Consider the following 56,341-nt stretch of genomic DNA (forward strand, 5'->3'; position numbering starts at 1 on the left):
GTCGCTCTGGTCGTCACGACGATCGGTCGGCCCGAGACCCTCGACCGCCTGCTCCGCTCGGTGCTTGAGCAGAGCCTCCCGGCCACCGAGATGATCGTCGTCGACCAGAGCGGCGGAACGGGGACCGCGGAGGTCGTCGAGCGCTGGCGGGAACGGCTGCCGGTCCGGCGGGTGAGCACGCCGCGAGGGCTGTCCGCGGGGCGCAACGCCGGGGTGGCGGCGCTCGGGGACTACGACATCGTGGGCTTCCCCGACGACGACACCTGGTACGCCCCCGATACCCTGGCCAGGGTGTGCGAGGCGATCGGCGGGCACGGGGTCGTCTCCGGCATGCTGCTCGACGCGGCGGGGCAGCCGACCCAGCTGGCCTTCGGCGCCGAGCCGGCCGTCCTCGACGGCGCCACCGTGTGGTCCCAGGCCATCGAGGCGACCTGTTTCTACACGGCGGCCTTCATGGGGGCGGTGGGCTCCTTCGACGAGGGGCTCGGAGCGGGCTGCCCGACGCCCTGGCAGTCGGGAGAGGGCACCGATCTGCTCCTGCGCGGGCTGCGGGACGGCTGGTCGATCGCCTACCACCCACGCGTCATCGTCTACGAGGACAACCCCTTCGTTCCCGCGGCCGGTACCAGAGAGTTCCGCCGCAGGGCACGCCACGTCGCGCGGGGGACGGGCAGGGTGTACCGCAGGCACCACGGCTGGGGGGCCCGGCTCAGGGTGCTGGCCAGACCGCTCGGCGGCGCGCTGCTGAGCGCCGCCCGCGCACGTTGGGCGGACGCGGGCTGGCACCTGCAGCGCCTGATCGGACGGTTGGAGGGCATCACGGGAATCCTGCTTCCCGTCCGGCGCCACGTCCACTCCAGGACGTGATCTCCTGAGGGTTCCCGCGCCCGGCATCGCGCGGCCCATGTCCATGATCCATGCCATCTGATTATCACCGTGACGCGGGGCGCTCTCCCCGGTACCTTGAAGTGGGCCGACACTTCCGGGAGACGTCCATGGGCAAGTTCGAAGGAATGGACCCCAAGCTGGTCCGCGACCTGTTGTCCGAGGTGCGGCGGGCGGCCGATCAGATGCGGAACGTCGAGGGCAAGGTCACCCAGCTGATGAGCGGGGCCGGCCTGTCCTCGCAGTCGACCCACAGACCCGTCCAGATCGCCGACGCGTGCGACGTGATGGTCCGTGACGTCTCCGCTCGCGTGGCGTTGCTGGAGAAGAGGATCAACCAGAACGCGACGGCACCTCCCGCCGAGCCCAAGACCGGGGACACGAAGCCTGACAGTGGCACGGCGGGCGACGACGCGAAGCCCGAGACCCCGAAGGCCGACGGCCTCGAACCGGCGGTCGGAGCGGACGACAAGCCCCGCGTCGGTGACCAGTCGGCCGGGAGCACCCAGCGTGACGATCCGAAGGACTCCCCCAAGCCGGAGCCTCCGAAGGGCGACGAGACCAAGCCCGAGACGGGCTCGAAGGGTGACGAGGGCAAGCCGGAGGCGGGCTCGAAGGGTGACGAGACCTCCCCGAGGGACGGTTCGAAGGAGACGCCGAAGCCGGAGGCGTCCGGGGCCGACGACCGGAAGCCGGACACGGGTTCGAAGGGTGACGAGACCTCTCCGCGCGAGGGGGACTCCCCCAAGGAGAACGTCAAGCCGGTTGACACCGCACCGCGCGAGACCCCGAAGCCGGATGCCACGCCCACGCCGGAGGCGCCCAGGGCCGAGGACACGCCGCGCGAGGCTCCGAAACCGGATCCCACTCCAGAGGCGCCCAGGGCCGAGGACACGCCGCGCGAGGCTCCGAAACCGGATCCCACTCCAGAGGCGCCCAGGGCCGAGGACACGCCGCGCGAGACCCCGAAGCCGGATGCCACGCCCACGCCGGAGGCGCCCAGGGCCGAGGATTCGCGGCCGGAGACGCCGAGGGTCGAGGATTTGAAACCCGCGGTTCCCGGGCCCGGTGAGGGGCCTCAGGACGGGGGACGGCCGGTTGGCGACGTGCCACGCCAGACACCCGAGGTCCCCGGCCCGGATGCCACCCCCGTGCCGGAGATGCCCAGAGCCGATGACACGCAGCCGGAGATCGTCAATGTGAACGACACGATGCCCGGCGGGGAGGATTCCGACGCCAAGGGTGACTCCGGTTCCAAGGGTGACGAGACGACGCCGCGGGGGGACGGCTCCGTGGGTGGCGCGCCGGTGAACGATTCCGACGCCAAGGGTGACTCCGGTTCCAAAGGTGACGAGACGACACCGCGGGGGGACGGCTCCGTGGGTGGCGCGCCGGTTGACGATCCCGACGCCAAGGGCGACTCCGGCTCCAAGGGCGACGAGCGCTCGCCCAGGCAGGAGGGCGGCACGTCCGGCAACGACATCCTCGACAGTTACCGGAAGGACCATCCCGACGACATCGACCAGAGCGGCGATCAACGGGCGAAGGTCGTGGAGGTCGACGGTGTGAAGGTGCTCCAGATCCCGCTCGACTCGCCCACGGCGGCCGAGGTCGACGAGTTGCTGAAGAACATCGAGGACATTCCGCCGCTGGAGATGCCTACGGTCGACAACGTCTCCGCCACGGCGGGGCAGCCGGGCTGGGTCGAGCCGCACGGCCCGCTCGATTCGGCCAAGCCCGACTATCCGCTCCTCGACACCGCGGGACCCACCACCGACCAGACCGTCCAGCCGCCGGGCACGGGGGGCGACGCCACCCCCGAACCCGCCGGTACGACCTCCGGTGAGGCGGCTGTTCAGCCGCAGGCCACGACCTCCGCCGTACCCGCCGTCCAGACGGCGGGTACGGCCTCCGGTGAGGCGGCCTCGCAGCCCGCCGTGGTGCCGCGGGGAGACGCCGGCACGCCGTCCATCGGCGACGCGGTCTTCAGCGAGGCACGAGGGGCGGAGGATGCCGCAGGGGGCTCGGGGCAGTCGGCGTGGACGGCTCCCGGGGGGGTGGCCGCCGCACCGGACGGTTCGGTCGCCCGGTGGGCCGGCGGCGGCGACGTCGTCACCGCGGAGGCGAGCCCTCTCGATCTGGACGCCCTCAGGACGCTCGCCGACAACGCCCGGGAGATCGAGCCGCTGGAGATGCCCGGCGTGCGGGTGCCGGAAGGGGAGACCTGGGGCGAGGGGGCCTGGGTGCCCATGGACATCGGGCCCGACGGACCGGCGGGCGACGTGGAGCCGGGGAATCCGCTGCGGCCGATCCCGCCTCCGGGAGGCGGGCAGTGAGCGGGGGCGGGGATCATATCGGCGAGCCCGACTCCCGAGCCGGTCAGCACCGTTACGGCGTCGGGCAGTGAGCGGGGGGCAGGGACTGTGTCAGCGAGGGTGAGGAGCCTGTGATGTTCGTGGATCCACCCGCACCGCAGCCGCTGCAGCCGGGGGAGACCCCGCCGGCCTCGGGCGGCGGCGGTCTGCCGTCCTCGGACGCCGCCACGGCGTGGGAGTTCAACCCCGAATACCAGCGGCTGGTCATGATGTGGCGGCAGGTGCTTCCCGCACTCGACACGCTGACCGCCAGTCTGGACAAGGCCTACCAGCTCGCCAGGAGCAGGGATGTCTGGGACGCCCCGGTCTCCGGCCGCTACGTCGAGGACATGACGGAGTGGCGCACCCGTCTCGGCCTCTACCGGCAGGCGATCCTGACCTCGATCAGCGACCAGGCGGCCGACACGCCGAGATGGGTGCCGGTGGGAGCCGGGGCCCCGCACGCCTTCTCCTGACGTCCTTCCCGGCTCGGCGTCGCCGGTCGGGTCCTTTGGCGCGAGGCCCGTGGGCCGGGCGGTTTTCGAAGCCTCCCGGGGGGACGACCCCAGGGGCCTTCCCGGGGTGTGCGTTTCCGCACGGAGACACGCCTTCCCGTGGCGACACCTCTCTGACCTGGGATAACCGGGGTAGCCGGGCTTACAGTGGGGGTGAGTTGTCATCTTCGGGATGTGAGCCATGGGCGCAGAGCCGTACTACGGGCCAGATTTCGGCCTACTGCAGCGCGAGGATCCGGAGATCGCCCGTGTGCTCCTCGACGAGCTCGACAGGCTCCGCAGCGGCGTCCAGCTGATCGCGAGTGAGAATTTCGCCTCGCCCGCCGTGCTCGCCGCGCTCGGCTCGACGCTCACCAACAAGTACGCGGAGGGCTACCCCGGCAGGCGCTACTACGCCGGATGCGAGGTCGTCGACCGGGCCGAGCAGCTCGCGATCGACCGGGCCAAGCGGCTGTTCGGCGCCGATCACGTCAACGTGCAGCCTCACTCCGGCGCCTCGGCGAATCTGGCGGCCTACGCGGCACTGCTCCAGCCGGGCGACACGGTGCTGGCGATGGCGCTGTCGCACGGCGGCCACCTCACGCACGGTTCCAAGGTCAACTTCTCCGGCCGCTGGTTCGACGTCGTGGCGTACGGCGTGCGCAGGGACACCGAACTGATCGACTATGACGAGGTCAGGGACCTGGCGTTGCAGCATCAGCCCAAAATGATCATATGTGGTGCCACCGCCTATTCCCGAAAGATCGACTTCGCGGCCTTCCGGGGGGTCGCCGATGAGGTGGGCGCCTGGCTGCTCGCCGACGTCGCGCACACCATCGGGCTGATGGCTGGGAACGCCCTGCCGTCCGCCGTGCCGTACGCGGACGTGGTGACCTTCACCACGCACAAGGCGCTGCGCGGCCCGAGAGGGGGCGGGATCATGTGCACCCGGGAGCTGGCCCCCAGGGTCGACCGCGCGGTCTTCCCCTTCGTGCAGGGCGGCCCGCTCATGCACGCGGTGGCGGCCAAGGCCGTGGCGTTCGGCGAGGCGCTGCGCCCCGAGTTCGCGCGGTACGCGCGGCAGGTGGTGGCCAACGCCCGGGTACTGGCCGACGCCCTGGCCGCCGAGGGGATGCGGCCCGTCTCCGGCGGCACCGACAGCCATCTGGCGCTGATCGACCTGCGGGACGTCGGGGTCTCCGGCGCGGTGGCCGAGCAGCGGTGTGGCGCGGCCGGGATCACGCTGAACCGCAACGCGATCCCCTACGATCCGGAGCCGGCCACGGTGACGTCCGGGATCCGGGTGGGCACCCCCTGCGTCACGACCCAGGGAATGGGGGCCGAGGAGATGAAGGCGGTGGCCTCGATGGTGGCACAGGCCATCCGCAACCCCGACGCAGTGGGTGAAATACGGGAGCGCGTCGCGGCGCTGACGAGCCTCCATCAGATATATCCCAGCGAACTATGAGCTGTTCTGTGGCGTTTTCCGGTCACAGGTGGCCGGACTATCCGCGAAACTGGTTCCGTGCGCGAATACCTACTCATGGCGCTCGTCGCGGCCGCGGTGACATACCTGCTGGTCCCACTGGTCCGCGTTTTCGCCGTCCGTATCGGTGCCATGCCCGAGGTCCGCGACCGTGACGTGCACACCACGCCGACGCCCAGACTCGGTGGCCTGGCGATGTACGGCGGTCTCGTCGCCGGTCTGCTGATCGCCGGCGAGTTGCCCTATGCCGGGGGCAAGCTGGCGGCCGAGGGCCAGGGCAAGACGGTGATCGCGCTGATCGCCGCGGGAGGGCTGATCACGCTGACCGGCTTTCTGGACGACTGGCTGGGGATGGACGCCCTCGTCAAGCTCGCCGGGCAGATCGGCGCGGCGGGCGTGCTCGTCGCCTTCGGCGTCAGCCTGCCGTGGCTCCCGCTGCCCACGGCGCTGGGCGGGCAGACCATTCTCGACTCCACGCTGAGCCCGCTGATCACGATCCTGATCGTGGTCGTCATGATCAACGCCGTCAACTTCGTCGACGGGCTCGACGGTCTGGCCGCCGGGATCGTGGGCATCGCCGCGATGGCCACATGGACGTACTCGGTGGCCCTGTCGAAGGACTACGGCAACACCAGCATCAACGTGACGGCGGTCATCGCCTCGGTGCTCATCGGGATCTGCCTGGGCTTCCTGCCGCACAACTTCCACCCGGCGAAGATCTTCATGGGGGACACCGGGGCGATGCTGATCGGCTTGGTCCTCGCCTCCACGATGATCCTGGTGACGCCGCTCGACTCCAGCAGCATCAACCGCTTCCCCGTCATCCTCCCCCTGCTCGTGCCGGTCGCGATCCTGGTGCTTCCGCTGCTCGATCTGATCATGGCGGTGGTCCGGCGCACGTCCAACGGCCTGTCGCCGTTCGCGCCCGACCGAGGGCATCTCCACCACCGCCTGCTGGACATCGGGCACTCACACCGCCGCAGCGTCATGATCATGTACGCCTGGACCTTCCTGTTCGCCTTCGCGGTCGTGGCACTGTCCATCGAGGGTGTCCCGCTCATCCTGTTCCCGCTGACCGTGCTGCTCGCCATCGGCGTGCTGGTGATGATGGCGCTGCCCCGCTGGCGGGCCCGCCGCGACGTCGGCGGGTCCGGAGGGCAGGGCCCGACCGGCACCGCCGGGCCCGCCGGGCCCGCGGCTCCCACGGGATTCAGCGGTCCCACCGAGGGGCCGGGGCGGCAGGTGCGACCGGGCGAGCCGCAGGCCCGGGTCCGGCCCCACCCCTACCCCTCGGAGACGCCGGGGCCCCGTCCGGCCGTCAGCGGCGACGACGGCGACGGCACCGCCACGCTCTCGGCGCTGCCCGGCCTGTCACTCACCGCTCCCCGGCAAGGTTTCTCAAACCCTGAGACGCGGCGTTGAGCGGTCCATCTCAGCTGCTTGATCGTTCACTTGAAACGGCAGGTAAAGGCGCTCTTCCATGAGCTTGTGATAGCTTTCACTAACGGATCCATGGTTCAGCTGGATCTTCGAGGTAGCAATCGCTCGCTTGATAACAGTCACTGGGAGTGCCGATGCAGGCCAATGACGTGCGCGTCCTCAAAGGGGCCGTGATACCCACCGCCGCCGCGGGTGCGGTCGTCATCCTCACGGCGGCTCTGCTCTCCGGTGCCAAGGGGGCACTGGGGGCCGCGATCGGCCTCCTGGTGGTGGCGGTCTTCTTCACGGTCAGCCTGGTCGCGGTCTCCTCCGCGAGCCGGGTCTCTCCCGTTGTGATGATGGTCACCGCGGTCGCCACCTACGCGGTGAAGGTCCTGATCATCATGGCGCTCCTCAAGGTGTTCGAGAGCGCCACGGCGTTCGAGCCGCGTGCCTTCGGCTGGTCGGCGATCATCTGCACCGTCGTCTGGACGGCCGGCGAGATGCGGGGCTTCGTGAAGACGAAGATGCTCTACGTCGACCCGGGTGCCGCTGTCCCTGGACAGGGTGGCCCCCGATGAGGCGTATCATGACCGGGCGGCGGGACCCGATATGACTAGTCATCTCCCCGGCTGCTATTGTCATGCCCGCAATGAGCGAACAAGAACGCAGGCCCGAGAGCGATGGCCGCGACTTCGCCAACGCTGCCTGGTCGGTTCCCAGCTACATTCTCTCCGGGATCATCCTGTACGGCGGCGGCGGTTGGTTGCTGAGCCGTTGGACTGGCGTGGCCGTGTTCACACCGATCGGAGTGATCGTCGGTGTCGTTCTCGCCATCTACCTGGTCTACCGGAAATACGGTCGCTGACCTCGCGCGGCGGTCGCTTCGCTGAGGAAGCAGTCTTGATCCACTACCACGTTGAAGGGAACGCCGCGTGAAGGCGCTGACGGTCCTCGCCGCCGACGAGTTCAAGGCCCCGGGGCTTGAGCTGTTCGATCTCCCCCCGATCATTCCCGGCGTCACCTGGTTCACCAAGCCGGTGCTGCTCGCCCTGCTGAGCTCGCTCGTGGTCATAGCCTTCTGCTGGTCGGCCTTCGCCAACCCGAAGCTGGTGCCCCGGGGCATCCAGAACATCGGTGAGTACGGTTACATGTTCGTCCGCGATCAGGTAGCTCGTCCCTTTCTGGGCAAGGACGCCGACCGCTGGATGGGCCTGCTGCTGAGCCTGTTCTTCCTGGTCTGGATCTGGAACCTGATGGGGGTCGTCCCCTTCCTGCAGTTCCCGATCGCCTCGCACATCGCCTTCCCGATCGTGCTGGCGGTAAGCGTCTACGTGCTGAAGATCTACCTGGGCATGAAGCACCAGGGAGGGCTCGGCTACTTCAAGAACATGATGTTCCCCCCCGGCCTGCCCAAGCCGATCTACGTGCTGCTCGCGCCGATCGAGTTCCTCTCCAACATGATCGTGGCGCCGTTCACCCACGCGGTGCGACTCTTCGCCAACATGTTCGCGGGCCACATCATCCTGGCCTTCTTCAGCGCCGTTGGTTTCTGGTTCCTCTTCGAGCAGCTCACGCCGCTCGGCGCCCCGGTCGGTGTCGTCGCCGTCATCATGACGATCGCGATGACCGCGTTCGAGATGTTCATCCAGTTCCTGCAGGCCTTCCTGTTCGCGCTGCTCGCCGCGATGTACATCGGCGGCTCGCTGCACGCCGAGCACTAAGACCCTTCTCCTCCAGTTCAGACCGGTGAGACCCGTTCACCGGCCATCTTGTAAAGGAAACAGCAATGAGCATCCTCGCTGAGGTCACCGGCAACATCGGCTCCATCGGTTACGGGCTCGCCACGCTTGGCCCCGGCATCGGTGTCGGTCTCATCTTCGGTAACGGTCTGCAGGCCATCGCCCGCCAGCCCGAGACCTACGGTCTGATCCGCCAGAACATGCTGCTGGGCTTCGTGCTCGTCGAGGCGCTGGCCCTGATCGGCCTTGTCGCGCCGTTCATCTACTGATCGAAGACACCCTGACGGAAGGCTGCATCGATGACTACCGCAGCTAAGCTCCTGGCGGCCGAGGGCGGCACCAGCCCGATCATGCCGCACCTCTACGAGCTGGTCGTCGGCGGTTTCGCGTTCTTCGTCGTCCTCTTCGTCGTCGGTAAGATCCTCACCCCGCGAATCCAGAAGACCCTGGCCGAGCGGACCGATGCGATCGAAGGCGGCATCAAGCGAGCCGAGGACGCCCAGGCCGAGGCCCAGGCGCTGCTCAAGCAGTACAAGGACCAGCTCGCCGAGGCTCGTCACGAGGCTTCCCGCCTCCGTGAGGAAGCTCGCGAGCAGGGTGCGCAGATCAAGGCCGAGCTCCGCGAGGAGGCGCAGGCCGAGGCCCGCCGTCTCGTCGAGGCTGCGCACCTGCAGATCGAGGCCGACCGTCAGCAGGCGTTCGCCCAGCTCCGCGCGGAGCTCGGTCGTCTGTCGATCGATCTGGCCGGTCGTATCGTCGGCGAGTCCCTTGAGGACGAGGCGCGCCAGCGCCGCACCGTGGACCGGTTCCTTGAGGAGCTCGAGTCGAGCAGCGCGGCGGTCCGCTGATGAGAGGTCTGAGCAGGGCTTCGCTGGCCGAGGTCGAAGAGCGCTTCAACGCCGTCGCGGGAAGCGCCGACCTCGGCACGCTGGCCGACGAGCTCTTCTCGGTCGCCGACCTGTTCGACCGTGAGCACGGGCTCCGCCGCAACCTCTCCGACCCCGCCCGGCCCGCGGCCCAGAAGGCGCAGGTCATACGGGTGCTGCTGGAGGGCAAGGTCAGCGATGCCGCGCTGGAGACGGTCGCCGCGGCCGTGTCCGCGCGGTGGGCCCGATCCGGCGACCTGGCCGACGCCCTTGAGCGTCTCGGCGTCATCGCCGCCTCCGCGGAGGCCGAGGCGCAGAGCAGGCTCGACGACGTCGAGGACGAGCTGTTCAGGTTCGGGCGCATCGTCGCCTCGAACCTGGAACTGCACCGGACCCTGACCTCCACGACGGCACCGGAGCAGGCCAAGCGGGAACTGCTGGGCTCCCTGCTCGCCGACAAGGTCGCCCCCACCACTCTCCGCCTGGTCACGCAGCTCGTGGTACACCCGCGAGGACGTAGCCTGGACAGTGGCCTTGAGGAGTTCGGAAAGCTGGTCGCCGCCCAGCGGCAGCGCCTCGTCGCGGTGGTGCGGAGCGCCATCGTGCTCTCAGAGGAGCAGAAGCAGCGTCTCGCCACGTGGCTGCGCACCTCGTACGGCCGCGACGTTCATCTGAACGTCGAGGTGGATCCGCGGGTGCTGGGAGGGTTCTCGGTGCACATCGGGGACGATCTCATCGACACCACCATCGCGGGACGAATCGAAGAAGTCCGCCGCCGGTTGGCCGGCTAGGCGAATAGGGAGACTGAAGAGAGATGGCGGAGCTTACGATCCGGCCGGACGAGATCCGGGACGCACTTGAGCGCTTCGTCCAGGCGTACGAGCCGGAAGGCGCCGCGCGTGAGGAGATCGGGACCGTCGTCGACTGCGGCGACGGTATCGCCCATGTCTCCGGCCTTCCCTCGGCGATGGCGAACGAGCTGCTTGAGTTCGAGGACGGCACGCGTGGCCTGGCACTGAACCTGGACGTCCGGGAGATCGGTGTCGTTGTTCTGGGCGACTTCAGCAAGATCGAGGAGGGCCAGTCGGTCCGCCGGACAGGCGAGGTCCTGTCCGTGCCGGTCGGCGACGGCTTCCTCGGCCGAGTGGTCGACCCGCTGGGCATTCCGCTGGACGGCAAGGGTGCCATCGAGTCCGAGGGTGTTCGTCCCCTCGAGGTTCAGGCGCCTTCCGTCGTGCAGCGCCAGCCGGTGAAGGAGCCCCTCGCCACCGGCATCAAGGCGATCGACGCGATGACCGCGATCGGCCGTGGCCAGCGCCAGCTGATCATCGGTGACCGTGGCACCGGCAAGACCGCGATCGCCGTGGACACCATCCTCAACCAGCGGGAGAACTGGCTCTCCGGCGACCCGGACAAGCAGGTCCGCTGCGTCTACGTCGCGGTCGGCCAGAAGGGTTCCACGATCGCCCAGGTCAAGGCTCGCCTTGAGGAGGCGGGCGCGCTGGAGTACACCACCATCGTCGCCTCTCCGGCGTCCGACCCGGCCGGTTACAAGTACCTCGCCCCCTACACCGGTTCGGCCATCGGCCAGCACTGGATGTACCAGGGCAAGCACGTTCTCATCGTTTTCGACGACCTGACCAAGCAGGCCGACGCCTACCGCGCGGTCTCCCTGCTGCTCCGTCGTCCGCCGGGCCGCGAGGCCTACCCCGGTGACGTCTTCTACCTGCACTCCCGCCTCCTGGAGCGTTGCGCGAAGCTGTCGAAGGAGATGGGTTCCGGCTCGATGACCGGTCTGCCGATCATCGAGACGAAGGGCAACGACGTCTCGGCGTTCATCCCGACCAACGTCATCTCCATCACCGACGGCCAGGTCTTCCTGGAGACGGACCTGTTCAACGCCGGTGTCCGTCCCGCCATCAACGTCGGTGTCTCGGTTTCCCGAGTCGGCGGCTCGGCCCAGACCAAGGCGATGAAGTCGGTCGCCGGAACGCTGCGCCTGTCGCTCTCCCAGTACCGTGACCTGGAGGCCTTCGCCTCCTTCGCCTCCGACCTGGACGCGGCGTCCAAGGCTCAGCTGGAGCGCGGTCAGCGCCTGGTCGAGCTGCTCAAGCAGCCGCAGTACAGCCCCTTCCCGGTCGAGCACGAGGTCGTCTCCATCTGGGCCGGCACCACCGGTGAGCTCGACGAGGTCCCGGTCGAGGACATCCGCCGTTTCGAGGCGGAGTTCCTGGACTACATCGGTCGAGAGAAGAAGGGCATCTTCGACAGCATCCGAGAGACCAAGGCCCTGTCCGAGGACACGGTCACCGCTCTCAAGGACGCCGTCACCGCGTTCAAGAAGACCTTCGAGACCTCCGCGGGCGAGCTGCTGGTCAACGAGGAGCCGGTCGAGGCGCTCGGCGCCGAAGAGGTCGGCCAGGAAAAGATCACCAAGCGCGTCCGTACGGCTGAGAAGAAGTAGCCGATGGGTGCCCAGCTAAGACTGCTGCGGCGGCGGATCAAGTCGGTCAAGTCAACGGCGAAGATCACGCGCGCCCAGGAGCTCATCGCTTCATCGCGCATCGTGAAGGCGCAGTTGCGGATGCAGGCGGCGGTGCCGTACGAGCGCGAGATCACTCGCGCCGTGACGGGCGTCGTCAGCAACACCGCCAGCGTCGACCACCCGCTGACCGTGGAGAAGGAGCGGCCGGCCAGGGCCGCCGTGCTCATCGTCACCAGCGACAGCGGCTTCTGCGGCGGCTTCAACGCGAACATCCTGCGTGAGGCCGAGGCCCTCGGCGGTCTGCTGAAGGACAGGGGCATCGAGCCCGTGCCCTTCGTGACCGGCCGCAAGGGCGTCGCCTGGCACAGCTTCCGTGGCCGCGAGATGAGCGGGCAGTGGACGGGGTTCTCCCGTAAGCCCTCCTACTCGGACGCCAAGGAGATCGCCGGTGTGCTGATCGACTCGTTCTCGGCCGAGGACGGGGTGGACGAGATCCACATCGTCTCGACCCAGTTCGTCTCGATGCTGACGCAGGAGGTCGTGATCAAGCGAATCCTGCCGTTGGAGGTCGAGGAGACCGTCGAGCCGGTGGACAGCACGCCGTTGCCGTACTTCGAGTTCGAGCCCAGCGCGGCCGATGTTCTCGACACGCTGCTGCCGCGCTACGTGGAGTCGCGCATCTTCAGTGCGCTGCTCCAGTCGGCGGCCTCGGAAGAGGCGTCGCGTCGCCGGGCGATGAAGTCGGCGACCGACAACGCCAACGAGCTCATCCGAACGTTCACCCAGCAGATGAACCAAGCTCGCCAGGCCGAGATCACCCAGGAAATCAGCGAGATCGTCGGTGGCGCGAGCGCGCTGGCTGACTCCGCAGCGGGGAAAGAGTGAAATGACTGCACAGACTGTTGAGACCGGCGTGGGCCGCGTCGCGCGGGTCACCGGTCCCGTCGTCGACGTGGAGTTCCCCGTCGAGGCGATGCCCGAGATCTACAACGCGCTCACCACCGAGGTCACCCTCGGCGGGGAGACCAGGCTGCTGACCCTGGAGGTCGCCCAGCACCTGGGTGACAACCTGGTCCGGGCCATTTCCATGCAGCCCACCGACGGTGTGACCCGTGGTGCGGCGGTGACCGACACCGGCGCGGCCATCTCCGTACCGGTCGGCGACGTCGTCAAGGGCCACGTGTGGAGCACGCTCGGTGAGGCACTGGACGTGCCCACCGCGTCGCTCAAGATCGAGGAGCGCTGGGGCATCCACCGCCCCTCGCCCGCCTTCGACACCCTTGAGTCGCGCACCGAGATGCTGACCACCGGCATCAAGGTCATCGACCTGCTCACCCCGTACGTGCAGGGTGGCAAGATCGGCCTGTTCGGCGGCGCGGGCGTGGGCAAGACCGTTCTGATCCAGGAGATGATCCGCCGGGTCGCCCGCAACTTCGGTGGCACCTCGGTGTTCGCCGGTGTCGGTGAGCGTACCCGTGAGGGCAACGACCTCTGGCTGGAGATGGAGGAGGCGAACGTCCTCAAGGACACCGCGCTCGTCTTCGGCCAGATGGACGAGCCCCCGGGCACCCGTCTGCGCGTCGCGCTCTCCGCGCTGACCATGGCGGAGTACTTCCGTGACGTGCAGAAGCAGGACGTGCTGCTCTTCATCGACAACATCTTCCGGTTCACCCAGGCCGGCTCCGAGGTGTCCACCCTGCTCGGCCGCATGCCGTCCGCGGTGGGTTACCAGCCGACCCTGGCCGACGAGATGGGTGTTCTGCAGGAGCGCATCACCTCGACCCGCGGTCACTCGATCACCTCCATGCAGGCGATCTACGTCCCCGCGGACGACATCACCGACCCGGCCCCGCACAACGCGTTCGCGCACCTCGACGCGCAGACCGTGCTCTCGCGGCCGATCTCGGAGAAGGGCATCTACCCCGCGGTGGACCCGCTCGACTCCACCTCGCGGATCCTCGACCCGCTGATCGTGGGCGAGGAGCACTACCGCGTGGCTCAGGAGACCAAGCGGATCCTGCAGAAGTACAAGGAACTGCAGGACATCATCGCGATCCTCGGTATCGACGAGCTCTCCGAAGAGGACAAGGTCACCGTCAACCGGGCCCGTCGCATCGAGCGCTTCCTGTCCCACCCGATGTACGCCGCCGAGGCGTTCACCGGTCAGCCCGGAGAGAACGTGCCGCTGGACGAGACCATCGCCTCGTTCAAGGGTCTGTGCGCCGGCGACTACGACCACCTGCCCGAGCAGGCGTTCTTCATGGTCGGTGGCATCGACCAGGCCGTGGCCAAGGCCAAGGAACTCGCCCGCTAGTCGCCTTCGGTGCCGGTACGGTCACGCGGTCGTACCGGCACCTGGTTCGATAGGGAACTGGAGAGAAAGTGGCGAAGCTGCGAGTAGGCGTCGTCTCCCCGGAGCGGGAGATCTGGTCCGGCGAGGCCGACATGGTGATTGCCAAGACCGTCGACGGCGAGATCGGTATCATGCCTAGACACGCACCCGTACTCGGCGTTCTCGTCGAGGGCGGGCTGCTGAAGATCAAGCGAGGTGACGGCGAGGCCGATCTCGTCGCCGCCGTCCACGGAGGATTCCTCTCGGTGGCCGACGACGAGGTGTCGATCCTGGCCGAGATCGCCGAGCTTGGTTCCGAGATCGACATCGCCCGGGCCAGAAGCGCGCTGGAGCGGGCTCAGGCCTCGGTCGAGTCCGGCCAGGAAGACGCGGACGCGGCCGCCGAGGCCGCCGCCGAGGCCAAGCGTGCCAGGGCCCGGCTGCGCGCGGCCGGAGAAGAAGTCGGATAAATTCGGCTTCTTAGCGGTAAGGGCTTGTTGGGGGGCGGGCAGACATGGTGGTGCTGGACGTACTCATCGTGGTGGGGCTGCTCGTCGCCCTCCTGGCGCTCAGGGTGCTCATCCTGACCCGCTTCCGAGGGTCGGTGCTGTGTTGCCTGCGCCCCATGTCGAGGGAGCGGGGGTGGCGGGTCGGAGTGGCCCGCTATGCCGACGGCCACCTCAACTGGATCCCGCTCATAGGTCTGCTTCCAAGGCCGCGCCACGTCATCGTGAGGCGCGGCCTTGTCGTTTCCGGCCGTCGTAAGGTCGGCTCCGGTGAGTTCTTCGGGTTCATCGAGGGGGTGACGGCGCTTGAGTGCCGCAACGGGCAGAGCGCCTTCGAACTCGCCATGGGATACCGCGCACTGACCGGTTTCGTGGCCTGGCTGGAGTCCGCCCCGCCCAGCGCCCATCTCGACGTCGCCTGATCCTCCGCGCCCTGTCACCGGGCGGCGGGCCCCCTCAGCGGGTGCCGCCGGGCTTCCAGAGGATCTCGTCGCCACCTGCGGCCACCCGGCAGAGGATGAACATCAGGTCGCTCAGCCGGTTGAGATACTTCGCGGTCAGCGGATTGACGTCGTCGTGGGCCTCCAGCGCCGACCAGACGGTCCGCTCGGCCCGCCGGACCACGGTCCTGGCGACGTGCAGCCAGGACACGGCCGGGGTGCCGCCGGGCAGGATGAAGCTGCGCAGCGGCTTGAGGCGCTCGTTGAACTCGTCACAGCGCGCCTCAAGCCATTCGATGTAGGAGGGCTCGACCCGCAGCGGCGGGAACTCGGGGTTCTCCGTGATCGGGGTGCAGAGGTCGGCCCCGACGTCGAACAGCTCGTTCTGGATCCGGGTGAGAACGGCGGTGACGTCCGCCTCCAGGGAACCCGTGGCCAGTGCCACGCCGATCGCCGCGTTGGCCTCCTCGACGTCCGCGTAGGCGGCCAGGCGCGGGTCGGTCTTGCGGGTACGGCTCATGTCGCCGAGCGCGGTCGTGCCGTCGTCCCCGGTACGGGTGTAGATCTTGGAGAGCACCACCGGGTTGTCTCTGTCAGCTCGCGTCATGCCGTCCAGCTTATCGGGGGGCGAAAATTGCCCCCGATTCACCCGATAGTCGACAATATGATTTGTTAATGGTTTCTGGTTTCTACCTGCGATTCCCACACCTCTCCCACGAGACACTGACGTTCGTCGCGGACGACGACGTCTGGGTGGCTCCGGCGGATGGCGGCCGGGCGTGGCGCCTCTCCGCCGACCGGGCTCCCGCGAGCCATCCCCGTCTCTCACCTGACGGCACCAAGGTCGCCTGGACCAGCGTTCGCGACGGCGCCCCCGAGATCTACCTGGCGGATCTGGACTCCGGATCCGCCGAGCGGCTGACCTACTGGGGGAACGCGCGGACCCGCGCGCGCGGCTGGACACCGGAGGGAGAGGTCCTCGCGATCAGCGCGACCGGCCAGCCGTTCCTCTGGCAGACCTGGGCCTACGCGCTTGGCGACGGAGTCGAGCGGCTGCCGTACGGTCCGGTCAACGACCTCTCGGTCACGGAAGACGCGGTGGCACTTCTCACCGCGGCGCTCGCCCGCGATCCGGCGACCTGGAAACGCTACCGGGGCGGTACGGCGGGCCGGCTGTGGGTGCGGCGGGGAGAGGGTGACTTCACCCGGATCCTGACCGATCTGAACAGCCAGCTGGCCGATCCGATGCTCGTCGGGGGACGGCTCGCCTTCCTCTCCGACCACGAGGGCGTCGGCAACCTCTACTCCTGCGAGCTGGACGGCACCGGCCTGCGCCGCCACACCGACCACGAGGCCTTCTACGCCAGGCACGCCACCACCGACGGGAGGCGGATCGTCTACCAGAACGCCGGTGACCTCTACCTCCTGGACGATCTTGACGCCGAGGCCCGCAAACTCGACGTCACGCTCGGCTCCCCGCTGCGGGGGCGGCAGCCCTACCAGGTCAACGCGGGCAGGCGGCTGCACGACCTGGCCGTGGACGCCACCGGGCGGGCCAGCGTGGTGGAGGTCGCCGGGACGGTGCACTGGGTGACCCATCGGGACGGCCCGGCACGGCAGCTCAGCACCGGCCTGTCGGCGGGGCGGCCCCGCCTTCTCGGCGACGACCGGGTGGTGTGGGTCTTTGACGACGGCGAGACCCAGGGACTGGAGATCGTCCCCGCAGGGGGCGGAGAGAGCCGCAGGATCGCCGCGGGCAAGCTGGGCGAGGTCGCGGACCTGGCCGTCGCACCCGACGGGAACACGATCGCGGTGAGCGCCAGGGACGGGCGGCTGCTCCTGGTGGACGTGGCCTCCGGCGAAGTGGTGGAGCTGGCGAGGGCCGCCGGTGAGATCCAGAGCCTCGCCTGGTCGCCGGACTCCGGCTGGCTGGCCTGGTCACACCCGGACAGCGAGCATCTGCGCAGGATCAGGCTGGCCAGGGTGGCCGACCGGGTGGTGACCGATGTCACCGATGGCAGGTTCGCGGACATCTCGCCCGCGTTCGCCGGGGACCACCTGGCGTTCCTGTCGCGGCGTGGCTTCGACCCGATCTATGACGCGCACTCCTTCGACATGTCCTTCCCGCTCGGCTACCGGCCCTATCTGGTGCCGCTGGCCGCCTCCACCCCGTCCCCGTTCGCGCCCAGCTCCGCGGGGCGGCCCGTCGCCGACTCCGGTGACGACGACAAGCGGGACGAGGCCGCGATCACCGTGGACCTGGACGGCATCTCCGCCAGGGTCGTGCGGGTGCCGGTCCCCGAGGGACGGTATTCGAACCTGCGGGCGGTCAAGGGCGGGTTCGTCTGGCTGCGCGAGCCGCTGGCGGGGGAACTCGGCGAGGACCGGGACGAGGTGGGGAGTGAGGCGCCCCGGGCGGCGCTGGACCGTTACGACCTGGACAAGCGCAAGTGGGAGGAGGTGGTCGACAAGCTCGACTGGTACCGGGTGAGCGGTGACGGCACGCAGCTCGTCGTCAGTGACAAGGGCACGCTCACGGTCCGGCCGGCCAGTGGCAAGCCGGGTGCCAAGAACGGCGACGAGACGACCGTCGACCTGTCCAGGATCCGGATCACCGGAGATCCTCAGGCCCTGCGCCGGCACGCCTACGCCCAGGCGGGCCGCCGGATGCGCGCCGACTTCTGGGTCGAGGACATGGCCGACGTCGAATGGGAGGCCGTGCTGGAGGAGTACCGGCCGCTGGTGGACCGTGTCGCCACCGCCGACGACTTCGCCGACCTGCTCTGGGAGGTCGTGGGGGAGCTGGGCAGCTCGCACGCCTATGTCGACGGGGCGGCCTGGGGTTACCCGGCCTCGGAGCCGGTCGGCCTGCTCGGTGCCGATCTCTCCAGGGGGGCCGACGGCCGCTGGCAGGTGGACACGGTGTTGCCCGCCGAGTCCTCCGACGTGCACGCCCGCTCGCCGCTGGCCGGGCCCGGGGCGGCGGTCCTGGAGGGAGAGACGCTGCTCGCGGTCGACGGCCGCCCGGTGCCACCGGAGGGTCCCGCCCGGCTGCTGGTCGGCGCCGCGGACAAGCCGGTCGAGCTGACCCTGGGCGGTGGCCGGAGGGTGGTCGTCACGCCGCTCGGCGACGACAGGCGCCTGCGTTACCAGCACTGGGTGGCCGGGCGCCGGGCGCGGGTCAGGGAGCTCGGCGGCGGCCGCCTCGGCTACCTGCACATCCCGGACATGGTCGCCGAGGGCTGGGCGCAGTTCCACCGCGACCTGCGCAGGGAGATGACCTTCGAGGGGCTGGTGGTGGACGTACGGGGCAATCGAGGTGGCCACACCTCCGAGCTGGTCATCGAGAGGCTGATCCGCCGGGTCATCGGCTGGGACCTGCCCAGGGGCATGACGCCGATCACCTATCCCGAGGACGCGCCGCGCGGCCCGCTGGTCGCGATCGCCAACCAGAACGCCGGATCCGACGGCGACATCGTCACCGCGGCCTTCAAGATCTACAAGCTCGGGCCGGTGGTGGGCACCCGCACCTGGGGTGGCGTCATCGGCATCGAGGGCAGCCACCGGCTGGTCGACGGGTCGCACATCACCGTGCCCAGGTACTCCTTCTGGTTCGAGGGGCTCGGCTGGGGGGTGGAGAACTACGGCGTCGATCCGGACGTCGAGATCGACATCAGCCCTGACGACTGGGCGGCGGGCAGGGATCCGCAGATCGAGGAGGCGGTACGGCTCGCGCTGGCCGCGCTGGACGAGCGCCCGGCGGCGACCCCGCCCGACGCCTCCACCCGGCCGTCCCGTCGCCGCCCCGCGCTGCCGCCCCGCCCGTAGTTGACATTTGTCATCTAAAAGATCTTAAAGATCATATTTTTCCGGTGATATTGGCGACTACCTGCTCAAACGCGGGAAGACGACGATTGTCGCCATGACAACACCACAGGTGACGGATCCGCCCGGCGCCGCGACCGCCGGCCTCGACAACGTGATCGAGGTCGGCGGGCTCCGGCAGGCGTACGGCGACTTCGAGGCGGTGCGCGGCGTCTCCTTCAGCGTTCCGAGGGGCGAGCTGTTCGCCCTGCTCGGCACGAACGGCGCGGGCAAGACCACCACCGTGGAGGTCCTGGAGGGGTTCAGAGCCGCGACCGGCGGTACCGTCCGAGTGCTTGGACTCGACCCGGTCGGCCAGCGCCGCCAACTGCGGCCCCGGGTGGGGATCATGCTGCAGGAGGGAGGGTTCATCGGTGACCTCACGGTTGCCGAGACCGTCGGCCTGTGGAAGGGGCTGAGCGAGGACGCGGGCCGGCCGGTCACCCTCTCCGGCACCACAGAGCCGCCGGCGGGCTCCGGCCTGCTGGGGCGCTTTCGGGGCGTGGACCGGCAGACCATGGGCGCGCTGGAGTTGGCCGGGCTGGAGAGGAAGGCCAGGACGAAGGTCCGGCAGCTCTCCGGCGGCCAGCGGCGCAGGCTCGACCTCGCGCTGGCGGTGATCTCCCGGCCGGAGGTGCTCTTCCTGGACGAGCCGACCACCGGGATGGACCCCGAGGCGCGCCGCGCCACCTGGGAGGTGATCGAGGACCTGCGGGTGGGGGGCACCACGGTGCTGCTCACCACCCACTATCTGGAGGAGGCCGAGCGTCTCGCCGACAGGCTGGCCATCATGCACGAGGGCCTGATCCACCTGCACGGCACCGTCGAGGAGGTGGTGGCCGGGGCCGGTGACCGGGTCTCTTTCCGCCTTCCCGGCATCGCCTGGAACTTCGACGATCTCCCTCGGCTGGACGGCGCGGCCCCCGTGCTCACCTACGGCGGCGCCACGGAGGTCGCCTACACCCTGACCGTCGGGCGGCCGGAGACCCGCGCGCACGAGGCGGTCCGGCACCTCCTGGCCTGGGCCGACGTACGGGGCGAGAGCCTGGAACGGCTGGCCGTACGGCGCGGAACCCTGGAAGACGCCTTCATGCGAGTCGCCGGAGAGGTCAAGTAGTCATGAGGATCGACGTTCTGCACGCGGTACGGCTCGCCAGGCTCGACCTGACCCTGATAGGCAGGAACACCACGGTCCTGTTCAACGTACTGTTGCTGCCGTTCCTGATGGCCTGGGCGTTCACCCAGACCGTCGGTGACGCGGAGATCGACGGTGTGGCCGGAAGGCTGTTCGTGCTGACCGGGGTGCCGGGGTTGATGCTGGCCTTCGCGGTCTTCGTCAACCTGGTGAACTCCTTCACCGCCCGGCGTGAGGAACTGGTGCTCAAAAGGCTGCGCGCCGGCCAGCCGTCCGGTCTGGCGATCCTCGGTGGCAGTGCTCTCGGGGCGCTGGTGCTCTATCTCGGCCAGGTGCTGCTGCTGGCCATCTGGATCCAGCGGTCCGAGGGCGTCACGGTGGCCAACGTGCCGCTGCTCGTGACCGCCGTGGTCCTGGGGGTCCTGCTGTTCGGCCTGCTGGGCGCCGCCTTCTCGGGGATCACGCCCAACGCCGAGGTCGCCCAGGTCACGGTGCTTCCGGTGCTCCTGATCGTGCTCGTCGGCGCCCCGATCGCCTTTCCCTCCGACGCGCTGCCCGGCACGCTGGGCACCGTCTCCGCCCTGCTCCCGGCGACCCCGGTCGTGGAGATCGTACGCACCGCCTTCCTGGGCGGGGACCACGTCTCCGGCGGTGGGGAGGCGTTGAGCACGGCTGGGCAGTGGGCGGCCGCACTGCCCTCACTGGCGATGCTGCTGGCCTGGATCGCGGTGGCGGGGCTGCTGGCCCGGTGGCTGTTCCGCTGGGAGCCCCGGCGCGGATAGCGTTGATTACGAAATGTCATCCGAAATTAGCAGGAAAGGGATGAGGCGTCTCGGACGCCTCATCCCCTTCGCGCTTCCCCGGGGGAGGAAGCGGTCACACCTCCAGCGGCTCCGCCGGATGACCGTTCTCTCCCTGAGCATGGGTATCGTCATGGCCTGGGCCGGTCCCCTGGGCGCGCTGGCGAAGGTGGACGGGCGGCTCCCGCTCACCCCACTGCTTGTCGGGGTGCTTGGCCTGGTGGTTTTCACAGTCCTCTCCCTGAGGATCCTTCAGGCGGCGGTCGCGGGGAGCACCGCCGGAGGCGCGATCCTCACCTCGGCCATGGTCGCGGTGGTCCTCATGCTGACCCAGGACGGCCATCTCTGGTCCTGGGGGCTGCTCGCCCCGGCATGGGCGTCGGGTGCCGCGCTGCTGCTGAACAGGTCCGCCACGATCGCCGCCTGCGTCGCCGCGGCCGTCGTCGGCCCGCTTCTCACGTCACCGGTCGCCGATCTCGCCAACGTGTTCGCGCCGCCGTACGCGGACGATCCCCGCCCCCTCCTCATCATCTACCTCGTGGTGAGTGTGGTGGCGCCGTGGACGAACCGGTTCCAGCTCTGGTTCTGGCAGGTGGTCAGGGCCGCCGAGGAGGGCAGGGAGGCGCAGGCCAGGTTGGCCGTCACCGAGGAGCGGCTCCGTTTCTCCCGCGACCTGCACGACCTGGTCGGGCACAGCCTCACCGCGATCGCGGTCAAGAGCGAGGTGGCCGTCAAGCTGTCGAGAGTGGACATCGGGCGTTCCACCGGGGAGATGGAGGAGGTGAGGACCTTGGCGCGGCAGGCGCTCAAGGAGATTCGCGCGGCGGTGCGCGGCTACCGGACCGTCGATCTCGCCGCCGAGCTGCGCGGGATGATCGCGGTGCTGGAGGCGGGCGGTGTCCGCTGCACGCTGAAGGAGCCGGGTGATCAGGTGCCTGAGGAGGCGGCCACGCTGCTGGCCTGGGTGGTGCGCGAGGGCACCACCAACGTGCTGCGGCACAGCTTCGCCACCAGGTGCCGGATCGCGATCACGATCCAGGAGGGGAACGCCGTGCTGGAGATGACCAACGACGGGGTGGCCGAGATGGACGGCGTCGGCGGCACCGGTCTCATCGGGCTGTCGGAGCGGGTAACCGCCACCGGAGGATCCGTCACGGTAGGCCCGGGGGGCCCGGGGGAGTTCAGGCTGCGGGCGACGGTTCCGCTGGAGGAAGCACGATGATCCGGGTACTGCTGGCCGATGACGAGCACCTGGTCAGAGGGGCGATCGCCACCCTGCTGGGCCTGGAGCCGGACATCGAGGTGGTGGCCGAGGTGGCCAGGGGGGACCTGGTGGCCGAGGCCGTGAGGGAACACCGGCCCGACGTGATCGTGCTGGACATCGAGATGCCGGGGATGGACGGGCTGAGCGTCGCCGAGACGTTGCCGGGCCACGCGGTGCTGGTGCTGACCAGCTTCGGCAGGCCCGGCTACCTGCGGCGGGCGCTCGCCGCCGGGGTGCGTGGCTTCATCCCCAAGGACACCCCCGCCGATGAGCTGGCGAAGGCGATCCGCAAGGTCTGGTCGGGCGGGCGCTACCTCGACCCGGAGATGGCCGCCTCGGCGATGATGGCCGGTGAGAGTCCTCTCACCGAGCGCGAGCGCGGCTCCCTGGAGCTGGCCGCGCGGGGAGCCTCGGTCGCCGAGATCGCCGCCTCGCTCCACCTCACCCAGGGCACCGTGCGCAACTACCTGTCCAGTGCCATCACCAAGCTGGGGGCGAGCAACCGGATCACCGCCATCCGGGCGGCTCAACAAAAAGGTTGGCTTTGAACCGCGTTTTATCCGTTGATTCGGGCAAGAGGTTCCTGTGTTGGTAAGAAGGGGGAATTCTGACGCGGAGGAAGTTCGCGCCTTCTTACACGCTGTGGCAGCATATGAATGCGGTGCGTGATCGACTGGCTGCGGTGACGCACCGCCGTTGTGCCTGGTCACGTCTCTTTTGTGGCCAGGTGTGAGGAGGAGGCATGCGCGTCCCTGGTAACCCCCAGGCCCAGGTGGTCAGCGTCGGGGCCCGTCTCGACGTGGGAACCGTCACCGGAGTGCGCCCGCGGCTGCACGAGGCGGTCGACTCCGGGCGCGGCGACCTGATCGTAGATCTTTCCGGGCTGGAAATGATCGACGCCACCGGGCTGGGGGTGTTGGTGGGCACGCATCGCCGCGCTGTGGGCGCGGAACGCCGCCTCATTCTCAGGAGGGTGCCGCCGAGGATCATGCGGGTGCTGGCGGTGACCCGGCTCAACCGGGTCCTGACCGTCGAGCACCCCATGGCCGCGGTGGCCTGATCCGGTCGCCCGCCGGAATTCGGGACACCGGCGGCACCGGAACATATCGGAGGACGGGCCGGCTGAGGCCCGTCCTCGTCTCCGCCTCGTCGAGGTCGTACCGAGGTGACCGGGTCACCCGGTGAAAGACCGGTAGAAGATGTGAACGGCAGTGCTGATCATGCTCTCGGTCGAGGGCGGGTCGTCGGCCAGCACCCACTCGATGAGCAGCTCCTGGATCGCTCCGATCATGCCCAGCGCGAGCAGGTGCCGGTTGGCCTTGACCGCCTCCGGCAGATCCGCGACGTTCAGCTCGATCATGTCGGTGAAGGCCGTGACGGCCAGCTGCCGTGAGGTGACGAGGCAGTCACCTGCTCTGCGCACCTCCAGATGCATGATCCTGGCACGGCGCCTGTCTTCGGTGACGAAATTGATGTATCCGGAGATTCCCGCCTCGACCCGGGCGGCCAGGGTGTCAGGGGCCTGCTCTATGGACTTCGCCACCGACTGCAGCGTCTCGTGCACGCATCGGTCGTGCACGGCCCGCATCAACTCGTTGCGTCCGGAGAAGCATTCGTAGAAGGCGCGGTTGGAGATGCGTGCCGCGGCGCACAGCCTCTCAATCGTGGTTTCGGGGAATCCTGGATCGGAGTAGAGGTTGTACGCCGCGGAGATCAGACGTTCCCGGCGTTCTGCCAGTCGCTCCTCCGCTGACATTCCCCGATATGACCGTCCGTTCATGTCAAGTACCTGAACGTCGATATGGGGTTGACAAATAATCGCTTTATCACTTCCACCTCATGGCTCTGGCCCCCAGAATCAACCATTATGGGTGCAAGATCCTTTTTGTGGAAGGGGCATTGTGTTATTACCTGCGTCGTCCATGCAAGAAGGTAACAAGTCTGACTAGCCGGTCAAGTTCCTTCTGGCTACGGGTGAACGAGGTGATGTTCATCCCGGGCAGCGCGAAGCGCCGGCGGGAGACGGCCTTGGGGCGGGCGAACTCCCGCAGCCCGTCCGCGCCGTGAATACGGCCGAATCCGGAGTCTCCGACCCCGCCGAACGGCAGCGCGGGGATGGACGCGAAGGAGATGATCGAATTGATGGCGGTCATCCCGCCGCGCATCCGGCGAGCGAGCTCCAGAGCCCGCCGGGTGTTTCCCGAGAAAACGGTCCCGGCCAGGCCGTACGCGGTGGCATTGGTCTTCTCCAGCGCCTCCTCCACATCGGCGACCCGCTTCACCGTCACCGTCGGGCCGAACGTCTCCTCGCGGACCGCGGGGGAGTCCTCGGGCACGTCCTCGACGATCACCGGGTCGACGAAGGGCGCCCGGACCGAGCCGGTCCCGCCCAGCACGGCCCTGCCGCCCGCGACCGCGTCGTCGATATGCCGCCGGATGATGTCCAGCTGGGCGGGCATGGTGATCGGGCCGTAGTCGCGCCCGGCCTTCACCTGACCGGCCCGATCGGTGAGTTCCTTCATGAAGGCGTCGTAGACCGCGTCCACCACGTAGATCCGCTCCACCCCGACGCAGGTCTGGCCCGCGTTGGACAGCGCGCCCCACAGCGCCGCGTCCGCGGCGGCGGGCAGGTCGGCGTCGGCGTCCACGATCAGCGCGTCCTTGCCGCCGCACTCGGCGACCAGCGGCGTCAGGTTCGTCGCGCACGCGGCCATCACCCGCTTGGCGGTGGCGGTCGAGCCGGTGAAGGCGATCTTCGCCACCCCGGGGTCCCCCGCCAGGGCCGCGCCGGTCTCGCCCAGCCCGGTGACGGTCTGGAAGACCCGGTGCTCCGGCACCGCCTCGGCGAACAGCGCGGCCAGTAGCACGCCCACGCCCGGGGTCAGCTCGCTGGGCTTGAACACCACGGCGTTCCCCGCGGCCAGCGCGTAGGCGATCGATCCCATCGGGGTGAACACCGGGTAGTTCCACGGCCCGATCACCCCGACCACCCCCAGCGGCAGGTACTCCAGGGTGGCCGCGATGTTGGCGCCGACCAGTCCGGGGGAGACCCGTCGCATCCCGAGCACCCTGTGCGCGTTCCTGGCGGCCCAGTCGAGGTGGGTGATGGCCAGGACGACCTCCAGGGTGGCGTCGGCCTCCGGCTTGCCCGTCTCCTCATGGACCAGGCGGGCGATCCTGGTCAGGCCACGCGCGAGGATCGCCTTGTAGTCGAGCAGCCGACGCCGACGCTCGGCCCGGTCCAGCCCGGCCCACCACGCGGCGGCGATCCCGGCCTCCGCCACGGCGGCGCGCACCGCCGCGGCGTCCTGGATCGAGTGGGTGCCGACGACGGCGCCGGTGGCCGGGTCGAGGGAGTCGAAGGTGCGCTGTCCGGTCGCCGTGGTCAAGGTCGTCTCCTCTGTGCCGTGACGGATGCCCTGGAAGGCGAAACGCCGCTCGGGGAAGGTCGGCGCCCGCCGGAAAGGCGAGATGCGCGGCGCCCGCCGCCCCGGCAGCGGGCGGTACGGGCACGTTCCGCTCACGATAGACCGGAAGTCGTTGCACAGTAAACCATTACTTACAAGCTGGGCTGTCCACCTGCCGGGGCGTCCGCCGCCCGGTTCCACCGGTCGTCGACGTTCTTCCGCTGTTGTCGGATCTGTAGAAGAGGTACCGTACGGACCTGCTCGCCTGCTGGCAGATCTTGGCGTTCTTCCGGGTGGAGGAGGCGGTTGCCGGGATGAAAGTGAGTCCGGTCAACGTGACCATGGCCACAAGTGCGACGGCGGCCTTTTCTCAGTTGTTCATGCGCTTCTCTTCTGCTGATGCGGCATGGTGGGGACGGACTGCCTGTTCTCGGTGCCGGAAATCGCGTCTCTGGATGAGGTCTGGGCGCAATACCGTTTGAGGGCAGGCTGAAATGAGGCCGAAGGCGGGATTTCCGGTGGCGGGCCGGGTCTGGCGGTGGTGGGAAACTCCGCCGGGTCCATACCCCTGACAAAGGTCTGCGCGGTGTTCAAAACTGCCCCTGACTTATCGGCCCGCCGACCGGATCCTCGGGCACAGCCGATCCGGATGTTCTGATCGGTGACTCTGATTCCTCCTGCGGACAGGCGACCGACCCGTCCGGGGTTCGCGCCCGTACCCGGAACCGCTCGCCCTCGTCCGCCACGTTCTCCACGACCGGCGGCGATAACCCGGAGAACACCACCCCCGCGAGCTCGTTGACAGCGCGCGCGGCTCACAGTGACGCGGAGGGACGTTCCGTCACCGCCGAATCTGCGACAGAGCCGAAAACCGTACAGCCCCGAACCGCTCAGGGGTAGCTCACGTAGAGGACCTTCCACCCGCCGCTCTCCACGCAGTGCAGCGATGGCCTGGTGCCTTCCGGGCGCTTGCCGTCGGTGCACGCCTTGACTTCGAGCCGGTGGACATTCGGGTAGGAGAACTCGAAGGTCAGCGCGGTCTTGCCCTTGCAGTTCCGGTAGTACTTCATGGTGGGCAGCAGGTTTCCGTCGGCGGTGCGATAGGTGATGCGGAAGAGCCCGAAGGCGCAGCGGAAGTCGCCCGTGGCGTGGTTGGTGACATTGCCTTTCACGTGGGCGGTACCGACCGGCTGGAAGAGGTCGGGGTGGATGCCGGTTATCTCGTAGGTGCCCTTCGTCGAGGCCTCGAACTTGCCCGTGGCGGGATCGTAGTCGTATCTGAGGAACGAGCCGGATTCCGGCCAGTCGGCCGCCGTGGCCGGACGCCGCGCGTCCGCGTGGGCGGTGACAGGCGCGGGTGCGGTGATGGCCGCGGCCATGACGAGCCTGGCAAGGAGGGGGGTGCCGATCACGGTAGGTCCTCTTTCTGTGACGTGGGGATGCGTCGGTGGCCGGCCCCGGCGGCGCTGCCGGAGCCCTGGAGCCGGGCGGCCGAGGGCTCGCCGGAGGGTTCGCCCTTCGTTCTGTCGGCCACGTTGGCGACGCCGCGCAGCACGCCGTCCTCGACGAACTCGATCGCCACCTCGGGGCCGAGCAGGCGCCGGTACCACTCCAGGCTCTTGTGCACGCTCGAGACGGGCAGCTTGACGTGGTGGAACCCGCCCGGGACGGTCATGAATCATCTTCTCTTGTAGTGCTACTCTAAAGTGACGCTCTAAAGTGATACTCTAAATCGATGGAAGACGTCAAGAGCCCCAAGCGGCGCTCGGCACAGACCAGAAGCCGTATCGTGAACGCCGCGCAAGGGCTGTTTGTGGTGCGCGGCTATGCCGGGACGACCTTCCAGCAGATCGCCGACGCGGCCGAGGTGTCGGTGCAGACGGTCTACTTCCACTACGGAACCAAGAGCCAGTTGCTCAAGCACGTGGTCGATGTCGCCTCTGTCGGAGACGACGAACCCGTGCCGCTGCTGAAACGGCCCTGGTTCGCCGCCTTGCAGGCGGCGCAGGACCCGATGGCGGTGGTGCGGGGATGGGTGCACCAGAGCGGCGTCATCCTCGACCGGGTCGCCCTCGTCCTAGCGGTGGTTCGCGACGCGGCGGCCGGCGACCCCGACATGGCCGCCCAATGGGCCGCCAACAGCGAGCAGCGGCACACCGCTCACGGGGAGGTCGTCGCCATCCTGGCCCGCCTGCAGGCCCTGCGGCCCGGCCTGACCGAGGGGCAAGCCACCGACATCACGGTCGGGCTGCTGTCGCCGGATCTGTTTCTGGTGATGACCCGCGAATGCGGGTGGAGCACGGCACGGTGGCAGGACTGGAGTGCCGACCAGCTGTGTCACGGGCTGCTGTCACCCTGACGGCCGGGGTGCGCGACGTGCCGCACCGGACTCGCTCAGCGCACTGGACGGCCTGACCGCTGTGCTGGCGCCGCGCCGCCTCTTCTGCGGAGCCATTCGAAGAAGACGTCATCGACGACCCGCACGACGTGAGACCTTCCGCCGCCACCTGCGGTGCGGGCATGGCTCGCCCGTAAGTCCTGCTAGAACAGCGTGTCGTTGCGCTCGATGCCGCGTAGTTCGTCGTAGTCGAGGGTGACGCAGCGGATTCCGCGATCCTCGGCCAGCGTCTTGGCCTGCGGGGCGATGCTCTGGGCGGCCAGGATGCCGGTCACCGGGGCGAGCAGGGGGTCGCGGTTCATCAACTCCAGGTAGCGGGTGAGCTGCTCCACGGCGTCGATGCCGGCGCGGCGCTTGAGCTCCACGGCCACGGAGGCGCCCGTGTGGTCGCGGCAGAGGATGTCCACCGGGCCGATGGCCGTCATGTACTCGCGGCGGACGAGCGTCCAGCCCGCGCCCAGTGTGGTGATGTGCTCGGCCAGCAACTCCTGCAGGTGGGCCTCGACCCCGTCCTTGATGAGCCCCGGGTCCACGCCCAGCTCGTGGCTGGTGTCGTGGATGATCTCCTCCATGGTGAGGACGAGCTTCTCACCGGTCTTGCCGTGGGTCACCGTCCAGGTGCCCTCCTCCTCGCGGAGCTTGCACGGCGGGTTCATCCAGTTCAGCGGCTTGAAGGCCCGGTCGTCGGCATGGATGGAGACGCTGCTGTCGGCCTTGATGAGGATGAGCCGAGGCGCCATCGGAAGATGGGCGGTGAGCTTCCCGACGTAATCCACGCTGCACCGCGCGATGACCAGACGCATTACCGAAGCCTATCGGCCCGGCGGCGCCCCGATCCCCGAGATCCGGCCACGGCGGCGGCTCCACCGCACCGCCCGCGTCCGTACGCGTGAGCCGCGCCCCGGCTCACGCGTACGGCTTGGCGAGCACGGTCAGCGGACCACCTCGGAGAGTTTGACGCGGGCGCCCGTGCGCAGCACCGCGCGCTGGTAGATGCGCGCGCCGAGCAGGAGCGTGCCCACCGTGGCCAGGAGCATCAGGGCCGAGCCCGTCGCGATCTCCCAGGCGAGCACCTCGCCCCCGGCCATCCGGACCGGCATGACCATCGAGGAGAACGGCGGCACCATCGACAGGATCCTGGCCACCGCGCTGCTGGGCTGGACCGCCGCGAAGTAGGCCACCAGGTAGGTGATCGTCATGAGCATCGTCATCGGCGTCAGCACACTGTTCGCGTCCTCCTGCCTGGACACCAGCGACCCGAGCGCCGCCGCCAGCGCGGCGAAGAACGCGTAACCGAGGATGAACCAGAACAGGGTGCTGATCACGATGCCCGTCATGCCCGGGGGCAGCTCGGCCACGAAGCCGGTCGCCATCGCCGCGCCGAGACCGGCCACGATGATCACGACGAGATTGGCCAGCGCGAGGGTGCCCAGCCCCAGGATCTTGCCGCCGAGTAGCTGCCATGGGCGGATCGAGGTCAGCAGGATCTCCACGATCCGGCTGCCCTTCTCCTCGATCACTCCCATGGCGACGTACATGGAGGAGTAGATGAGCAGGAAGAACAGGACCATGACCAGCAGGGACGCGATGCCCACCCGCACGCTCGCGTAGCGGGCGTCGGCGCCGACCGAGACCTGCTCCAGGGGGGCGACCTGCATCGCCTGGGCGACCTTGGCCGCGTCCAGGCCCGCGTCGGCCAGCTGACTCTGGGTCTGGACGGTCTGGTGCGCGTTCTCCAGCAGCAGGCCCAGCTCGCGGTCGACCTCGCCGTCGGCGAGCACCCTGCGGCCGTCCACCACCGCGGCGTCCACGTCGCCGGCGTTGACCGCGTCGCTCGCGGCGGCCTCGTCGGGGAACTCCCTGACGGCGATCGTCACGTCCTTGGCCGTGCCGGTCAGCACCGGCTGCAGCGCCTGCGACTGCGGTCCGACGAGGCCCACGGTGTAGGAGTCGGGCCCCGAGAAGAGCTTGGGCAGGAACGCGAGCGCGCCGACCAGCACGGCGCTCACCACCAGCCCGATGACGAACGCCTTTGTACGGCCGCGCGTGATGATCTCCCGCCGCGCGACCAGCAGCAGCCCGCTCACGCGACCGCCTCCCTGAAGATCTCGGTGAGTGTGGGCCGCTGCCAGCCGAAGTGCTCGACCTTTCCGGCCTTGACCGCGAGGCGCAGGATGTCCTGGCCGTCGCCGTCCACGTCCGCGACGAGGACCTCGTCGCCCTTCTCGACGACCTCTCCCGGCAGGGACGCGGCCCAGCCGGGGGAGGCGTCCCTGACGACCACCCTGAGCCGGCCGCGTCCCTCCCGGTCGCGCAGGTCGTCGACGGTGCCGCTGGCCACCATGCGGCCGGCGGAGATGATGCCGACCGAGTGGCAGAGCCGCTCGACGAGGTCCAGCTGGTGGCTGGAGAAGAGCACGGGCACGCCCGCCTCGCACCGTGCGACGAGCACCCCGGCCAGCGCGTCGACGGCGAGCGGGTCGAGCCCGGAGAAGGGCTCGTCCAGCACGAGCACCTCGGGGGTGTGCACCAGCGCCACCGCGAGCTGCACGCGCTGCTGGTTGCCCAGGGAGAGCGCGTCCACCGTGTCGGTCGCGCGTTCGGTGAGCGAGAGCTGTTCGAGCAGGTCGCCGGTGGCCTTCTTCGCCCCGCTCGCGGTCAGGCCGCTGAGCCTGCCGAAGTACTCGATCTGATCGGTGACCCGCATCTTCTGGTAGAGGCCACGCTCTTCGGGCATGTAACCGAACCGGCGCCGGTCTTCGAACGTCAGGGGCCGGCCGTCGCGGAGCACCGAGCCCGAGTCGGCGGTCAGCACGCCCATCAGGATGCGCATCGTGGTGGTCTTGCCCGCGCCGTTGGCTCCGACGAAGCCGAACATCTCGCCGGGTTTCACGGAGAACGTCACCCCGCTCAGAGCGGTCTTGTCGCCGTATCGTTTGTGTAGATCGTTTATCTCGATCATGGGGGGGATCCCTCGGTAAGGCGTCTCAGCACGGAGACGTAGTCGTGGAACGCCCGGCGGCCCTCGTCGGTGAGGGCCAGCCAGGTGCGTGGGCGTTTACCCACGAAGGCCTTCTCCACGCGCACGTAGCCGGCCTCTTCCAGGGTGATGACATGCTTGGAGAGCAGGGAGTCGCTGACCTCGATGGTGTCGCGGAGGAAGCGGAACTCGGCCCTGTCGGTGGCCGCCAGAGCGGCCATGATCGACAGTCGGACGGGCGCGTGGATGACGTCGTCAAGGTCGTGCCGGGGGTGCGAGCCCGTACCACCTCCGGCTCCGCCCGTGCCGCTCACCGCTCCGCCCGTAGCACGCGCCACGCCGCGTAGAAGGGCGGGACGCTCGCGCAGACCGTCAGTGTGACCAGCGTCGCGATCCAGCCGGGACCCGGGTCGTCGGGGCGGAAGAACATCCCGAACACGAACACGGTCAGGAAGGCGACGAGGTAGGTGACCGTCACCGGCCCGGTGGACTTGTTGGCCCAGGTGACCTCGCGGTCCTGGATTCCCATACGGCCGAGGTACCAGGTGAACACGACGGTCAGTGCCACCCATGCCACCCCGACCACGGCCCGGGACCAGCCGGGGCCGAGATACATGATCGGCCAGTACGCGATCGTGGCCAGGCCGAGGATCGCGTAGAGCAGGCCGACGACGCGTGCCGGTCGCCGGGTGCGCCGGTCGACCTCGCCGATCTGCCGCAGTGCCTCCTCCGGTGTCAGGTCGTCTCCCATGCCCCCTCCAGTCTTCATGTACTCAAATACTAATTACTACTCAACTCCCATTCAAGTACTTTCTTTCAGCTCCCGGGATGTCCGACCGGCTTTTGGGTAGCCGATCCCTCTCTGGGAGACTGTTGCGGTTCAAGGAACGGGCGGTTTGTCGCGCGGCGCGGGATCCGCGGACAGGGTGGGGAGAACGATGGCGGGCAGTTTCGAGACGGTCGGCGTGGTCGGCCTCGGCACGATGGGCGCCGGGATCGCCGAGTGCTTCGCCCGGGCCGGCATCGCCGTGATCGGCGTGGAGGCCGGCCCTGAGGCGTTGGCGCGAGGCCGGGGCCATCTGGAGGACTCCACGGGCCGCGCGGTCGTCAAGGGCAGGCTGAGCGAGGCCGAGAGGTCGGAGATCCTCGGCCGGGTGACCCTCACCACCTCGCTGGAGGATCTCGCGGACGCCGACCTGGTGATCGAGGCCGTTCCGGAGGTCATGGATTTCAAGCGGGCGCTCTTCACCGACCTGGATCGGATCTGCAAGCCGTCCGCGGTGCTCGCCACCAACACCTCCTCGCTCTCGGTCACCGAGATCGCGGCCACCACCGGCCGCCCCGGCCGGGTGATCGGCATGCACTTCTTCAACCCGGCCCCGGTCATGAGACTGGTCGAGGTGATCCACACGCTGATCACCGACGACGGCCTGGCCGGCGAGGTCGCCGACCTCGCGCGCCGGCTCGGCAAGACCTCGGTGACCGTCGGCGACCGCGCCGGGTTCGTGGTCAACCGGCTGCTACTGCCCTACCTCAACCACGCCGCGGTCCTGCTGGAGAACGGCGTGGCCACCCGCGACGGCATCGACACCGCGATGAGGCTCGGTGCCGGGCTGCCGATGGGCCCCTTCGCCCTGCTCGACCTGATCGGCCTGGACACCTCGTACGAGGTGCTGAGCGTGCTCTTCAGGGAGAGCCACGACCGCCGTCACGCCGCCGCGCCGATCCTGCGCGAGCGGGTCGCGGCCGGACTGCTCGGCCGCAAGTCGGGTGGCGGCTTCCACCGGGCCGCCGAACCGGAACCGACGGCGGACGAGCCCTCGACCGGCCTGGTCGCGGTGCTGGGCGAGGGGGGTGACGCCTTCGCCGCCAGGCTCTCCGCCGCGGGCTTCAAGATCGTGCCCGTGCAGGACGCGGAGCTGGTCGTCGCGCTGTCCAGCGTTCCCGTCGTCGAGCTGGCCCCCGGGCTCCCGCACCCCGAGCGCCTGGTCGGCCTGCACCTGGTGGGCGACCAGGTCGCCGAGGTCGCCTCCACCGCGCTCACCCGGCCCGAGGTCGCGCGGGCCGTGGAGGGGCTGGTCCGGCTCATCGGCCTGGTCCCGGTGCCGTGCCGGGACAGGGCCGAGTTCGTGGTCGACGCGCTCCTGTACCCGTACCTCAACGACGCCGTCCGGATGTACGACTCCGGCTATGCGACCCGCGACGACATCGACAACGCGATGCGGCTCGGCTGCGGTTACCAGGCGGGACCGTTCGAGATGCTCGACGAGTTGGGCCTGGAGACCGTCCGCGACGGCCTGCGCGCCCTGTACGCGGAGTACCGCGAACCGTTCCTCGCGCCCGCGCCGCTGCTGGAGCAGCTCGTCGCGGCGGGGGTCCGGAGCTTCCGAGACCTGCCGTGAGCCCCCGCAGGGCCCGTCGGGCCGACCCGTTCGACCGCGGTGGCAACCGGGGTGCGGCCCGCCCCCTCGGCGGCTCCGTGCCCGGTGTCGACCAGACGGAGGAGTGGCCCGACGGAGACTGGCAGGTGCGCCGGGTCACCGGCGGCGCGGCGGACAAGGTCTACCGCTGCCCCGGCTGCGACCAGGAGATCAGGCCGGGCCTGCCGCACCTGGTCAGCTGGCCCGCCTGGCAGGGCGGCGAGGAGGAGCGCAGGCACTGGCACACCGCGTGCTGGCGCAACCGGGTCAGGCGCGGTCCTGGCAGAAGCAGATACTGACCGGCGTGGATCGCCGGTCGTGGTGAGGAGAGACATGGAGATCCGGGCCTCTACGGTGCTGCCCGCGCGCAGGGAGCCGATCGAGCTGCACACCGGTGACGGGCTGACACTTGTCGGTGAGCTGGCCCTTCCCGCGGAACGGCCTCCGGTGGCCACGCTGGTCTGCCTGCACCCGCTGCCCACCCACGGCGGCATGATGGACAGCCACGTCTACAAGAAGGCGGCGAACCGGCTGCCCGCCCTCGCCGACCTGGCGGTGCTGCGGTTCAACACGCGCGGCACCACCTCCGAGCGGGGAACGTCCCAGGGGGCCTTCGGTAAGGGTGAGGACGAGCGCCTGGACGTCGCCGCGGCCCTGGAGTACGCCGACTTCCACGACCTGCCCCGGGTCTGGCTGCTCGGCTGGTCCTTCGGTACCGAACTGGCGCTCAAGTGGGGCCGCGACCCGCTGGTGGAGGGGGCGATCCTCCTCTCCCCGCCGCTGCACAGGGCTACCGACGCCGACCTCGACGGGTGGGCGGAGTTCGGGCGGCCGCTGACCGCGCTGGTTCCGGAGTTCGACGACTACCTCCGTCCCGAGCAGGCCCGCGAGCGCTTCGCCAGGGTGCCCCAGGCCGAGGTCGTCGGGGTGGACGACGCCAAGCACCTGTGGGTCGGCGAGCCGTACGTGCGGATCGTCCTCAACGAGATCGTCCTGCGGGTCAATCCGGCCGCCCACCCCCTCCCCACCGAGGTCGCCGACTCGTAGGTACCCTGTCCGGTTCGGGCCCGTCCCGGAATCCTCGTCGCCGTATCGCCTGCCGGGTCCCATTCGTTGACCGCGGAGTTACCACAACGTCATAAACGGTTGTGGAACCGGGGGTGCCAGACGGGGGCTCCGGGAATACGGTGGACGGCGTGCGGCTGTACACGCGATCGGCTGGAGAGGGGCTTCCGGTCGTCCTCCTTCACGCGTTCCCCCTGTCATCGGCCATGTGGCTGGCCCAGCGTGAGGGCCTGGCCGAGGTCTGCAAGGTCATCACCCCCGATCTGCGTGGTTTCGGCGGCTCGGTGCTGGGCGGGGACGTTCCCTCCCTCGACGTGATGGCCGACGATGTCGTGCGCCTGCTGGACAGCGAGGGCGTCGACCGCGCGGTCGTCGGCGGCCTGTCCATGGGCGGCTACGTGACGATGGCCCTGTGCCGCCGCCACCCCGACCGGCTGCTGGGGGTGATCCTCGCCGACACGAAGGCGGGTGCCGACCCGGAGGCCGCGAGATCCAACCGCGAGCGGATCGCCGCTGCGGTGCTCCAGGAGGGCACCTCCGTCCTGCTGAAGGAGTTGCTGCCGGGGCTGGTCGGGCAGACCACGGTGCGGAGCAGGGCGATGGTGTTCGGCCGGGTGCGCGGGCTGGTCCAGTCGGCTCCGCCGACGGCCGCGGCCTGGGCGCAACGGGCCATGGCCGACCGTCCCGACTCCTTTGACACGCTGCGGGCGATCAAGGCGCCGGTCCTGGTGATCGTGGGTGAGGAGGACGAGATCACCCCGCCCGCGGAAGCGGGCGCGATGGTCGAGGCGGTGCCCGACGGGCGGCTGGCCGTCATCGAGAAGGCCGGCCATCTCAGCGCGATCGAGCAGCCCGAGGCGTTCAACCGGGCGGTGTCGGACTTCATCGCCGAGCTTGCCGGGGGATCATCACCTCGCGGATGAGCAGGGCGATCGCCGCGGTCAATCGAGATCGACCGGCGCCGTCGCAGTGCCTCGACGACCGGGTCGAGCCCCACGGCGCCGAGAGAGCCTGGTGACCGTGAAGGTCACCAGGCTCTCTCGTCAGCCGTCGTCAACGCCCCGGAGTCAGCGGCCGCCTATTCCTGCCACCACTCCGCGTCGTCGTCCTTCTCCGCCCTGGCGGGAGTCGGAACCGGCTTCTCGGCACCGTTGGTGGCGGCGGGGATGGCCGGCTTCGGCGGGGCCGCGGCGATCGCGGGCTCCGGGTCGGCGGCCGGGAGCGGCGCGCCACCGAGCAGCTGGCGCAGCTGCGCGAGGTGGCTGGTGATGCTGTCGCGCTGGCGGGTCAGCTCGTCGACCTGGCGCTGGGCGACAGAGCGGCTCCGCTCGGACTCCGCCTTGGCCTCGGAGACGATGGACTCGGCGCTCGACTTGGCCTCGGACACGACCTGGTCGGCGTTCTTGCGCGCGTTGGCCAGCAGCTGCTTGGCGTGCGTGTCGGCCTCGCGGCGGGTCTGCTCGGCCTGCTGGGTGGCCTTGGTGGCGCGCTGCTCGGCGGTGGCCGCACGCTGCTCGGCCTCGGCGACCAGCTTCTGGGTGGCGGCCTGCGCGGTGGCGTGGCGCTCGGCCTCCTGGCGCTCGGCCTCCTCGCGCCGGGCGGCGAGCTGGATCTCGAACTCCGCCTCGTCCTGGGCCCGCTTGGCCTCGGACTCCTCAAGCACCCGCTGGGCCTGGGCGCGCATCTCGTCGGCCTGGCGCTTGGCGGTGGTGAGGACCTCGTCACGCTCGCGCTTGGTCGAGGCGCGCAGCTGGGCCACCTCGCGCTCGGTGGTGGTGCGCAGCTTGGCGATCTCGCGCTCGGCGTCGGCGCGCTTCTCGGCCACCTCGTGGTCGGCGGTGGCCCGCAGCTTGGAGACCTCGCGCTCGGTGGTGGCGGTCAGCTCGTCGGCCTCGCGGCGGGCGGTCGAGCGGATCTCCTCGGCCTCGCGCTCCGCGGTGGTGCGCATCTCGTCGACCTCGCGGGTGGCGAGGGCGCGCTTCTCCGCGGCCTCGTTCTCCGCGGCGGCACGCAGGTCGGCGGCCTCGACCTTGGAGGCCGCCTTGATCTCGTTCGCCTCGGACCTGGCTGCCTGGACCAGCTCGGTCGCCTGTTCCTCAGCCAGGCGGAGCAGTTGCTCGATCCGGGCGCCGAGGCCGGAGTAGGTCGGGCGCTCCTGCTCCTGAAGTTGGCGCTGGGAGTCGGACAGATCCCGTTGCAGGCTCTGAACCTGCTCCCGGGACTGCCGAAGCTCACCGTCGATTTGCTTCAGATGGTCGTGGACCTGGTGCCGGTCATAGCCCCGGAGCACCACGTCGAATTCCCGAGCGGGGGCGTCTTCAAAGAAGTTGTTGAGCTGGGCGTCGATGTCGGACTGCATGGAGGCTCGATCCTGGGTTGTCGAGACGGCTACACGGGCCGGACGGGGGTTTCAGGCATCCGAAGCGGGAGCCGGGGCGGGATCCACGTCCGGTGGTACGCCAGCGTACTCCGCCGTTGCCGAGTTGGCGGTCTCGTCCGACTTTATGCGCGACTTGTTACGTATCGGCGTTTCTTGCATTCGACGTGGTCTCAGCTTGCCTTTCCGGAGCCTGTACGAGTTCGGTAAGCATTCCCCCCACGTCTTTGGGGTGAAGAAAGGCGATGGACGAACCCATGGAGCCGTGGCGCGGCCGTTCGTCGAGCAGCCGGACGCCCCTGCCGCCGATCGTGTCCAGAGCACGCACGACGTCCGGAACACCGAAGGCGACATGATGAACGCCTTCCCCGCGCTTCGCGAGAAATTTACCGACCGGCGTGTCGGAACCGAGCGGTTCGAGGAGCTGGATATACGATCCACCGCCCTCCCCGTCGGCGATGTGCAGCATCGCCTCCTTCACCCCCTGCTCGGTGTTCACCTCGCGGGCCACCACCGTGAGCTCGAAGGTCTGCTCGAAAAAAGCGATCTTCTCCTCAAGATCGTGGCAGGCGATTCCCACGTGGTCGATGCGCATGAACATAGAGCCATCCTCCTTCAAGGTCACCGATGTGCCCATGGGTATGGTGGCAAAGTCGCTCCAAGCCCTGTCAGGGAGGCCCCCTGTTATGTCCGTTTCCGTCATCGTCTCCGGGGCTCGAACCCCCATCGGCCGACTGCTCGGCTCGCTGTCCGGCCTGTCGGCCGTCGAACTCGGCGGCATCGCGATCAAAGCCGCGCTGGAGCGTTCCGGCGTCGCTCCAGAGGCGGTGCAGTACGTGATCATGGGGCAGGTGCTCCAGGCGGGTGTGGGGCAGATGCCCTCCCGCCAGGCCGCCGTCAAGGCGGGCATCCCGATGTCCGTGCCGTCCCTGACGATCAACAAGGTCTGCCTCTCCGGCCTGGACTCCATCGCCCTGGCCGACCAGCTCATCCGGGCAGGTGAGTTCGACATCGTGGTCGCGGGCGGCATGGAGTCCATGTCGAACGCCCCGCACCTGCTGCCCGGCCTGCGCAAGGGCGTGAAGTACGGTGCCGCCGGCATCATCGACTCGATGGCCTTCGACGGCCTCACCGACGTCTACGACCAGGTGGCCATGGGCGAGTCCACCGAGCGGCACAACGCGCGCTTCGGGCTGACCCGCGAGGAGCAGGACGAGTTCTCCGCCCGCTCCCACACGCTCGCCGCCGCCGCGATCAAGAACGGGACCTTCGACGACGAGATCGTGCCGGTGGCGATCCCGCAGCGCAAGGGCGAGCCGACGGTCTTCTCCGCCGACGAGGGCGTGCGCGGTGACACCACAGTCGAGGTCCTGTCGCGACTGCGACCGGCGTTCACCAAGGACGGCACGATCACCGCCGGGTCCGCCTCGCAGATCTCCGACGGCGCCTGCGCCGTCGTCGTGATGTCCAAGGCCAAGGCCGAGGAGCTCGGTCTTGAGTGGCTGGCCGAGATCGGCGCCCACGGCAACGTCGCCGGGCCCGACAACTCGCTCCAGTCCCAGCCGGCCAACGCGATCAAGCACGCCCTCGGCAAGCAGGGACTCGTCGCCGGTGACCTCGACCTGGTGGAGATCAACGAGGCCTTCGCCCAGGTGGTCCTCCAGTCGGTCAAGGAGCTCGACGTCCCCCTCGACAAGGTCAACGTCAACGGCGGCGGCATCGCGGTCGGCCACCCGATCGGCGCCTCCGGCGCCCGCATCGTCCTCGCCCTCGCCTACGAGCTCAAGCGCAGGGGCGGCGGCCTCGGCGCGGCCGGCCTCTGCGGCGGTGGCGGGCAGGGTGACGCTCTGATCATCCGCGTTCCCTCGGCATGACCCTGGAGGTCTCCGACCTGGTCGCGCTGGCCAGGGAGGGCCGACCCCGGGCCGTGGCCCGGTTGATCTCCATGGTCGAGAACGGTTCCCCCGGACTCAGGGAGATCGCCGCGCTGCTCTGCGCCGACCGGCCACACCAGGCCCGGATCATCGGCCTGACCGGCCCGCCCGGTGTCGGCAAGTCGACCTCCACGGGGATGCTGGTCCACGCGTTCCGCAGGCGTGGCGTGAGGGTCGGCGTGCTCGCCGTCGACCCTTCCTCGCCGTTCACCGGCGGGGCGCTGCTGGGCGACCGGGTCCGGATGCAGGACCACGCCACCGATCCGGACGTGTTCATCAGGTCGATGGCGAGCAGGGGCCACCTGGGCGGGCTGTCCTGGGCCACGCCCCAGGCGCTGCGCGTCCTGGAGGCGGCCGGCTGCGAGGTCATCCTCGTCGAGACCGTCGGTGTCGGCCAGGCGGAGGTCGACATCGCCTCGCTGGCCGACACCACGGTCGTGCTGCTCGCCCCGGGGATGGGCGACGGCGTCCAGGTGGCCAAGGCGGGCATCCTGGAGATCGCCGACGTGTTCGTGGTGAACAAGGCCGACCGAGAGGGCACCCAGGCCGCGATCCGCGAGCTCCGCAACATGATCGCCCTGGTCGACCGGCCCTGGAGACCGCCGATCGTGCCGACCGTGGCCCTGCGGGGGGAGGGCGCAGAGGAGGTGGTCGCGGCCCTCGACGGCCACCTGGCCTACCTGGAGGGGTCGGGCGAACTCGTCCGCCGCCGCCAGGCCAGGGCCCGGGACGAGATCGAGGCGATCGCCCTCACCACCCTGCGCTCCCGCTTCGCCGACCTGCACGGAGACCGGCGCCTCGACGCCCTCGCCACCCGCGTTCTGGACGCGGAACTCGACCCCTACACCGCGGCTGACGAGCTTCTGACGGCGGTGGGACCCCCCGGCACCTAGCGGCGCCCGCGAACCCTCACCGCGCTTCCATGGTTTCCAAGGTGTCCCAAGGGGGCGGGCGAGGTCGTCTCCGCGGCGGCGCGCCGCCGAACCCGGTGAGCGTGGGCGGGGCCCCGCACCGGCCGGAGCGCCGAGGGCCGGGACAGGGGCGTCAGGTCTCGTCGGCGAACTTGACGATGACCTTCTCGAAGCCGAGCCCCTTCAGCATGCCCTCAAGCATGATCTTGGTGTTCTGGTCGGCGCGGTTGCGCAGATCGCTGGCCAGAGCGGCTTCGGCGATCTTCTTCTCGGCCAGCACGTAGAGCTCCTGCTGGTCTGAGGGGGAGGAGGACAGGAAGTCCTCGACCCGGTCCAGCAGACCGCGCTGCTGGGCGTAGACATAGGAGCGCTTGTTGTCGAGATTCGGCTTCTCCAACTGGGCGCGGGGCAGCCTGACCGTGACCTCGGTGCGGTCGGGGGAGACCGTCAGCCCGCCGTTGCCGATGCCGCCGAAGTCGACGTAGGCGTCGACGCCACCGGCACCGACGAAGAGCGTCCGGCTGCCCTTGATCGCGTCGGGCAGGAAGGCGGCGTCCTTCTCCAGGTCGACCACGACCTGGAAGTTGCCGGTGGCGGCCTCGAAACGGCTGAGGTTGTGAATGGACTCCAGCAGCACGGGCTGGCTGCGGTCGATCGTGGCCTCGCCGAACGGGTTCAGCCACGACCAGGTCAGGCGAGCACCCACGACGAGAAGAACCATGACGACGAGCAGCCCGGCGAGGAAACGCCAGCGGCGCCTGCGAGGCGCCGCCTGGGGGGTCTCGGGCGGAGCTTCTTGGGAGGCTTTCACGAAGCTCTCCTTCCCCGGGGGGCGACCTTCTCACGCCGAGCCTATGCCGATCTTGTCAGCCCTGTGGCGACGGCGGCGTGCCGCCTTCGGCGAAGGGGGCACGCCACGGGGCGCCCGGGACGCCCGTCCCGGGCGGCGGCGGCCCGCCGGGTGCCTGGTGGACGGGTCCTGACCTGGGCTCGGGCCCGGTCGAGGTGCCTCCCGCACCCTGCCCCGGCTGGCCGTACTGTCCTGTCTGGGCGGTCTGCCCGGACTGGCCACCAAAGTGAGTGCTTTGTAACCGGCAGCCGGTGAAGTCCGCGTAGTAGAGCCGGAGCCAGTCGCGCCGCTGGACGTCCGTGAGCCCCGAGAACCACGCCGCCGCGTACCGGTGCTCCGCGAGCGGCCCGCCGGGAAGCGGCTCACCCCGCAGCCACGCGGCCACGATGTCGCGGTAGCCCGCCGCGGGAGTGGCGTCACACCGCGCGGCCAGGCCGTCGACGAACTCGTCGGCCGCCTTCTCGGCGAACCCCGTGGCCAGATCGTCCACGTGGATCGCGATCACGCCCGCGGAGAGGGCGGAACCGTCACGCCTGGGGTGCTGCTCCACCCGGGAGAACTCCCCGGGTGTCCCGGCCAGCCGGGAGGCGATCTTGATGAACTCCGAGCCCAGTTCGGGTAGTCCGGCGCGCATCCCCGGGTGCACGCAGACCATGATCGGCCACTCCTGGCAGCTGTAGACGATCTGCTGGGCCGAGACCGGCTGCTCCTCGGTGAACAGGCGGGCCATGCCGGTCCCCGCCGCCAGCACCGCGATCAGCGCGGCGGCCAGCACCAGGGCCTGGCGCGTCACGACCGCGGCCCAGCCGAGCAGGAGCGCCGCGCTGATCCCCACCAGCCAGAGCGTCTGGTCGGTGAACGCCGCCGAGTTCAGCCCCTGGAACGGGTCGTACGGCTCCCGCGTGGCGGGGGCGAGCCGGTCGGCCCAGGTCGGCCCGTGACACAGCCAGGTGAACAGGCTGTAGCAACCGAGTCCGGCCAGGACCGGCGTGATCGTCCACGGCATCAGCCAGCCGGTGACCCAGCCGATGACGACGTACAGCGCCAGCCCGGCCACGCCCATCACCAGGCCGCTGGGCAGCAGTCGCCCGGCCTGCTCGGTGATCATGGTTCTGACCGCCAGGACCATGACGGTGGCGGTGAACGCGCCACCCGTCACCACCAGGATCGCCAGCGGCGCCCGCACCGCCTGCCACGGGGTCATCGATCGGCCCCCCGTCCCGCGCCGCCTGCGCACCGCCACCCACGCGGCGAACGCGGCCGCCACCGGGCCGGTCAACCGGAGCGAGCCGATCACCGCGACGATGATGTTCTCCCACGCGCTGACACCGGGAACCAGGACGCTCCACGCCGCGACCACCCCGAGCACGAGCAGGATGGCGACCGCCATCAACCCGCTCTGCTGGAGTTCCTCGCGTGAAACGCCCCTGTGCTCACGCACCGGTGGGCGTGGTGAGAACCCACGCCGAGCCGGTGTAGCCGAAGTGCGTCCGGCGTTCGAACGCCGTCAAGTTGTCGTTCATCAAGCACCCCCCGTGCCGTGAATGTGCGGATGCCGGTCCCCTCGGCACCGGTCCGGCTCGCTTCCCCCGCAGGCCGGACTGAGTCAGCGTGGCCACTTGGCCACGGCCTCACCATTCGATGTGGGAACCATAACGGAGCGTGACGTTTGGCGTCCGGGTTCTTGGTGAAGCCATCAGGATGGTGACTCTACGTATATGGGCGAATCGGGATGAGGCCGCGCTACCGTAGCCCTGTGGTTACAGGTCAGCTGAATCTCCCGTTTGACCCCATCGAGCGTGCCGCGAAGACGTGGCGCGTTCACTTCGGGCCCTCCTCGGCCATGGCCGCCGTCACATCGATCATGAGAGCGCAGCAGATCCTGCTGTCGCAACTGGACACGCTGCTCAAACCGCATGACTTGACCTTCGCCAGATACGAGGCCCTGGTGCTGCTGACCTTCAGCAAGACCGGAGCGCTGCCGCTCTCCAGGATCGGCGAGCGTCTGATGGTCCATCCCACGAGCGTGACCAACACCGTGAGCCGCCTGGAAAGTGCCGGTCTGGTACGTCGCATGCCCAATCCCCGCGACGGCCGGGGGGTGCTCGCCGAGATCACCGACCGGGGGCGGGAGGTCGTCCGCGGGGCGACCGCCGACCTGATGGAGGCCGACTTCGCCATGCCCATGTACGGCGAGGATGAGCTGGACCAGATGTTCGACCTCCTCAGAACCCTCCGCGTCGCCGCCGGTGACTTTATGGATGGCGATTAGATGGCGACGCTGCGCGTCGCGGTTCGGGCCTGCCTCTGGCGACGCTAACGCGTCGCGGTGAGGCCGCTCTTACCCGGCTCCTTCCCTCGTCGAGGGAGGTCGCTCGTTCCTCGCGAGTTGTCGGCGACGCTGGCGCGTCGCGGTGAGGCCGCTGGAATCCGGCTCCTTCCCTCGTCGAGGGAGGTCGCTCGTTCCTCGCAACCTCCCTCTCCTCAGTCCAGTCCCCGGCGCGGCCTCACGGGTAGTCCCATGTGATGGTGTGCCTGGCTCGTCCCGTATGGCGATCCTTGGGGTGGTCGCCGGCGGGGCCTCGCTCTCGCCAGGGATTAGTAGGACGTCCTAGTATTTGGGGGAGGCCACAAGCCGGGGGTAAGCCGCTGCCGTACAGGGGGTTGGCCATGGACGCTGAGCAGGTCGAGGCGGGGCGTGCGCGCTGGCAGGCGCGGTTCGACGGGGCTCGCAGGCGTGAGGCCGAGTTCCGCACCCTGTCCGGGCTCGACGTCGAGCCGGTCTACGGTCCGGACGGCGGTGACCCGCGGATGGAGCGCATCGGCTGGCCGGGGGAGTTTCCCTTCACCCGCGGTCTGCACCCCACCGGCTACCGGGGCAAGGCATGGACCATCCGGCAGTTCGCCGGGTTCGGCAACGCGCGGCAGACCAACGAGCGCTACAAGATGATCCTCGCCGCGGGCGGTGACGGGTTGAGCGTGGCCTTCGACATGCCCACGCTGATGGGCCACGACTCCGACGACCCGCGATCGCTCGGCGAGGTGGGCCACTGCGGCGTGGCGATCGACTCCGTGCTGGACATGGACCTGCTCTTCGAGGGCATCCCGCTCGGCGACATCACCACCTCGATGACGATCAGCGGTCCGGCCGTCCCGATCTTCTGCATGTACGTCGTCGCCGCCGAGCGGCAGGGGGTGCCGGTCACCAGGCTCAACGGCACCCTGCAGACCGACATCTTCAAGGAGTACATAGCGCAGAAGGAGTGGCTGTTCGCCCCCGAGCCGCATCTGCGGCTGATCGGCGACCTGATGGAGTTCTGCGCGGCGGAGGTGCCCGCGTACAAGCCGCTCAGCGTCTCCGGCTACCACATCCGCGAGGCCGGGGCCACGGCTGCCCAGGAGCTGGCCTTCACCCTGGCCGACGGGTTCGGCTACGTGGAGCTCGGCCTGTCGCGCGGCCTGGACATCGACGTCTTCGCCCCCGGCCTGTCCTTCTTCTTCGACGCGCACATCGACTTCTTCGAGGAGATCGCCAAGTTCAGGGCCGCCCGGCGGATCTGGGCGCGGTGGCTGCGCGACGTCTACGGGGCCGGCACGGAGAAGGCCCAGTGGCTGCGCTTCCACACCCAGACGGCGGGCGTGTCACTGACCGCGCAGCAGCCGTACAACAACGTGGTGCGCACCGCGGTCGAGGCGCTCGCGGCGGTGCTCGGCGGCACCAACTCGCTGCACACCAACGCGCTGGACGAGGTCCTCGCGCTGCCCTCCACGAGGGCGGCGGAGATCGCGCTCCGCACCCAGCAGGTGCTCATGGAGGAGACCGAGATCGTCAACGTCGCCGACCCGCTCGGCGGATCCTGGTACGTGGAGGCGCTGACCGACCGGCTGGAGGCCGAGGCCGAGGCGATCTTCACGAGGATCCGGGAGATGGGCGCCGACGGCACGATGACCTCGGGCATCCTGCGCGGCATCGAGGACGGCTGGTTCATGTCCGAGATCGCCGAGGCGGCCTTCGACTACCAGCGCAAGCTGGAGAAGGGCGAGAAGAGGATCGTCGGGGTGAACTGCCACACGGCGTCCGTCGACGAGCCGCTGGAGATCCTCCGGGTGGGGCACGAGGTCGAGCGCGAGCAGCGCCGCGTCCTCGCCGAGCGCCGCGCCGCCCGTGACCAGGCGGCCGTGGACGCCGCCCTGGCCGCGATGAGGCGGGCGGCCGGGGCGGCGGGCAACATGATCCCCGCCATGCTCGACGCGGCCAGGGCCGAGGCCACGCTGGGTGAGATCTGCGACGTGTTGCGCGGTGAGTGGGGCGTCTACACCGAACCGGCGCGTTTCTAGTGAGGGCGCGTCGGGGCACCGGCCGGGATACGGCAGGATTGGAACCATGAGCCCAGCGGACTTCACTCGACCCGGATCGCTCTACGGCGCCGTCGATCTCGGCGCTCGCAAGCAGGCACTGGAGGCACAGGCGCGGCGGGAGAGCGCCGCGCAGGAAACCGGCGGTGTTCCGGCGCCGGTCATCGATGTCGACGACGCCAACTTCGCGACCGAGGTCGTAGAACGCTCCATGAACAGCCTCGTGCTGCTGGAGCTCACCGTCACCCGCGCCGAGCAGGCCAAACAGTACAGCCTGCTGCTGGAGAAACTGGCCGCCGAGAACGCCGGCCGGTGGACCCTGGCCAGGGTCGACGTTGAGATCAACCAGCAGATCGCGCAGGCGCTACGGGTACAGAACGTGCCCGCCCTGTACGCCATCTTCCAGGGACAGCCGGTGGCCGTGGTTCCGGGCATCGCCACCGAGCCGCAGCTCCGTGACTGGCTGTCGCAGCTCATGGAGGCGCTGGCGCAGTATCTCCCGCCCCCCGCCGAGGAGGGCCAGGACAAGCAGGAGCAGCCGCAGGAGCCCCCGGTCGACCCGGACGTGCTCGCCGCCGAGCAGGCCGTCGACGCTGGCGACCTCGACGGCGCGGTGGCCGCGTACGAGCGGCTGCTGGCCCGCTCGCCGAACAACCAGGACGCGAAGCTGGGCCTGGCCGGGCTCGGTCTGATCCGCAGGACGCAGGACGTCGACCCGGCCGACCTGCAGAACAGGCTGGCCGACCCCGCGGACATCGAGGCCCAGCTCCTGGCCGCCGACTTCGAGATGCTCTCCGGCGAGGTGGACAGGGCCTTCGACCGGCTCGTCGACGTGGTGCGCCGCACCTCGGGGGCCGAGCGGGACAGGGCCAGGGTGCACCTGCTCGGCCTGTTCGACACGCTCCCCGGAGACGACCCGTCCATCGCCAGGGCCCGCAGGAACCTGGCCAGCGCCCTGTTCTGAGCACCTTGCCTCCGAGTACCCGGCCCGGCGGCCCGCCCCCGGAGCCGTCTTTGGTGACAAGCGTCACGATGGGCCGGGACGAGGTGTTCCGTGACCGCATCTACACGTGCGGGTTCACCACCTCCGGTGCGTACACACCCCTGGTGGTGGCACGATGGAGGCATCCCAACTTAAGTTAGTCGCAAAGGAGCGGATCGGCTGTGGCCACCGTGCCGAGTGTGTCGTACTCCATCACCGTGCGCCTGGAGGTGCCCGCCGGCGGCAAGGCCGTCAGCCAGCTCACCCACGCGGTAGAGTCCGCCGGGGGTGTGGTCACCGCGCTCGACGTGACCACGGCCGGGCATGAGACGCTGCGCATCGACGTCACCTGCGCCGCGCGTGACACCGATCACGCGCAGGCGATCGTGGACAAGCTGGAGGGTGTCGAGGGCGTCGTCATCCACAAGGTCTCCGACCGGACCTTCCTCATGCACCTCGGTGGAAAGATCGAGATGCGGTCGAAGGTGCCGCTGCGCAACCGGGACGAGCTCTCCATGGCGTACACGCCCGGCGTCGCCCGGGTCTCGATGGCCATCGCCCGCAACCCCGAGGACGCCCGCCGCCTGACCATCAAGCGCAACACCGTCGCCGTCGTCACCGACGGCTCGGCGGTGCTCGGCCTGGGCAACATCGGCCCGGCCGCCGGACTCCCCGTCATGGAGGGCAAGGCCGCGCTGTTCAAGCGGTTCGCCGACATCGACGCCTGGCCGATCTGCCTGGACACCCAGGACGTCGACGAGATCGTGCGGACCGTGCAGATCATCGCTCCCGGTTTCGGCGGCATCAACCTGGAGGACATCTCGGCGCCGCGCTGCTTCGAGGTGGAGCGGCGGCTGCGCGAGCTGCTGGACATCCCGGTCTTCCACGACGACCAGCACGGCACCGCGATCTGCGTGCTGGCCGCGCTCACCAACGCGCTGCGCGTGGTCGGCAAGGACCTGGGTGAGGTCCGCATCGCCCTCGCGGGCGCGGGCGCGGCCGGTACGGCGGTGCTGCGACTGCTGCTCGCGGCGGGCGCCCGCAACGTGATCGTCTGCGACTACCTGGGCGCGGTGCACCGCGGGCGCCAGGACCTGGACGACTCGCTCCGGTGGATCGCCGACCACACCAACGCCGATGGCTACGCGGGCGACCTGCGCGGCGCGGTCAAGGGCGCCGACGTGTTCATCGGCGTTTCCGCGCCCGGCATCCTCAACGGTGACGACATCGCCACGATGGCCAAGGACGCCGTGGTCTTCGCGCTCGCCAACCCCGAGCCCGAGGTCTCGCCCGACATCGCTCGTGAGCACGCAGCGGTGGTCGCCACCGGCCGCTCCGACTATCCGAACCAGATCAACAACGTGCTGGCCTTCCCCGGTGTCTTCCGCGGCCTGCTCGACGCGCAGGCCACCGTGGTCAGCCAGGAGATGCTGCTGGCCGCGGCCAAGGCGCTGGCCGACGTGGTGACCACCGAGGAGCTCGGCCCCAACTACATCGTCCCCAGCGTGTTCCACCCGGACGTGTCGGGCGCCGTCGCGGCGGCCGTGCGCGAGTCGGCCGGCGGCCGTGCGCGTACGGGCATGACGGAGGCCTGAGGCCCGTCGTCAGGCCGTCGTCACCGTCCCGTTCCGCGATCTTCGCTCCATGGAGTTCCATCCTGTGCGCGTCGCGTGACGAGCGCATGAGGTCCGGGTCATCAGAAGGGCGGGGGGAGCAGCGCGAAGGGGTGTTCACCCCTCATGATGGAGGTATGGCGGAGGCGATCTACGTCGGTGGGCTTCTGGTGGCCACCCCGCAGCTGGAGGATCCCAACTTCCGGCGCAGCGTGGTCCTGGTGCTGGAGCACGACCTCGATGGCGGCACCCTGGGCGTGGTGCTCAACAGACCGAGTGACATCTCGGTGACCCAGGTGCTGCCGACCTGGGACACCATGGTCACCGGCCCGTCCGTGCTGTTCCAGGGAGGCCCCGTGCAGACCGACAGCGCCTTGGCGCTGGCCGCGGTGCCGAGCGGGCAGGAGCCGCTCGGCTGGCGGCGGCTGCACGCGGGCACCGCGGCGGTCTCCAGGCTCGGCACCGTCGACCTCGACGCGCCGCCGGAGATCCTCGCCGGGGAGATCGCCCAGATGCGCATCTTCGCGGGGTACGCCGGATGGTCGGCCGGGCAGCTGGAGAGCGAGATCGGCGAGGGCGCCTGGTACGTCGTGGACTCGGAGCCCGGCGACACCTTCCACCACGATCCCGAGTCGCTATGGCGGGCCGTGCTCCGCCGCCAGCGGGGCGAGCTGGCCTACGTGGCCACCTGCCCCGACGACCCGTCGATGAACTAGGACAGGACCTAGACCGGGTGCCCGGGGCGGTCCCAGCCGGGGCGCAGGGAGCGTTCGGCCAGGGCGAGGGTCGACTCCAGGCGGGCGGCGAGGGCCTTGACGTCGTTGATGTCGGCGGGTTCGCAGAGCTCGAAGCCGACCCGGGCGACGGCGGTGAAGAGCGCCACCACGAAGTGGGGCAGGAGGTCGTCGGGGCCGGTGCCCTGGCGCCTGCTGATCTCGGCGATCAGCCGCCGCTCGTTCTCCAGCAGCCGGCGCACGCTTCCCGCGAAGAGCGCGGGGGTGCTGTCGATCACTTCGCGGGCCCTGAGGAACCTGGCGGTGTCGTCGAGATCCCCCTCCTGGAGCATGGTGACCATCGCGCGCACGGCGTGTGAGAGCGCGGTGAACGGCGCCTCGTCGGCCGGGCGGGTGGCCAGCTCGGCGAGCATGGTCTCCTGCCCGTCGGCGGCCAGGGACAGGGCGACGTCCTCCTTGGTGGCGAAGTAGCGGAAGAACGTGCGCGGAGAGACGTCCACGGCCGCGGCGATCTGGTCGACGGTCGTCGCCTCGTACCCCTGCTCAAGGAAGAGGGAGAGGGCGGCGTCGATCAGTGCCAGCCGGGTCTTCTGCTTCTTGCGCTCGCGAAGGCCTGGCCGACGCATGCTCGTCACCACCTCGAAACGTATAGTTCACAGTCTGCCATAAGTCACCTGCTGCCTCATAAAAGAATTTGTCACTTGTCAGTGACTGTCATAAATTACCTCCGGTTGACGTCCCACGCGGGGGCGGACGAAAGATCGCAGGGGGGACCCTTCCATGGCGCAGGCCAAGACGGTGGCCACGACACCACCACCACCGGATCCGGGCAGATCATCCAGGCAGGGGCACCCGTGGCTGACGCTGCTGGCGGTCTCCCTCGGCGTGATGATGGTGATGCTCGACGGCACCGTCGTCGCCATCGCCAACCCGGTGATCGGCAAGGAGCTCAACGCCTCCCTCGCCGACCTGCAGTGGGTGACCAGCGGTTACCTGCTCGCGCTCGCCGTGTTCCTGATCACCGCCGGCAAGCTCGGCGACCTGTTCGGGCACAAGCGGATCTTCGTGATCGGCATCGCGGGCTTCGCGCTCACCTCCCTGGCCATCGGCCTGTCCGACTCCATCACCTGGCTGATCGCCTTCCGCGTCCTGCAGGGGCTCTTCGGCGCCCTGCTGCAGCCCGCGGCCCTGGCCCTGCTCCGCGCGGCCTTCCCCGCGGAGAAGCTGAACATGGCGATCGGCGTCTGGGGTGCGGTGATCGGCCTGTCCAGCGCCGCCGGTCCCATCGTCGGCGGCCTGCTGGTGGAGCACGTCAACTGGCAGTCGGTCTTCTTCATCAACGTCCCGGTCGGCATCGTCGCCCTGGCCGTCGGGTTCCTGGTGATCAAGGAGAGCAGGGCGGCCTCGCTGTCCAGGATCGACTGGCTCGGCGTGGTCCTGCTCTCCGGTGCCATGTTCTGCATGGTCTGGGCGATCATCAAGGCCCCCGAGTACGGCTGGGGCGACACCAGGACGCTCGGCTTCCTGGCCGGTGCCGTGGTGCTCGGCGCCGCGTTCGTCTACTGGCAGACCAGGGCCACCGAGCCGCTCATCCCGCTCAGCCTGTTCGGCAACGCCTCGGTCGCGATCGGCACCGTGCTGATGGTGCTGGTGGCGTTCTCGATGTTCGGCGCGATGTTCTTCCTCACCTTCTACTTCCAGGGCGTGCACGGCCTGTCACCGCTCGACTCGGGTATGCGGATGCTCCCGATGAGCGCGGGCATGATCGTCGCCTCACCGCTGGCGGGCCTGGCGATCGGCAAACTCGGCCCGAAGATCACGATCTCGGCGGGCATGCTGATCACGGCCGTGGCCATGTTCCTCCTCTCCCGCCTGGGCATGGACGCGGGTTACGTCGACAGCGCGATCCCGTTCGTGCTGCTCGCCTTCGGCCTCTCCCCGGTGATGGTCGGCGCCACCGAGATCATCGTGGGCAACGCCCCGGAGGAGCTCAGCGGCGTGGCGGGCGGCGTGCAGCAGTCGGCGATGCAGGTCGGAGGCTCGATGGGCACCGCGGTGCTCGGCGCGATCGTCGCGGCCAAGGTGGCCGACGTGCTTCCCGGCTACTGGACGGCCGCCAAGCTCCCGGAACTCCCCGCCGAGCAGATGGAACTGGTCAAGCAGGGCGCCTCCTACGCCCAGGCCGGTGCGGCCCCCGGCACGCCCGAGCCGATCATGCAGGCCATCACCGGCGTCGTGCACTCGTCCTTCCTGGACGGCATGCACCTCGGCTTCACGGTCAGCACCGGGGTGGCGGTCCTCGCGGCGCTGCTCGCGCTCTTCGTCAGGGCGGGCCGCAAGAGCGAGGGCGCCGCGATCCACATGGGCTGAAAGCCCTCGAACACGGCTCCCGCCCCAGGCCCGGCGCTCGATCGCCGGGCCTGGGGCGTCGCGTCGGTGACCGGGGCGCGGCGGTGCGGGCATAAAATCACCAGAGTGAGTACGAAGATTCTCCCTGAGAGCGACGTCCGGCCGGACCTGTCGCACGGCGACGGCGACCACGAGCGCTTCGCCCACTACGTCGAGAAGAACAAGATCATGGAGAGCGCGCTGAGCGGGACACCGGTCCGCGCGCTCTGCGGGAAGGTCTGGGTGCCCAACCGCGACCCCCAGAAGTTCCCGGTCTGCCCGGAGTGCAAGGAGATCTACTCGGGTCTGCCGAAGGGTGAAGACGGCAACAAGGAGTGAGTGTTGCTCGTGGGTGATCGCCACCGATGAGGCTACGGTCGGGATGTCGCCGGGGGGCGGCGAGCGACCAGTGGCTGGGATCTGTCGGGGGAGTCCATGTTTCGGCGTGCGATCGCCGTTCTTTCCGCATGCCTGTTGGCGGTGCCCGTTCCCGGCCGAGAACCCGCCGCGCCCGGGTGCGCCCTCGCCTCCGGAGCGGCTCACGTCATGGTGCGGGGGGCGGTCCGCCCCGTGCCGCCGGGGCGTGGGCCCGAGCCGCCCATGCCATCCCCGGTGTCATCCCCCGCGCCGTTCGTCGCGCCGCCCGCCCGCCTGCCCGTCGACGGACGGTCCCGGTCGAGATCGCTTCCGCTCGTGCTTCCGGTCACCGTGCCCACCTGGGTGCACGTCATCACCGACGGTCGCCTCGGCGCCCCCGACTTCGCCGTACGCGACCAGCTCGCCACGCTCAACGCCGCCTACTCCGGGCAGTTCGGCGGGGCGGACACCGGGATCCGGTTCAGGCTGGAGGGCATCACCCGCACCGTCAACCCGGCCTGGTTCCGCGACCCCGTCACCCACGAGCGGGCGATCAAGCGGATGCGCAGGGGTGGCCCCGAGACGCTCAACCTCTACCTCGCCCAGCTCAGCGAGCTGGTGCTCGGCTACTCCACCTACCCCTACGGATACCGGAAGGAGCCGGCTCTCGACGGCGTGGTCGTCGACTGGCGCAGCCTGCCCGGCGGGGCGATGCGCAGCTTCGACCGGGGGTTCACCGGGGTCCACGAGATCGGTCACTGGCTCGGACTGCTGCACACCTTCGAGAAGGGCTGCGAGGCCACGGGCGACGGCGTTGCCGACACCGCGCCCGAGGGGAAGCCCACCGAGGGCTGCCCGCTGGTCAAGGACACCTGCGAGGGGGACGGGCCCGACCCGATCCACAACTTCATGGACTACTCCGACGACCGCTGCATGTCCGGGTTCACCTCCGGCCAGGCTCTCAGGATGCAGGAGATGTGGGTCGCACACCGAGAGCCGGGGCGGACACTACCCTTGACAGGTGACAGTACCGAAGGCACTTGACGCTCCGTACGAATCCCCCCGGCTCTTCGGCCCCCAGTACCGCACCGCCTCCCTCGGCATCCTGCTCGTCGTCACGCTGATCGGTTTCGAGGGCATGTCCGTGGGCACGGTCATGCCCGCCGTCTCGGCGGATCTCGACGCCCTGGACCTGTACGGGATGAGCTTCTCGGCCTTCCTCATCTCCGGCCTGCTCGCCAACGTCGTCGCCGGCCTCTGGTCCGACCGGAGGGGGCACGCCTGGCCGTTCCTGCTCGGCGTGGGACTGTTCACCGCCGGTATGGCCCTGGCCGGGGCCGCCGGGACCAAGGAACTGTTCATCGTGGCGCGGGCGGTGCAGGGCCTCGGCGGCGGCGCCGTCATCGTGGCGATCTACGTGATGATCGCGCGGGTCTACGTCCCCGAGACCAGGCCCCGGGTGTTCGCCGCGCTGTCGGCCGCCTGGGTGCTCCCCGCCCTGCTCGGGCCGGCCCTCAGCGGGATCATCGCCGAGACGGCCGGCTGGCGGTGGGTCTTCTACGGCATCGTGCCGCTCGTCGTCCCCGCCCTCGTGATGCTCCTGCCCGCGCTGCGGGCCCGGCAGGACCAGGCACCCGAGCCCTCCACCGGGCCCCGGTCCAGGCCGCTGGCGATGACCCTGGCCGCCATCGCCACGGCGGGCGGTGGCGGGGCGCTGCTGTACGGCGTGGACCGCCTGCAGAGCACCCCGGTGCCCGGCGGGGTCGCCGTCGTGGCCGGGCTGGTGTTCCTCGCCGTGGGGCTGCCCAGGCTGCTGCCACCCGGGGCACTCAGGTTCGGCCGCGGCCTGCCCACCACGATCATGATGCGCGGGGTGCTCGCCTCGGCCTTCTTCGCGGTCAACTCCTTCATCCCGCTGCTCCTGACCGAGGTGCGAGGCTTCTCCGTCGCCGAGGCGGGGGTCGCGCTCACCACCGGCGCCCTGGGCTGGACCACCGGCTCCTACCTGCAGAGCCGCCGTTCATACGATCGGCCCCTGCTGGTCGGGATCGGCTCCGCGGCGATCACCGCGGGCATCCTGCTGACCCTGCTCGCGCTCGTACCCGGTATCACCGGCTGGGTCACCGTGCCCGCCTGGGTCGTCGCCGGGTTCGGCATGGGCATCGGCACCACCAGTATCAACATCACCGCGATGCGCCAGTCACCCGACGCGGAGCAGGGCGCCAACTCCGCCGCGCTCCAGGTCGTCGACACCCTGGGCGGTGCTCTCACCATCGGTTTCGCCGGCGTCCTGATCAACCTGATCGGCCACGACGACATCGCCACCGGCTACACCACGATCGTCGTCCTGATGGCCTCCCTGGGGCTCTTCGGGGTGATCGTGGCCCGGCGTATGCGGGACATCTCATGACTCATTGGTCACTCCTGTAACAGCGATCACCCATAGCCGGACCACGCCGTGGGATGCATGGTAGGACGGTAGGACCGTGACCGCCGGGAGGAGGCCCCGTGCACGAACGACCTCGCCGGTCGGACCCGTTGGACGAGCCCGGTCGTGACGGGGGGCGCCGGTCCCGGCGGGCCAGAAAGGCCGCCCAGAAGGCCGCGCGGAAGGCGGAAGACCAAGGGTGGCCGCCCGGCGACCCGGACCTCGACGACGAGCGCCGTCCCTGGCCGCCGCCGGAGTCCGAGCCGTCCGACAGCCGCTCCCACCTCACCTGGCCTCCCCGGATACCCGAGCCCGGCGACGACCTCCCGCCCTCGGCCCGCTGGTACGGCACGCCCATCGCCCCGCCCCAGCCCCGCCCCGGGCGCCTGCGCGGCCTGCTGCTCGTACTGCTCACCCTGGTCGTCGGCGGCGGTGTCATCGCCGGCGCGGTCGTGCTGGTGCTGCGGTCGGTGCCGGACCCGCCGCCGGGGCGGGTGACCGATCCGGTCGCGGGGGTCGGCTACCGGCTGCCGGAGGGCTGGCTCGCGGGCACGGTGCCGCCCGTCACGGGGTTCACCTCGATCGCGGGCGACGGGGTCAACACGACGGTGATGGTCAGGCCGGCGGAGCCCGCGGCCGACGTGCGCGCCGCCGCGGCCGAGCTCAGCGACCTGTACGGGCGGCTCCTGCTCCACGGCGACAAGGTGAAGGTCGTGGACGACACGGAGATCGCCGTGGGGGCGCGCACCGGGCACGCCCGCTCGCTGCGCGCCGAGTACCTGGACATCGTGAACCGGCCGGCCTACCTTCGCGTGGTCTTTCTCACAGGTGGCGGCGGGCGCCCGGTGGTCGTGGTCGGGGTGGCCCAGCCGGACGATCCCGTGTCGCGGGCCAAGATCGATACAGTGATCGCAGGTCTGGGCTGACGTCTGGCCTCCGTGAGCCGCGGCGTGCCCCGTCGATCGGCGGCGACGCGGCGGGCGAAGGATCCGGGGGACGGAACCCCTAGCACGTGGAGGCGACCTTGGCGAGGATCTCGGCCGATCGGCACGTCTTGTCGGCGACGCAGATTACTCTGGTGACACTGTGAGCACTTTCGCCGCATCCCACCTCTCGCCTTCATATCCGGACCGTGCCGCCTGGGGCACCGCGCCGAAGCTTCGCGCGTGGCAGCAGGAGGCCTTTGACCTGTACTCCAGCCGTGAGCCGCGTGACTTCCTCGCGGTCGCCACGCCGGGTGCGGGCAAGACGACCTTCGCGCTCCGCATCGCCAGCGACCTGCTGTCCAGAGGGATGATCCGGGCTGTGACCATCGTCACACCGACGGAGCATCTCAAGCAGCAGTGGGCGGACGCCGCGGGCAGGGTCGGCATCGCGATCGACCCCGAGTTCAAGAACAGCCAGGGCGCGACCTCCCGCGACTACGTCGGGGTGGCCATCACCTACGCCCAGGTGTCGATGCATCCGGCACTGCACCGCGCACGCACCGAGGCGCGCAAGACGCTCGTGATCTTCGACGAGATCCACCACGCGGGCGACGCGAAGTCCTGGGGCGACGGCGTACGGGAGGCGTTCGAGCCCGCCGCCCGGCGCCTCGCCCTGACCGGCACCCCCTTCAGGTCCGACATCAACCCGATCCCCTTCGTCACCTACGCCGAAGACGGCGACGGGGTCAGGCGCAGTGTCTCCGACTACTCCTACGGTTACGGTCCCGCGCTCGCCGACGGTGTTGTCCGCCCGGTCATCTTCCTCGCCTACGCCGGTGAGATGCGCTGGCGGACCCGCGCCGGCGACGAGATCGCCGCGACCCTCGGCACCCCGCTCACCAAGGACCAGCTCGGCCAGGCGTGGCGGGCCGCGCTCGACCCGAAGGGCGAGTGGATTCGCCAGGTCCTCCGGGCGGCCGACCGGCGGCTGACCGAGGTGCGCAGGGGCGTGCCCGACGCCGGTGCCCTGGTCATCGCCACCGACCACGAGACCGCCCGCGCCTACGCCCGCCACATCAGGACCATCACCGGCGAGGGCGCCACGGTCGTGCTCTCCGACGACCCGGCGGCCTCCAAGAAGATCAAGGAGTTCTCCGCCTCCGAGCAGCGCTGGCTGGTCGCGGTCCGGATGGTCTCCGAGGGCGTCGACATCCCGCGCCTGGCCGTCGGCGTCTACGCCACGAGCATCTCGACCCCGCTCTTCTTCGCGCAGGCGGTCGGCCGCTTCGTCCGCGCCCGCAAGAGAGGCGAGACCGCGTCCGTCTTCGTGCCCTCGGTACCGACCCTGATGGGGCTGGCGGCGGAGCTGGAGGCCGAGCGCGACCACGTGCTCGACCGCAAGCCCCCGGAGGAGGGGCTGGACGACTTCCTGTTGGAGGACGCCCAGCGCAAAAAGGACAATCCCGACGTCCTGGGTGACGAGCTGCCGTTCGAGACCCTGGAGGCGGTCGCCACCTTCGACCGGGTGCTCTTCGACGGCGGCGAGTTCGGCAGCGCCGCGGAGACCGGCTCCCCCGAGGAGGAGGACTTCCTCGGCCTGCCGGGTCTGCTGGAGCCCGACCAGGTCCGCACCCTGCTGAGCAAGCGCCAGTCCGATCAGCTGAAGGCCAGGCGGAACAGGCCCGAGCCCAAGGAGCCGCAGCTCGCCCCGCACGAGCTGATCGCCAACCTCCGCAAGGAGCTCAACGGCCTCGTCGGCGCCTGGAACCACCGCACCGGCCAGCCGCACGGCGTCATCCACGCCGAGCTCCGCAGGTCCTGTGGCGGTCCCGCCATCGCGCAGGCCTCCGCGGAGCAGATCCAGGAGCGGATCGACAAGATCCGCCACTGGGCCACCCAGCGCTCCCACTGACCCGGCCACCGGGTCGCACCGGCGTTCGCGCCGGGCGCGGCCCGGTCAGCCGAGGGCGATCGGCCTGCCGGTCCGGCCGTCGATCGCCCGGAACCCGCCCTCGCCGCGCACCGGTTGCGCGAGTGGCACCTGAAGGGAGGCCACGCCGCCGGTGACGCTCACCGGCCGCGTCGTGGCGCCCGAGGTACGACTCTCCGCCTCGCCGTCGCGCATCCAGACCCTGATCGTGCG

Annotated in this window: 56 protein-coding genes (2 of these 56 only partly in view); 40 read left to right on the forward strand and 16 right to left on the reverse strand. The window is 69.7% G+C overall.

Features of this window, described 5'->3' with window-relative positions:
* The 16 genes from ABT061_RS31165 to ABT061_RS31240 all read left to right on the forward strand — a co-directional run.
* Positions 1–867, forward strand: partial view of a glycosyltransferase family 2 protein gene (locus ABT061_RS31165; RefSeq protein ID WP_350924674.1) — the 3' portion only. 18 nt of this gene lie to the left of the window's left edge; the window shows 867 of its 885 coding nt (coding positions 19–885); its start codon lies beyond the left edge, outside the window; the stop codon is at positions 865–867.
* A gap of 128 nt (positions 868–995) precedes the next feature.
* Positions 996–3,221 carry a hypothetical protein gene (locus tag ABT061_RS31170; protein ID WP_350924676.1) on the forward strand — a complete coding sequence of 742 codons (2,226 nt, stop codon included), beginning with the start codon at positions 996–998 and terminating at the stop codon, positions 3,219–3,221.
* Positions 3,222–3,334: 113 nt separating this feature from the next.
* Complete coding sequence (locus ABT061_RS31175; protein WP_350924678.1) at positions 3,335–3,715, forward strand: hypothetical protein; 381 nt, start codon at positions 3,335–3,337, stop codon at positions 3,713–3,715.
* 220 nt (positions 3,716–3,935) lie between these two features.
* The gene (gene glyA / locus ABT061_RS31180; RefSeq protein ID WP_350924680.1) at positions 3,936–5,201 is read left to right on the forward strand and encodes a serine hydroxymethyltransferase; all 1,266 of its coding nucleotides are present in this window, start codon (positions 3,936–3,938) and stop codon (positions 5,199–5,201) included.
* Between the two features lie 57 nt (positions 5,202–5,258).
* On the forward strand, positions 5,259–6,641 hold the full coding sequence (locus ABT061_RS31185) for a glycosyltransferase family 4 protein (RefSeq protein ID WP_350924682.1): 1,383 nt from the start codon (positions 5,259–5,261) through the stop codon (positions 6,639–6,641).
* Positions 6,642–6,793: 152 nt separating this feature from the next.
* On the forward strand, positions 6,794–7,219 hold the full coding sequence (locus ABT061_RS31190) for a Cg1360 family ATP-synthase-associated protein (RefSeq protein WP_350924685.1): 426 nt from the start codon (positions 6,794–6,796) through the stop codon (positions 7,217–7,219).
* Positions 7,220–7,290: 71 nt separating this feature from the next.
* The gene (locus ABT061_RS31195) at positions 7,291–7,506 is read left to right on the forward strand and encodes an AtpZ/AtpI family protein (protein WP_343975662.1); all 216 of its coding nucleotides are present in this window, start codon (positions 7,291–7,293) and stop codon (positions 7,504–7,506) included.
* A 67-nt stretch (positions 7,507–7,573) separates the two neighbouring features.
* A complete protein-coding gene (gene atpB / locus ABT061_RS31200) occupies positions 7,574–8,362 on the forward strand; it encodes a F0F1 ATP synthase subunit A (protein WP_350924687.1) in 789 nt (262 codons plus the stop codon).
* Between the two features lie 65 nt (positions 8,363–8,427).
* Positions 8,428–8,649, forward strand: coding sequence for an ATP synthase F0 subunit C (gene atpE, locus ABT061_RS31205; RefSeq protein WP_343975656.1), 222 nt, complete (start codon positions 8,428–8,430; stop codon positions 8,647–8,649).
* Positions 8,650–8,679: 30 nt separating this feature from the next.
* A complete protein-coding gene (locus ABT061_RS31210) occupies positions 8,680–9,228 on the forward strand; it encodes a F0F1 ATP synthase subunit B (protein ID WP_350924690.1) in 549 nt (182 codons plus the stop codon).
* Complete coding sequence (locus ABT061_RS31215; RefSeq protein ID WP_350924692.1) at positions 9,228–10,037, forward strand: F0F1 ATP synthase subunit delta; 810 nt, start codon at positions 9,228–9,230, stop codon at positions 10,035–10,037. The genes ABT061_RS31210 and ABT061_RS31215 overlap by 1 nt, the downstream gene beginning before the upstream one ends.
* Before the next feature lie 23 nt (positions 10,038–10,060).
* Positions 10,061–11,710: a F0F1 ATP synthase subunit alpha gene (gene atpA / locus ABT061_RS31220; RefSeq protein WP_350924694.1), complete on the forward strand. Its 1,650-nt coding sequence runs from the start codon at positions 10,061–10,063 to the stop codon at positions 11,708–11,710.
* A gap of 3 nt (positions 11,711–11,713) precedes the next feature.
* The gene (locus tag ABT061_RS31225; protein WP_350924696.1) at positions 11,714–12,616 is read left to right on the forward strand and encodes a F0F1 ATP synthase subunit gamma; all 903 of its coding nucleotides are present in this window, start codon (positions 11,714–11,716) and stop codon (positions 12,614–12,616) included.
* A gap of 1 nt (position 12,617) precedes the next feature.
* Positions 12,618–14,045: a F0F1 ATP synthase subunit beta gene (atpD, locus tag ABT061_RS31230; protein ID WP_350924698.1), complete on the forward strand. Its 1,428-nt coding sequence runs from the start codon at positions 12,618–12,620 to the stop codon at positions 14,043–14,045.
* Between the two features lie 68 nt (positions 14,046–14,113).
* A complete protein-coding gene (locus ABT061_RS31235) occupies positions 14,114–14,533 on the forward strand; it encodes a F0F1 ATP synthase subunit epsilon (RefSeq protein ID WP_350924700.1) in 420 nt (139 codons plus the stop codon).
* Between the two features lie 44 nt (positions 14,534–14,577).
* Entirely contained in the window at positions 14,578–14,991 is a 414-nt protein-coding gene (locus tag ABT061_RS31240) for a DUF2550 domain-containing protein (protein ID WP_350924702.1), read from the forward strand.
* Positions 14,992–15,025: 34 nt separating this feature from the next.
* Here ABT061_RS31240 and ABT061_RS31245 read toward each other — a convergent pair whose 3' ends face one another.
* Positions 15,026–15,616, reverse strand: a complete 591-nt coding sequence (locus ABT061_RS31245; RefSeq protein ID WP_350924704.1) for a cob(I)yrinic acid a,c-diamide adenosyltransferase — start codon at positions 15,614–15,616, stop codon at positions 15,026–15,028.
* Between the two features lie 68 nt (positions 15,617–15,684).
* On the opposite strand from ABT061_RS31245, the gene ABT061_RS31250 reads away from it, so the two are divergent.
* The 6 genes from ABT061_RS31250 (at position 15,685) to ABT061_RS31275 (ending at position 23,132) form a co-directional block, all read left to right on the forward strand.
* Positions 15,685–18,837 carry a S41 family peptidase gene (locus tag ABT061_RS31250; protein WP_350924706.1) on the forward strand — a complete coding sequence of 1,051 codons (3,153 nt, stop codon included), beginning with the start codon at positions 15,685–15,687 and terminating at the stop codon, positions 18,835–18,837.
* A 94-nt stretch (positions 18,838–18,931) separates the two neighbouring features.
* Positions 18,932–19,990 carry an ABC transporter ATP-binding protein gene (locus ABT061_RS31255; RefSeq protein WP_350924708.1) on the forward strand — a complete coding sequence of 353 codons (1,059 nt, stop codon included), beginning with the start codon at positions 18,932–18,934 and terminating at the stop codon, positions 19,988–19,990.
* Between the two features lie 2 nt (positions 19,991–19,992).
* A complete protein-coding gene (locus ABT061_RS31260; RefSeq protein ID WP_350924710.1) occupies positions 19,993–20,790 on the forward strand; it encodes an ABC transporter permease in 798 nt (265 codons plus the stop codon).
* A 118-nt stretch (positions 20,791–20,908) separates the two neighbouring features.
* Positions 20,909–22,030, forward strand: coding sequence for a sensor histidine kinase (locus ABT061_RS31265; RefSeq protein WP_350924713.1), 1,122 nt, complete (start codon positions 20,909–20,911; stop codon positions 22,028–22,030).
* Positions 22,027–22,620 (forward strand): response regulator, encoded by a 594-nt coding sequence (locus tag ABT061_RS31270; protein WP_350924715.1) that lies wholly within the window; start codon positions 22,027–22,029, stop codon positions 22,618–22,620. Before ABT061_RS31265 ends, ABT061_RS31270 begins: the two co-directional genes overlap by 4 nt.
* Positions 22,621–22,814: 194 nt before the next feature.
* Positions 22,815–23,132, forward strand: a complete 318-nt coding sequence (locus ABT061_RS31275; protein WP_350924717.1) for an STAS domain-containing protein — start codon at positions 22,815–22,817, stop codon at positions 23,130–23,132.
* Between the two features lie 114 nt (positions 23,133–23,246).
* Here ABT061_RS31275 and ABT061_RS31280 read toward each other — a convergent pair whose 3' ends face one another.
* From ABT061_RS31280 to ABT061_RS31295, 4 genes are all read right to left on the reverse strand, one after another.
* Positions 23,247–23,828 (reverse strand): TetR/AcrR family transcriptional regulator, encoded by a 582-nt coding sequence (locus ABT061_RS31280; RefSeq protein ID WP_350924719.1) that lies wholly within the window; start codon positions 23,826–23,828, stop codon positions 23,247–23,249.
* Positions 23,829–23,979: 151 nt separating this feature from the next.
* Positions 23,980–25,461, reverse strand: coding sequence for an aldehyde dehydrogenase family protein (locus tag ABT061_RS31285; protein WP_350924721.1), 1,482 nt, complete (start codon positions 25,459–25,461; stop codon positions 23,980–23,982).
* 908 nt (positions 25,462–26,369) lie between these two features.
* Positions 26,370–26,891, reverse strand: a complete 522-nt coding sequence (locus ABT061_RS31290) for a hypothetical protein (RefSeq protein ID WP_350924723.1) — start codon at positions 26,889–26,891, stop codon at positions 26,370–26,372.
* Positions 26,888–27,154 (reverse strand): VOC family protein, encoded by a 267-nt coding sequence (locus tag ABT061_RS31295; RefSeq protein ID WP_350924725.1) that lies wholly within the window; start codon positions 27,152–27,154, stop codon positions 26,888–26,890. Before ABT061_RS31295 ends, ABT061_RS31290 begins: the two co-directional genes overlap by 4 nt.
* Before the next feature lie 60 nt (positions 27,155–27,214).
* On the opposite strand from ABT061_RS31295, the gene ABT061_RS31300 reads away from it, so the two are divergent.
* On the forward strand, positions 27,215–27,838 hold the full coding sequence (locus tag ABT061_RS31300) for a TetR/AcrR family transcriptional regulator (RefSeq protein ID WP_343975602.1): 624 nt from the start codon (positions 27,215–27,217) through the stop codon (positions 27,836–27,838).
* 182 nt (positions 27,839–28,020) lie between these two features.
* Here ABT061_RS31300 and nucS read toward each other — a convergent pair whose 3' ends face one another.
* The 5 genes from nucS to ABT061_RS31325 all read right to left on the reverse strand — a co-directional run bounded on the left by nucS (position 28,021) and on the right by ABT061_RS31325 (position 31,626).
* Complete coding sequence (gene nucS, locus ABT061_RS31305; RefSeq protein WP_350924727.1) at positions 28,021–28,680, reverse strand: endonuclease NucS; 660 nt, start codon at positions 28,678–28,680, stop codon at positions 28,021–28,023.
* A 129-nt stretch (positions 28,681–28,809) separates the two neighbouring features.
* Positions 28,810–29,964, reverse strand: coding sequence for an ABC transporter permease (locus tag ABT061_RS31310; RefSeq protein ID WP_350924730.1), 1,155 nt, complete (start codon positions 29,962–29,964; stop codon positions 28,810–28,812).
* Complete coding sequence (locus ABT061_RS31315; protein WP_350924732.1) at positions 29,961–30,839, reverse strand: ABC transporter ATP-binding protein; 879 nt, start codon at positions 30,837–30,839, stop codon at positions 29,961–29,963. The genes ABT061_RS31310 and ABT061_RS31315 overlap by 4 nt, the downstream gene beginning before the upstream one ends.
* Entirely contained in the window at positions 30,836–31,171 is a 336-nt protein-coding gene (locus ABT061_RS31320; protein ID WP_350924734.1) for a winged helix-turn-helix domain-containing protein, read from the reverse strand. Before ABT061_RS31320 ends, ABT061_RS31315 begins: the two co-directional genes overlap by 4 nt.
* Positions 31,168–31,626 (reverse strand): hypothetical protein, encoded by a 459-nt coding sequence (locus ABT061_RS31325; protein ID WP_350924736.1) that lies wholly within the window; start codon positions 31,624–31,626, stop codon positions 31,168–31,170. The genes ABT061_RS31320 and ABT061_RS31325 overlap by 4 nt, the downstream gene beginning before the upstream one ends.
* A gap of 169 nt (positions 31,627–31,795) precedes the next feature.
* Between ABT061_RS31325 and ABT061_RS31330 the strand changes: the two genes are divergently transcribed.
* The 4 genes from ABT061_RS31330 to ABT061_RS31345 all read left to right on the forward strand — a co-directional run bounded on the left by ABT061_RS31330 (position 31,796) and on the right by ABT061_RS31345 (position 35,265).
* Positions 31,796–33,259, forward strand: a complete 1,464-nt coding sequence (locus tag ABT061_RS31330; protein WP_350924738.1) for a 3-hydroxyacyl-CoA dehydrogenase family protein — start codon at positions 31,796–31,798, stop codon at positions 33,257–33,259.
* Positions 33,256–33,576 (forward strand): Rv1322 family protein, encoded by a 321-nt coding sequence (locus ABT061_RS31335; RefSeq protein WP_350924741.1) that lies wholly within the window; start codon positions 33,256–33,258, stop codon positions 33,574–33,576. The genes ABT061_RS31330 and ABT061_RS31335 overlap by 4 nt, the downstream gene beginning before the upstream one ends.
* A 34-nt stretch (positions 33,577–33,610) precedes the next feature.
* A complete protein-coding gene (locus tag ABT061_RS31340; protein ID WP_350924743.1) occupies positions 33,611–34,324 on the forward strand; it encodes an alpha/beta hydrolase in 714 nt (237 codons plus the stop codon).
* A gap of 149 nt (positions 34,325–34,473) precedes the next feature.
* A complete protein-coding gene (locus ABT061_RS31345; protein ID WP_350924745.1) occupies positions 34,474–35,265 on the forward strand; it encodes an alpha/beta fold hydrolase in 792 nt (263 codons plus the stop codon).
* Positions 35,266–35,420: 155 nt separating this feature from the next.
* Here ABT061_RS31345 and ABT061_RS31350 read toward each other — a convergent pair whose 3' ends face one another.
* Complete coding sequence (locus ABT061_RS31350; protein WP_350924747.1) at positions 35,421–36,701, reverse strand: DivIVA domain-containing protein; 1,281 nt, start codon at positions 36,699–36,701, stop codon at positions 35,421–35,423.
* Positions 36,702–36,858: 157 nt separating this feature from the next.
* Positions 36,859–37,320, reverse strand: a complete 462-nt coding sequence (gene mce / locus ABT061_RS31355) for a methylmalonyl-CoA epimerase (protein ID WP_350924749.1) — start codon at positions 37,318–37,320, stop codon at positions 36,859–36,861.
* Between the two features lie 85 nt (positions 37,321–37,405).
* On the opposite strand from mce, the gene ABT061_RS31360 reads away from it, so the two are divergent.
* Together ABT061_RS31360 and meaB are read left to right on the forward strand one after the other, a co-directional pair.
* Positions 37,406–38,593: an acetyl-CoA C-acetyltransferase gene (locus ABT061_RS31360; RefSeq protein ID WP_350924752.1), complete on the forward strand. Its 1,188-nt coding sequence runs from the start codon at positions 37,406–37,408 to the stop codon at positions 38,591–38,593.
* A gap of 2 nt (positions 38,594–38,595) precedes the next feature.
* Positions 38,596–39,546 (forward strand): methylmalonyl Co-A mutase-associated GTPase MeaB, encoded by a 951-nt coding sequence (meaB, locus tag ABT061_RS31365; RefSeq protein ID WP_502991516.1) that lies wholly within the window; start codon positions 38,596–38,598, stop codon positions 39,544–39,546.
* A gap of 151 nt (positions 39,547–39,697) precedes the next feature.
* On the opposite strand, the gene ABT061_RS31370 is transcribed toward meaB, so the two are convergent.
* Both ABT061_RS31370 and ABT061_RS31375 read right to left on the reverse strand, forming a co-directional pair.
* Positions 39,698–40,375, reverse strand: a complete 678-nt coding sequence (locus tag ABT061_RS31370) for a DUF4230 domain-containing protein (RefSeq protein WP_350924757.1) — start codon at positions 40,373–40,375, stop codon at positions 39,698–39,700.
* Between the two features lie 55 nt (positions 40,376–40,430).
* Positions 40,431–41,855, reverse strand: a complete 1,425-nt coding sequence (locus ABT061_RS31375) for a hypothetical protein (RefSeq protein WP_350924759.1) — start codon at positions 41,853–41,855, stop codon at positions 40,431–40,433.
* Between the two features lie 291 nt (positions 41,856–42,146).
* Here ABT061_RS31375 and ABT061_RS31380 point away from each other — a divergent pair, with 291 nt between their 5' ends.
* The 5 genes from ABT061_RS31380 (at position 42,147) to ABT061_RS31400 (ending at position 48,081) form a co-directional block, all read left to right on the forward strand.
* Positions 42,147–42,686, forward strand: a complete 540-nt coding sequence (locus tag ABT061_RS31380; RefSeq protein WP_350924761.1) for a MarR family winged helix-turn-helix transcriptional regulator — start codon at positions 42,147–42,149, stop codon at positions 42,684–42,686.
* A 398-nt stretch (positions 42,687–43,084) separates the two neighbouring features.
* Positions 43,085–44,752: a coenzyme B12-dependent isobutyryl-CoA mutase large subunit gene (gene icmA, locus ABT061_RS31385; protein WP_350924763.1), complete on the forward strand. Its 1,668-nt coding sequence runs from the start codon at positions 43,085–43,087 to the stop codon at positions 44,750–44,752.
* A 46-nt stretch (positions 44,753–44,798) separates the two neighbouring features.
* Complete coding sequence (locus tag ABT061_RS31390) at positions 44,799–45,734, forward strand: tetratricopeptide repeat protein (protein ID WP_350924766.1); 936 nt, start codon at positions 44,799–44,801, stop codon at positions 45,732–45,734.
* 200 nt (positions 45,735–45,934) lie between these two features.
* Positions 45,935–47,347, forward strand: coding sequence for an NAD-dependent malic enzyme (locus ABT061_RS31395; protein ID WP_350924768.1), 1,413 nt, complete (start codon positions 45,935–45,937; stop codon positions 47,345–47,347).
* Positions 47,348–47,502: 155 nt separating this feature from the next.
* Positions 47,503–48,081 (forward strand): YqgE/AlgH family protein, encoded by a 579-nt coding sequence (locus tag ABT061_RS31400; RefSeq protein WP_343975538.1) that lies wholly within the window; start codon positions 47,503–47,505, stop codon positions 48,079–48,081.
* An 8-nt stretch (positions 48,082–48,089) separates the two neighbouring features.
* Here the strand turns inward: ABT061_RS31400 and ABT061_RS31405 are convergent, their stop codons facing one another.
* On the reverse strand, positions 48,090–48,725 hold the full coding sequence (locus ABT061_RS31405; protein WP_350924770.1) for a TetR family transcriptional regulator: 636 nt from the start codon (positions 48,723–48,725) through the stop codon (positions 48,090–48,092).
* Positions 48,726–48,879: 154 nt separating this feature from the next.
* Between ABT061_RS31405 and ABT061_RS31410 the strand changes: the two genes are divergently transcribed.
* The 6 genes from ABT061_RS31410 (at position 48,880) to ABT061_RS31435 (ending at position 56,110) form a co-directional block, all read left to right on the forward strand.
* Positions 48,880–50,469, forward strand: coding sequence for a DHA2 family efflux MFS transporter permease subunit (locus ABT061_RS31410; RefSeq protein WP_350924772.1), 1,590 nt, complete (start codon positions 48,880–48,882; stop codon positions 50,467–50,469).
* 105 nt (positions 50,470–50,574) lie between these two features.
* Positions 50,575–50,826 (forward strand): DUF3039 domain-containing protein, encoded by a 252-nt coding sequence (locus ABT061_RS31415; protein WP_030906465.1) that lies wholly within the window; start codon positions 50,575–50,577, stop codon positions 50,824–50,826.
* Between the two features lie 354 nt (positions 50,827–51,180).
* A complete protein-coding gene (locus ABT061_RS31420; RefSeq protein WP_350924775.1) occupies positions 51,181–51,888 on the forward strand; it encodes a zinc metalloprotease in 708 nt (235 codons plus the stop codon).
* Positions 51,866–53,254 (forward strand): MFS transporter, encoded by a 1,389-nt coding sequence (locus tag ABT061_RS31425; RefSeq protein WP_350924777.1) that lies wholly within the window; start codon positions 51,866–51,868, stop codon positions 53,252–53,254. Before ABT061_RS31420 ends, ABT061_RS31425 begins: the two co-directional genes overlap by 23 nt.
* A gap of 98 nt (positions 53,255–53,352) precedes the next feature.
* On the forward strand, positions 53,353–54,198 hold the full coding sequence (locus ABT061_RS31430; RefSeq protein ID WP_350924779.1) for a hypothetical protein: 846 nt from the start codon (positions 53,353–53,355) through the stop codon (positions 54,196–54,198).
* A 160-nt stretch (positions 54,199–54,358) separates the two neighbouring features.
* Positions 54,359–56,110, forward strand: a complete 1,752-nt coding sequence (locus ABT061_RS31435; protein WP_350924781.1) for a DEAD/DEAH box helicase — start codon at positions 54,359–54,361, stop codon at positions 56,108–56,110.
* Positions 56,111–56,155: 45 nt separating this feature from the next.
* Here the strand turns inward: ABT061_RS31435 and ABT061_RS31440 are convergent, their stop codons facing one another.
* Positions 56,156–56,341 carry the end of a hypothetical protein gene (locus ABT061_RS31440; RefSeq protein WP_350924783.1) on the reverse strand. 396 nt of this gene lie beyond the right edge of the window, so the window shows 186 of its 582 coding nt (coding positions 397–582); its start codon lies beyond the right edge, outside the window; it ends in the stop codon at positions 56,156–56,158.

This window comes from Streptosporangium sp. NPDC002544 (genome assembly GCF_040295965.1).
Taxonomy (GTDB): domain Bacteria; phylum Actinomycetota; class Actinomycetes; order Streptosporangiales; family Streptosporangiaceae; genus Streptosporangium.

Excerpts from the sequence above, each read along its gene's own strand:
- ABT061_RS31170 (WP_350924676.1), top strand. The coding sequence starts at position 996 with ATGGGCAAGTTCGAAGGAATGGACCCCAAGCTGGTCCGCGACCTGTTG.
- ABT061_RS31175 (WP_350924678.1), top strand. The coding sequence starts at position 3,335 with ATGTTCGTGGATCCACCCGCACCGCAGCCGCTGCAGCCGGGGGAGACC.
- glyA (WP_350924680.1), top strand. The coding sequence starts at position 3,936 with ATGGGCGCAGAGCCGTACTACGGGCCAGATTTCGGCCTACTGCAGCGC.
- ABT061_RS31190 (WP_350924685.1), top strand. The coding sequence starts at position 6,794 with ATGCAGGCCAATGACGTGCGCGTCCTCAAAGGGGCCGTGATACCCACC.
- ABT061_RS31195 (WP_343975662.1), top strand. The coding sequence starts at position 7,291 with ATGAGCGAACAAGAACGCAGGCCCGAGAGCGATGGCCGCGACTTCGCC.
- atpE (WP_343975656.1), top strand. The coding sequence starts at position 8,428 with ATGAGCATCCTCGCTGAGGTCACCGGCAACATCGGCTCCATCGGTTAC.
- ABT061_RS31210 (WP_350924690.1), top strand. The coding sequence starts at position 8,680 with ATGACTACCGCAGCTAAGCTCCTGGCGGCCGAGGGCGGCACCAGCCCG.
- ABT061_RS31215 (WP_350924692.1), top strand. The coding sequence starts at position 9,228 with ATGAGAGGTCTGAGCAGGGCTTCGCTGGCCGAGGTCGAAGAGCGCTTC.
- atpA (WP_350924694.1), top strand. The coding sequence starts at position 10,061 with ATGGCGGAGCTTACGATCCGGCCGGACGAGATCCGGGACGCACTTGAG.
- ABT061_RS31225 (WP_350924696.1), top strand. The coding sequence starts at position 11,714 with ATGGGTGCCCAGCTAAGACTGCTGCGGCGGCGGATCAAGTCGGTCAAG.
- atpD (WP_350924698.1), top strand. The coding sequence starts at position 12,618 with ATGACTGCACAGACTGTTGAGACCGGCGTGGGCCGCGTCGCGCGGGTC.
- ABT061_RS31240 (WP_350924702.1), top strand. The coding sequence starts at position 14,578 with ATGGTGGTGCTGGACGTACTCATCGTGGTGGGGCTGCTCGTCGCCCTC.
- ABT061_RS31245 (WP_350924704.1), bottom strand. The coding sequence starts at position 15,616 with ATGACGCGAGCTGACAGAGACAACCCGGTGGTGCTCTCCAAGATCTAC.
- ABT061_RS31250 (WP_350924706.1), top strand. The coding sequence starts at position 15,685 with ATGGTTTCTGGTTTCTACCTGCGATTCCCACACCTCTCCCACGAGACA.
- ABT061_RS31255 (WP_350924708.1), top strand. The coding sequence starts at position 18,932 with ATGACAACACCACAGGTGACGGATCCGCCCGGCGCCGCGACCGCCGGC.
- ABT061_RS31260 (WP_350924710.1), top strand. The coding sequence starts at position 19,993 with ATGAGGATCGACGTTCTGCACGCGGTACGGCTCGCCAGGCTCGACCTG.
- ABT061_RS31265 (WP_350924713.1), top strand. The coding sequence starts at position 20,909 with ATGACCGTTCTCTCCCTGAGCATGGGTATCGTCATGGCCTGGGCCGGT.
- ABT061_RS31270 (WP_350924715.1), top strand. The coding sequence starts at position 22,027 with ATGATCCGGGTACTGCTGGCCGATGACGAGCACCTGGTCAGAGGGGCG.
- ABT061_RS31275 (WP_350924717.1), top strand. The coding sequence starts at position 22,815 with ATGCGCGTCCCTGGTAACCCCCAGGCCCAGGTGGTCAGCGTCGGGGCC.
- ABT061_RS31280 (WP_350924719.1), bottom strand. The coding sequence starts at position 23,828 with ATGTCAGCGGAGGAGCGACTGGCAGAACGCCGGGAACGTCTGATCTCC.
- ABT061_RS31295 (WP_350924725.1), bottom strand. The coding sequence starts at position 27,154 with ATGACCGTCCCGGGCGGGTTCCACCACGTCAAGCTGCCCGTCTCGAGC.
- ABT061_RS31300 (WP_343975602.1), top strand. The coding sequence starts at position 27,215 with ATGGAAGACGTCAAGAGCCCCAAGCGGCGCTCGGCACAGACCAGAAGC.
- nucS (WP_350924727.1), bottom strand. The coding sequence starts at position 28,680 with ATGCGTCTGGTCATCGCGCGGTGCAGCGTGGATTACGTCGGGAAGCTC.
- ABT061_RS31315 (WP_350924732.1), bottom strand. The coding sequence starts at position 30,839 with ATGATCGAGATAAACGATCTACACAAACGATACGGCGACAAGACCGCT.
- ABT061_RS31325 (WP_350924736.1), bottom strand. The coding sequence starts at position 31,626 with ATGAAGACTGGAGGGGGCATGGGAGACGACCTGACACCGGAGGAGGCA.
- ABT061_RS31330 (WP_350924738.1), top strand. The coding sequence starts at position 31,796 with ATGGCGGGCAGTTTCGAGACGGTCGGCGTGGTCGGCCTCGGCACGATG.
- ABT061_RS31340 (WP_350924743.1), top strand. The coding sequence starts at position 33,611 with ATGGAGATCCGGGCCTCTACGGTGCTGCCCGCGCGCAGGGAGCCGATC.
- ABT061_RS31350 (WP_350924747.1), bottom strand. The coding sequence starts at position 36,701 with ATGCAGTCCGACATCGACGCCCAGCTCAACAACTTCTTTGAAGACGCC.
- mce (WP_350924749.1), bottom strand. The coding sequence starts at position 37,320 with ATGTTCATGCGCATCGACCACGTGGGAATCGCCTGCCACGATCTTGAG.
- ABT061_RS31360 (WP_350924752.1), top strand. The coding sequence starts at position 37,406 with ATGTCCGTTTCCGTCATCGTCTCCGGGGCTCGAACCCCCATCGGCCGA.
- ABT061_RS31380 (WP_350924761.1), top strand. The coding sequence starts at position 42,147 with ATGAGGCCGCGCTACCGTAGCCCTGTGGTTACAGGTCAGCTGAATCTC.
- icmA (WP_350924763.1), top strand. The coding sequence starts at position 43,085 with ATGGACGCTGAGCAGGTCGAGGCGGGGCGTGCGCGCTGGCAGGCGCGG.
- ABT061_RS31390 (WP_350924766.1), top strand. The coding sequence starts at position 44,799 with ATGAGCCCAGCGGACTTCACTCGACCCGGATCGCTCTACGGCGCCGTC.
- ABT061_RS31400 (WP_343975538.1), top strand. The coding sequence starts at position 47,503 with ATGGCGGAGGCGATCTACGTCGGTGGGCTTCTGGTGGCCACCCCGCAG.
- ABT061_RS31405 (WP_350924770.1), bottom strand. The coding sequence starts at position 48,725 with ATGCGTCGGCCAGGCCTTCGCGAGCGCAAGAAGCAGAAGACCCGGCTG.
- ABT061_RS31410 (WP_350924772.1), top strand. The coding sequence starts at position 48,880 with ATGGCGCAGGCCAAGACGGTGGCCACGACACCACCACCACCGGATCCG.